Below are 56,787 nucleotides of genomic sequence, written 5' to 3'. Positions count from 1 at the left end.
AACGCGCCGCGGTTCGGCTCGAGCCGGGCCAAGCGGTCATGCGACAGCGCCTGCAGCGCCGCGCGTATCACCGCGCGGCTCACCGAATAGATCGAGGCGAGTTCGTCCTCGGGTAGTTTTGTGCCCGGTGCGAGGCGGTGGCTGACGATGGCGTCGCGCAGGCCGGCATAGACCGGAAACCAGCGCATCGCCGGCTTGTCGTCCCGTGTCTTTGGTCGAAGCAGGTCCATCGTCTCATTGTCCCGGCGGCCGGATCGCATAGCGGCGCGAGCACCGCGTTTCAGGCCGGACATCGAACATCCTGTGCGGGAATGTCAACAAATTTGCACGCATCAGGGTGCACGGCCGGAGGGCGAGAAGGGCGCAAAGATTCCGGCGAAGGATTTTTCGAGTGGAAGCTGGTAGCCGCCGCGCTTCGAGGTCGACAGGCCAAGGCCGACGAGGCTCTCGCAGAGTTTTACCGCGCAGGCGACGCCGTCGAGCACGGGAAGGCCATGTTCGCGGCTGAGCGCGGCGGCGAGGTCGGCCATGCCGGCGCATCCCAGCACAATCGCTTCGGCCCGGTCGTCGCGGATGGCGCGCTCGATCTCCTCCGAAATTCGATGGCGGGCGTTGGAGCCGGGCACTTCGAGCTCCAGAACGGGAACGTCGCTTGCCCGCACCCTGGCGCAGCGGCTGGCGAGGCCGTAGCGCACCAGATTGTGCTCAATCGCCGGCACCGAACGCGACAGCGTCGTCACCACGCTGAACTTGCCGGCAATCAGGCTCGCCATGTGAAACGCCGCTTCGCCGATGCCGACCACCGGCATCTCGCCAACGCAGCGTACTGCGTCGAGGCCGGTGTCGTCGAAGCAGGCGATGACGCAGGCGCTCGCCGCCGGATGTCTCTGGATCTCGCCGATCATTCCCGGGATGGCGAAGACCTCGTCGAAATAGCCTTCGACGCTCGGCGGCCCGTCCTTCGGATTGACGGCGATGATCCTGGTGCCGGCCGAAGCCGCGCCGCGCGCCGCCTCGCCGATCTTTTCGGTCATGGACGCGGTGGTGTTGGGATTGACGACGAGTATGTCCATTTGCGCTTTCATATTTCGCCGCCGAGATAGAGTTTCTTGACCCGGTCGTCGCCAAGCAGCTCAGCCGAATGTCCGGCCAGCGCGATCTTTCCGGTCGTCAGCGCGTAGGCGCGCTGCGAGATGCGCAGCGCCATGCGCGAATTCTGCTCGACCAAGAGAACGCTGACCTTTTCGTCGCGATTGATCGCCACGATGGAGCGGGCGATGTCCTGGACGAGCTTCGGCGCGACGCCGAGCGAGGGTTCATCGAGCAGCAGAAGCTTCGGTTTGGCCATCAGCGCCCGCCCGATCACCAGCATCTGCTGTTCGCCGCCGCTCATCGTGCCCGCCGTCTGGGAATAGCGTTCCTTCAGGCGCGGAAAGCGCCCGAGCACCATGTCCAGCGTCCTGGCGATTTCGGCCTTGTCGGTGCGGGTGAAGGCACCCATCATCAGATTGTCGCGCACCGTCATGTAGGAAAAGACGCGCCGACCCTCCGGCACCATGGCGATGCCCATCCTGACCAGCTCGTCCGGGCGCGTTCCGTCGATGCGGTGGCCCCGGAAATGAATCTCGCCGCTGCGGACTTTCTTCAGGCCGGTGATGGCGCGCAGGATCGAGGATTTGCCCGCGCCGTTCGCGCCGATCAGCGCGACGGTCTCGCCCTCGTTGACGTTGAGCGACACGCCCTTCAATGCATAGACATGGTCGTAGTAGAGTTCGACGTCGGAGACTTTCAGCAGTTCGCTCATGGCTAAAATCCGATCGTCTCATCTTCGGCGCCGAGATAGGCCTCGATGACCTTTTCGTTCTCCTGGATTTCCTTCGGCGTTCCCTCGGCGATTTTCACACCGAAGTTCAGGACGACGATGCGGTCGGAGATGTTCATGACGGCGGGCATATCGTGCTCGACCAGCAGGACAGTCACGCCGCGCTTCCGCACGCCGCGCACCATCTCCACCGCGCGCACGGTTTCGTCATGGTTCATGCCGGCGAAGGGCTCGTCGAGCAGAAGCACGGTCGGGTTGGTGGCGAGCCCGATGGCAATCCCGAGCGCGCGCAGATGGCCGTGCGGCAGCGTGCTGGCGATCTCATGCCGTTGCGCGCCGAGATCGAGGAAGTCGATGATCTCGTCGGCCGAGCGGCCGAATTCATCCTCGTCGCGCCGAGCGGTATTCGTGCCGAGATAGAAGCCGGCAAGGCTGGCATTGGAACGCAGGTGATGCGCAATGATGACATTGTCGCGCACCGTCATGCCCTTGAAGATCGTCGTCTCCTGGAACGTGCGCACAACGCCCTTCCGGGCGACGATATGCGGCGCCAGGCCTGAAATCCGCTCTCCCCGGAACAGCACTTCGCCCGAGGTCGGATTGAGGAAAGAGGAAATCAGCTTGAACAGCGTCGACTTGCCGGCGCCGTTGGGGCCGATGACGGAGAGGATTTCGCGTTCGCGGACCGCGAAGGAAACATTGTTGACCGCGACCAGCCCGCCGAAGCGTTTGGTCACGGCCTTGATCTGGAGAAGCTCAGTCATGGTCCTAGCCCTGCTTCTTGCCGAACAGCCTGAGGCTGAGCAGGCCGTTGGGAAGGAACAGCATCAGCGCGATCAGCACCGAAGAGAAGATCAGCAACTGGAACTCGCCGGTCTCGAACAGGAAATCCCAGCCGAAATAGAGCACGAAGGTGCCGATCATCGGCCCGAAGACGTGGCCGAGCCCGCCGAGGAAGCAGTTCAGCATGAAGTTCACCGAGTCGGTGACGGTGAAGCTCGACGGATAGATCGACTGCGAGATGGCGACGAACATCGCACCGCCGAGACCGCCGAGGAATGAGGAGATGGCGTAGGCGATAACGCGCAGATAGGCGATGTTGACGCCGATCGAGGAGGCCAGTTCCTCGTTCTGCTGCAACGACTGGCAGAGTTTGCCGATGCGCGAATGGACTAGGCGGTAGAGCGCCGCAAAGCACAGCACCATCAGCACAACCGACACCAGATAGAAGGCGGGACGCGGATTGGCGAGCGTCGCGAAATCGGGAAGGATGGTCAGCCCGAAGATCGAGATGCCGCCGGGGAGCGGAATGCTGACCATGCCCTTGGCGCCGTTGGTGATCGGCAGCGCCAGTGCCAGCAGCCGCGCCACTTCGGTCAAAACCAGCGTGACCATAGCGAAATAGACGCCGCGGAGCCTGAGGATCGGCAGTCCGATCAGCACGCTTGCAGCGGCGCAGAACAGCCCGGCCAGCGGCAGTGTCAGCCAGAACGACACACCGTACTGGACAACAAGAATGGCCGAAACATAGCCGCCCATAAGCGCGAAGGCGCCCTGGCCGATATTGATGCGGCCGATGTAGAAAGTCACCCACACCCCGGCGCTGGCGATGCTGAGCAACGCGACCGAGGTCAGCGTGTAGTAGAGGTCGAGCCGACCGGTCGCTTCGATCAGCCAGGGCACGCCGACGAGTACGACCAGCAGGAAGACAGCGACGGCGATGATGTTGCGTGTACGCTTCATGTCCATCATCCCCACGGCTTGCCCATGAGCCCGTTCGGGCGGATGCTCAGGAACACCATCAGCGCGGCGAAGATGACGAGATAAGTGACGTCGCCATATTGGCGTAGCACCGTCAGGCCGACCGATTCCATCATGCCAAGGATGAAGCCGCCGGCGATCGCTCCGCTGACCACGCCGGCCCCGCCGATCATCACCATCAAGAACGCCTTGATCGAGATCGGCCCGCCGATGCCCGAATTGACGCCGGTGATGGCGACCAGCAGCCCGCCGACTATGCCGGCAAGCATGGCGCCGAGCGCAAAGCCGATCATCGAATAGCGGTCGACCTCGACGCCCATCAGCTGCGCCGCGACCCGGTCCTGCGCCAGCGCCCGCATGGCGCGTCCCGGCTTGCTGTACTGCATGAAAAGCACGAAGGAGGCGATGAACAGTATGGCGAGTGCGCCGACCAGCAGCCGGTCGTAAGGCATTATGAGGCTGTCGGACACGAAGACGCCGTTGACGATCTTCGGCACTCCGCGCTGCTTTTCACCGAACAGGAGGAGGATCACGGCGTCGAGGAAGAATGCGACCGCCGCCGCGAGAAGCATCGTACTTTCCTCCCGCACGCTTCGCCTAATCACCGTTCTGAAAAGGAATTTCTCGACCAGCGCTCCAATGACCAGCAGCGTGATCCCGGACGCGACGAGCGCGACGACGAAAGGCATGCCGAGCTGGCCATAGACGGTGTAGGTGACGAAGCCGCCGAGAACGTACATCTGCCCATGGGCAAAGTTAAGCACGTTCATCAGCGCGAAGATCAGGGTCAGACCGAGCGCGATCAAGGCGTATTGCGCGCCAAGATAAAGCCCGTTGGCGATGACTTGTTCCATCAGGATGGTTCCGGCCGTTCAGAGGCTGAAGACGAATGCTCGAGCCTCTGCGGCAATCCGCTTCGGTGCAGTTGCGTCAATCGACTTGAGCGACGAAGAGCGTCTCGAACTTGCCGTCGCGGTATTCCGTGACCACCATCGGGACCGAAAGCTGGCGCTTCTGGCCAAACGACGTCATTCCGACATAGGTCAGCTTGGCATCGTCCTTCAGATAGGGATTGGGCGCCGAGAAAGTGTCGATCGTCTTCTTGAACTCCTCGACATTGTCGATCGCGGCCGGGTTCGCCTTCAGCGTCTCGATGATGTATTCGAGCGCGGAGACCTTGGTGTTGGACTCGTCATTGTATTCGCCGAACATTTTCGTATAGCGTTCGACGAACTCCTTCATCGTGTCGGACGCGATTTCGGGCGTCGATGCGCCGCCGACCGAGATGAAGCCGTTGGCCAACTCGCCCGCGCCCTCTTCCAGCACCTTGGCATCCTGCGCCGTTTCGGTGGAGATCAGGCCTTCGTAGCCGAGCTCGCGCGCGGCGCGGATCAGCAGCGGCGCATTGCCCGGCGCGACGCCCGAAAGCACCAGCAGGTCCGGTTTTTGCAAAACGATCGGCGTCAGTACCGGCGTGAAATCGCGGGTATCGTTTTGGTAGACATCCGTGGCAGCCACAACCTCGAGCCCGAGTGCCTTTGCCGCGGCAACACCGCCATCCCGCTGGCTCAGCGGATCGGATTCGTTGGCGGCGACAAAGGCAACTTTTTTCACGCCCCTGTTTTCCATGAGATATTTGTAGATCGCCGGAGCCGACTGGTAGTTGGCGATCATGCCGAGCACGGCGTTGGACGCCGGCGGGGTGTAGAGTTCCTTCGGGAATGCGTAGGGAAAATAGATGATGCCCTTGGATTCTGCCACGGGACGCACCGCCGCCGCGCCGTCGTCGACATTCGGACCGACGACATAGTGGATGCCCTCCTGGGCCATCTTCTCCATGCCGGCGATCGCCCGCTTCGGGTCCTTCTGGTCGTCGAAGGTGACGATTTTGATGTCATAGGTCTCGTCACCAATCTTCACACCGCCGGTTTCGTTGATCCAGGTGGCGCGTGTCTGCATCGAGCGGACGTTGGATGTGCCCCACGCAGCGGCCGCGCCACTCGTCACGCCGACAAAGCCGATCTTGAGTTCCTTGTTGGCGGCGTGCACCGTGATTGTGCCGCCGGCCATGATTGCCAGCGCGGAGACGGCGCCGAGCGCGGCGAATGTGATTATTGAACGTCTGTTGATCATTGTTCTTTCCCCTTTGGAGGCCGCGCATTGTTGCGACAGAACTCGACCGATACGCGGACTTTTTTGAGTGAAGGCTCAAATCAATCACCTGTCAACAAAACTTTTAAAGATTGTTGACAATCTTGTGAGCGGTCGTAGATGAAGGACGTAGGACCGATCGCGGTTCGGTGCTTTGCTCGAGAGCTTCGTGGTGTCGGAATTCCTGAAGCTCGCATCCGTGGTCAGAGCGACGGGTGTCTTTCCCACACTACCGGACCAAGGATCAGGACGAGGTCGACGTCGTGATCGAGGATCGACGCGGTCGGGTCGTCGGTATCGAGGTGAAGGCCTCCGCAACGGTTCCGCAGGACTTTCGGGGATTGCGCCAGTTGCAGGAAGGAGTCCGCGATCGTTTTGTGCGCGGGCTGGTGCTGCACGACCATCACCGTGTGACGCCGTTCGGCGAAAAATTGCAAGTTCTGTGGTCGATGTAAAGTTGCATAAAATGCGGCGTGGAACTCGAACGTTCCGCTCAGGGCAGGCGCGCGGCCGCAAACTGTGGTAGGTGCTCGTTGCACATATCTTGGTCGCCCAGAGTGCCTCGTTGAGGCCATGCCGGCAAAGGCGGAAAGATGTCGGCCTACACGCGTTGGCCCGTTGGCAAGGGCTGTAATTGCCCCTTGGCGTGCTCGGAAGTTAGGGCATGTGGAACGATGTCCCTATCGCAGTGTTAAATGGCGAAAAGAGGGAGGCAGTACGGTGGCTAATCTCAAAGAGACGGCATTGGTCGCGCGGCTGGCGGCGCGGCACAGGTTGTCAAGGGACGCGGTAGAGACCGTGCTGCGTGCCCTGCGCTCGGGCGGCGGTTCCATGGCCCAATTCAGCCATGCCGAATTCGGCGGCATGTCGCAGTGGTCATCAGGCATGACAATGGTCGGCGACATGTTCAACGATGCGCTAAGGGCGAAGCTGAACGCTGTGGCCACGGATCTCGCAGCTTATCTGCGGGAGAATCCTGAGGTGCCCCATAATGAGCCTGCCGAAGTGAGCTATAGATCGCAGCAGCAGGTACCTGAAAGTTGGCCGGGCGGACTCGGCATACCCTCATCGACCGGATCGCAGAACCATTTGCGCTACGCGATCTATCCCAACACGCGGCGACTGGTCATCGAGGATGCCGGCCGGCGCACGATGTACGACACCGGCGATCACGTTATTTCGGGGATCGCCCAGGCGCAAAGTACGGATGCGACACTGACATTCCGCAGCCAGAACGGCCTTGTGCGGCTCTCGGAGCTGAAGAAGGTCGAGGCTTAAGGCGCGGCCCTACTAATGCCTCGCGGTAAGGCTCCCGCCCCGCGCCACGGCGCGCATTTCGTCGTTTGGCTTTATCTTCAGGTCGACGAAGGCGGCACACAGACCGGTCAGGAACGGGTGGTGTCCGTGCCGTACGACGCGCATATGACGTTCGACAATCTCGCCACCCAGGCTTTCGAGAAGGCGCACGCCATGCTTCGCGCCTGCTGCGAGATAGATGAGTCCATGTGGTGGAAGCAGTTCAACCGCAGCCTGGCGCCGCTGCCCGAATGGACGCCGGGCCCTCAATAGTTGGCAGACGCCCGAACCGGTCATTGCCGCCATCCTGAGCGGGCTTACGACTCCGAAACCTTGACCCCTGGCAATTTCGAATCACTGTGACCGCTCGACCGCCAAATGTCGGCGCGTCGGCTCTTTCGGCAGCCTGAAGGAATTCGACAACGGTCGACATCAGACGCTCGGCAACTTTTCGGTTCATGGCCAGTTCGATCGGGTCAGAATCAGTATCCAGTTCAAGAATACCGATCAGCGGATCTCGTGAGATTAGGGTGGGCATCGCTGGCAAGCAGTTTGTTGTATCCCGTTTTGCTGGGCTTGCGCTTCATGTGTGTCTCCGGCGGGAAGTGCGCGGTTCGGCGATTCTTCGCCTAAGTAGAGCGACACACTAGGACGGACGATCGATGCGCCGCTCATAAAGCTTCCCCGCAAGCTCATGGTGCCGTTGCTCCAACGCCATCCACCGGGCGAGGTCAGTCCGAACGTCGATCGCGGACAATTCGGCAAGGATTGCCTTGATCTCGGCTATGATACTCTGGGCTTCTTGGTCGTCGCTGGGAATGATCATGCTCGCCTCCTAGATGGGCAGCAAACCACGGAATGCCCCATTTCAATAGTCCGTCGGGGAACCAAAGGAAATCAAAATGACGCGCTCGGCAGGGTTCGAACCTGCAACCTACGGATTCGAAGTCCGGTGCTCTATCCAGTTGAGCTACGAGCGCATGGCGGGTTGGGAATCGAGCGTTCCGGTGGGCCGACGTGAACAACCCGAGAGAGGCGGAGGCGATGGCGCCGTTCTGATCACCGGTCGCTATGGCAGGTCGTAGGTAGTGACGGTCGGCAGCGACCGTATCTCGCCCTTATTCTCGCCCGCTCAAGTGATTGCCGCCTCGTGGAAACCGGCTGTTTTCGAGGCTACCTGTTGAAATGCTCTGGATATCTGGAAGTACCCACAGTCAGAGCAGTCGAACTCCAGATAGTCACCGGCAGTCAGTTGTGATTGTTTCGCCGCCTTCCTGCAAATCGGGCACGGAGCCGAAAGCTTTGCCATTCCATGTCCTCCCAATACGCTTGAAAGAAACCATACGCGGCACTCACGCACAAGCAGCGCTATTGCGTTGATGGAGTTCTTGATCGACGACCGCCCTTGGCTACCAAGCGCAACGAACGCCGGCGGAAGAAAGAGGCGGCTTAAGAAAGTGACTTGGCTAGATCAACCGATGCCGCTCCTTAGATTCGTTTGCCCGTCGCCTCGTGCCACTGGTGTCATTGGTTTTAGCTCGCTGCGCCGCGCCGCTTTGAGCCCGATCTGAGTTTTTCTTCCTTCCGCTAGCGCCGCCTTCATTCTCCCATCGCTCGATCGCCCTCCGTTCGAGCGCCTTACGCGTCTTAAGCACGTCGAACTCAATGCCGACGCCAGCCGATAGAGCTTCACTCGCGATGGCGTCGGCAAGATCGGCGTCGGAGATTTCCAGTTCAGGAAAGATCTGTCTTATTGCTGCTACGGCTTCCGAGAGAGCAAATGGTTTCAGGTCTCTTTGGACCTCGTTGAGGAAGGCGCTAATTGCGGCGCGCACTTCAGGCTGAATTCGGTGGGTCGGGTCCGCGCTATTCATGGCGATTCTCCCTGGCAATCGTCTTAACGGTGCATACGCGTTGAGGGTTCCCCCACGCGCGCGGGCAGCAGTATTCGCGGGTAGCGACCACAGCCGGTGTGGCTTTCCTTGCTTTACAGAACGAGCTTGGCCGCATGCGCGACGCCGCCAGCCGAGGCAGTCTGGTCGCCAACCTCGACATCGGCCCGATCGAGTACGCGGACATCGGATCCCGCCCAGTTCAAGTGGGATCAAGCCACTCGGGAGTGGCGCCGGGGTTGAATGTTCTCCAAGCAGACTTGCGTTTTCTTCAAGCCAACATCCGCTACTGTGATGGCTTTCGGATGCGGGCGGTTCCACGTGTTGGCCTGGTGCCGGAGCCGACGTCCGAAAGCCTCCGGGGAACGAACCCGCGGGATGGCGTGCAATCGGTCCCAAGACCGAGCCGAGCGGGATTCGAACTTCTACGTCGAGGTAATTACGCCGTCGGCTAATTCCGCTGATCCAGCGAAAACAGCCGTTCAAATACAAAGCAGGAATGACCGCTTGGTCCGCTTCCACGACCTCCTTGGCGACCCACTCCGTTTCCTGCCGGGACCCCTTATCACTGAGGATGCAAACCCGACTAGGGTGAACTGCCCGGAAGCGGCGCCAGTCGATCTCTGTTGCCAGCCGCCGGGTGATGGCTGTCGCGTGGCGGCACCAAGGCGGTCAGAACCCCGACTGACGCCGGAGCCATTTTTCCGACTCTTTGCCGAAAAAATCCAACAATATCATGCCGTTAAACGTCTAAAATGGTAGAGGGAAGGGCGCTGGAAACTAACCTTCTCCATTTTCGGCAATTCGCCAACCGTCGCGATCTCGCGATCGAGCAGCGTCCTCCAGTCACTCATAGCCTGTCATCTCGAGATAGCCGCGCCCGGCATGGGTGCCCTCAAATCGGATCGGGCCTTCCCAATAGGGAAAGCGTGTGTCCATCCAGGCTTCTGGGTTTAGCGTCCGGATGGTCACATCCACCCCTTTTTCCGACAATTGCACCCTCCAGCGGATCGGCACGCTACGTCCCGCGACTGCCGCCGTTTCGAGCGGCGTCACCCTTAGCGCGCCGGGGGCCTGCGGCTGCTGCCTGCCGTCGGCCTTGATCCATGTGGCCGATGTAAAGCCCGCGCCTCTGTCGCGCAGGCGAAAGCCCATCATCTTTTCGCCGCTGTCGAAATGCAGCGAGAACCAGTCCCACCCGGTTTGATCCTCAGCCAGCGGCTGCGAGGACCATTCGTGGTCCAACCACGCCTGACCGGTCACCGCAATCGCGCCTGCCGGAAGGGTCAGCGTGCCGGTCACGTGGTAGAATGGTTGCGAGTAATAATAGCTCGCCTGCCCCTTCTCGGATTTCACCGAATAGCCTTGCACTCCCTGCGGCACCAGAGGGCCTTTGGCGTCCAACGCCAGTTCGTAGGAAAACGCCTGTCCCGCCGCACGCAGATCGAGCGCCGACAGCGCATCCGCCTCTGGCAGGGCCCGGCCTGCCATCTGCCAGTTGTCAATCCAGGCCGCAAAGGGCGCAGCCGTAACCCCCGCTTGGCCGATGCCGCCCCGTGCCATCCGTTCGGCCACGAATTGGTGCGTTTGCGTCGTCAGTCCCGCATGGCCCATCCAAAGCTGCGGACTGGACCAGCCTGACCGCTCCACCGGGGCCAGGGCGGATCGGAAAAGAGTCCATTGCACGCCATAGTCCGCTCCATCCGCAGCTTGCAGGTTGGCGGTCAAATACCACCATTCGATCCGGTAACCGGGGTGCGGGCCGTGGTCTGCCGGAAAGTTGAATGCAGTCCCCGGCTGCGGCACTGAAAACCCGTCAGCCTCTGTGCCAAGCCCAGCAAAACCTTGGCCAAAGGCAGGTGCGGCCAAGCACATATAGATCAGCAATGCTCTAACGCTCATGTGCAAATACCTTCAGCAAATCCGATGGCGAAAGACGCGCCAGCCGCCAGGCAGGCACGGCGGCTGCAAGTCCGGCCGCCAGCAGCGCGAGCGCCGCCAGCCGCGCCCAGTCACCGGGAAAAAGGTGCATCGGCAGACGCCAGCCAAAAGCCTCGACATTCACCACCGCCAGCAGAACAAAGGCGAGCCCGATACCTACAGGCAGAGCGGCCAGCATGGTCAAGGCTGCCAACAACAAGCCGCGCCAAAGCTCCAGCCATACGAGGTGGCGGCGGGGCAGACCCATGGCCCAGACCGGCGCCAGTTGCGGCAGGCGCATCCCCGACAGGGTCATGAGGCTCGCAAACATCGCCAGCCCCGCGACTCCCAGCGTCAGCACATTCAGCGCGGCTGTCACTCTGAATGTGCGCTCAAACACTTTGAGCGAAAAGACCTTGATCCCGGCCTGGTCAATCACGTTCTGCGCGGGCAGCCCGAATTCCGCCCGCAAACCCGCAGCCAGTGCTTCGGCCTTGCCGGGGGCAATCCGAATGGCATAGCGCAGGCGGGAGACGTCAGGATAGTGCTGGAGCAGTGTGTCGATCCCGATGATCACTTGGCCGATCGGGTTGCCATAGTCGGCATAGACGCCGACGATGCTGGCCCGCCAGCCACCGGGCAGCGTGATCTGGTCCCCCAAGCCCAACTCCTGGCGCCGCGCCAGTTGTTCGTTGATCAGGGCGCCGTCGCCTGTGGCGATCCGGTCCCACACCTCCGGCACTGCAGAGAGGATCGGCCAGTTGTCGCGATAGGTGGCATGATCGGCCACGCCGTATATTGCCGCGGGCTGGCCTGCGACCCGGCCCTCAATGCTCCAGATCGGCAGGAGCGCGTCGCTGCGCTGGGCCAGCCAGTCGTGTATCGCCGTGGCCTCTGCTTCAGTGCGGGCGGTCACGTAAAGCTCAGAGGCGAGACGCTGATCGAGCCAGCCGGTGAAGGTCAGCCGAAAGCTCGACACCATCGTGCTGACGCCCACATTGACGGCCAGCGCAAGCAGCAGTGCCATTAGCGCCAATGACAGGCCGGGAAGCTGTTGACGCGTGTCGGCCCAAAACCATTCAGCCAATGGTCCACGCGCCAAGCGGCCGCCAAGGTGCAATATCCCCGTCAGCACGAGCGGCAGCGCCAGTGCCGCCCCCAACAGCAGTGCCGCCAGAAGCGCAAAACCCGCCTCGAGGCCGGATCCGAACTGTGCAATTCCCGCCGCCGTCAACAGGAGCACCATCGCAGCCACGCCTTGCGCGCGCAGGGCCCGCTCCGAAGCCCGCGCCCAGGCCCGAGGCTGGGCCGACGCAAGCAGCGGCAGGTGCCATAGCCGCCAGAGGCTCTGTGCGGCCGCTACCAGCGTGCCGATTACCGCGATCGCCAGCCCCGCTGCCCACACTGCGGGGCGGATCGACAGCGTTCCCGGCACATCGGCCCCGTAAAGCCCGCGCAGGGTGGCGGCGACGTCGGGCAAAAGGGCCGAGGCGACTACATAGCCAAGTGCCACGCCCACCAGTCCCGCGAGGAGGGCGAAGATCAGCAACTCGGCGATCAGCAAAAGGACCAGCACGCGGGACGGCAAGCCCAGTGCGCGCAGCGTGCGAAATACCTGGCGGCGCTGTTCAAAAGCCAGACCGATGGCGGAATGCACGATGAAGAGCCCCACCGCAAAGGCAAGAAAACCGAAAGCCGTCAGGTTCAGGTGAAAACTGTCGGTCAGCCTGGCAAGATCCCCCGTTTCGCTCGGCTCGCGCAGGGTCAGGCCGGGGGCTGTCACCTTTAAAGGGGCACGGCCAATCGGTTGGTCCGGCCAGAGCAAAAGACGAGAGATCTTGTCCTTTGCCCCAAGCAAGACCTGCGCCTGCCCGATGTCGGTGAGGACTGTGCCAGGCGGCAAACCCTCGGCCACGCGCACGGGAGGTGTTGCTTGCTCGGTTAGTCGTGCCGCGGTTTCCGGAGCTGCATAGAGCACACCGGGCGCCGTGATGAACGGCAATAGCTCATCACCCACCGCAACATCCACCTGCTGCGCCTGCGGCGGCAAAGTCAGTGGGTCAATGCCGAGGACGCGCAACCGCACATCCCCAAACCGCATTTCACCTTCAATCACCGGCGAAGCCAGCCAGCCTGCTCGCCGCAGTCTCACAAACACCTGTTGATCCATCCGGGCCCCGTCCTCACGCACCAGTTGCGCGAGCCGGTCCTGCCCAAGGATCGCCGCTGCACGGTCATAGCTCGCCCGCGCCTCACCGTTGATCGCCTGAACCGCTGACCACAACGCCGTTGCCAGCGATAGCCCCAAAAGCAGCATCGCCAGTTGGACAGGGCGCCTGCGCCAATGCGACAAGAGAGCTGACAACCCGGTCCACACCATCAAGCCAGCCGTCCCGCGTGCAGGTGAACGTGGGCGTTCAGCCGGTTTGCCAGACGGTTGGAATGGGTAACCATTAACAGGGCGGCACCCGTTTCAGCCACCAGCGACAGCATAAGATCGAGTACAGCGTCCCCTGTTGCTTCATCGAGATTGCCCGTGGGCTCATCGGCCAAAACCAGCCGGGGCCGAGCGGCCAAGGTCCGGCCGATCGCCACCCGCTGTTGCTGGCCGGCCGACAGTTGTTCAGGGTAGCGCGTGAGGACTTGGGCGAGGCCCAGCCGTTTGGAAAGGACTTTCAACCATGCCGGATCAGGGCGGCCAGCAAGCCGAGCCTGAAAGGCAAGGTTGGCCGCCACATCAAGCGAAGGGATCAGGTTGAACTGCTGGAACACAAGTCCGACTGTTCCCCGCCGCAGGGCGGCAAGGGCTGTATCGTTCAGCCCCACAATATTGGTACCGCCAAGGTGGATTTCTCCCGCATCAGGGCTGTCGAGCCCTGCAACAAGGTGCAAAAGCGTGCTCTTGCCGCTGCCAGACTCGCCGGTCAGCGCAAGGCTCTTGCCCGCCTCCAGCGAAAGATCGATCCCGTGCAGAACATGCAACGGCCCCTCGCCAGTGGGGTAGAATTTGTCGATCCGGTGCAGCCTCAGCAGCATGTTACTCCCCGGAGGTCCGCGTGCATCTGACACGGCATGCCCGTGAAATAGCGCCAAACAACGACCCCTTTCATACAGCCTCCAAACCCACTGCCTTAATTGGACAATGGGTTTTTTCAGAGGGCTCGCGTTTTGCATCTAACGCGACCTCCACTTGGAATTCGATGTACAATTACGATCTAGAGCGGTTCTCAGCTAGGCGGGATAGGCGTTGACCGTACCGTCGCAACTCACTCTCCAAACGGAACTGGAGCGCTGTCTTCAATTCCTCAGCAGTGCCGATGCCGTTGTTGAAAAGCGCCATGATTATGCCTGCAGCCTGGTCACACTCAGGCGTGCTTGGCTCTATGCCAGCCTCTCGGCAATACACGATCAAACCTTTCGGGCAACGAGTTCCTCTTCGATCTTTGCGCGGTTGTTTCCATACTTTTTTACCAGCCTGAGGGCATCAGCCCGTTCGAGATGGTGCTTCTTCATGAGGTACCCGACTTCATAGTCTTCGCCACCGTCGACCCGTGCTCTATCTTGCGGACCACGCTTTGACTTGTCGTCTGCCATGACAACCTCCATGGGCGATCGCCTCGCCCAACGTGTCAAGGATAATCCTCTAATCGTCGGGGACAAGGACGTAGTCCCCAACCATGTCGAAACCGCACAACTCCGCGGTCGCAGGGATAAGCCGATCCCTTACGGGGAACGCTTTGCTCGTCCGCCGTCGAAGCGTTGAGGTGACGAGCCGTAGGGGGCTGCTGTTCTGCTTGTGACCCGAGCAGAGTCTCACACGCGACGGCGGCATGGCTGCTTTGCGCCCATGTCGGCCGTAGAGTGCGACTTTGCCACTGCCCATAAGCAGACATCGGCGGGGAACACGCTGCAGGCCGCGGTTGCGCCAATTGGCGGCGTTTTGCGGGTTCTCACCGAATGTCAGGCCTTCGACACACGAACTCGCGTGTTATCGCGATGCCTTTGTGATATGTTTCCTGCCCCACCGAAGCGAGGCCAAATGGCTGCGGAGGGAGCCCAATGAATATCGCAGTTTGGCTCAGAGGTTTAGGCCTGGAGCAGTACATTTTGGCTTTCGACGAAAACGCGATTGATGCCGAAATACTGCCGCGCCTCACCGCCGAGGACTTAAAAGAAATCGGGGTTGCCGCGCTTGCCCACCGCAAGCGCATCCTGGAGGCAATTGCCGCGATGCAAGGAGAGCCGGCGTTAGAGCCGGCGAAACCAGCTTCAACCTCACCAATCCGAACGTCGGCTTCGGTTGACCGCTCCGGCGAACCTGGACGGCCTCGCGAGGCAGAACGGCGTCAATTGACGGTCATGTTCGTGGATCTCGTCGGTTCTACCGCGCTTGCGACGCGGCTTGACCCTGAGGAGATGCGCGACCTCTTAAGGAAGTTTCAGAATACTGTCGCTGGCGAAGTCGTTCGCTACGAGGGGCACGTCGCCAAGCTTATGGGCGACGGAGTATTGGCCTATTTCGGTTGGCCGCAGGCACACGAGGACGAGGCCGAGCGCGCTGTTCGCGCGGCGCTTGCGGTGGTCGCTGCCGTAGCCGACTTGTCTTTGGATGACGGGCAGCAACTTTCGGTCCGGGTCGGCATTGCAACTGGCGTCGTAGTCGTGGGCGACCTGATTGGTGTAGGTGCCGCGCAAGAGAATGCAGTCGTGGGCGAGACCCCTAATCTTGCAGCTCGGCTCCAAACTTTGGCCGAGCCGGGAACGGTAGTCATCTCGGAGCTTACCTATAGACTTATCGGAAAGCTGTTCGAGGTGACCAGAATCCGGCCGCAGCGGTTGCCAGGCTTCGACGCGCCCATAAACGCATTCAAGGTGATTGGAGAGGGACGCGCCGAGAGTCGTTTCGAAGCACTTCACGCAGCCGAAGCTGCGCCGCTTACAGGGCGGGAACATGACATCGCCCTGCTCCTCGATCGGTGGCGGCTTGCCGCTTCCGGGGAAGGCCAAGTTGTCGAGCTATTCGGCGAGGCTGGCATAGGCAAGTCCCGCATTCTGCAAGAACTGCTGGAGCGCCTAAAAGACGAGGCACACACGCGACTGCGGTATTACTGCTCGCCTTATCACCTCGAAACCGCCCTCTATCCTGTGACGGATCAGTTGCTCCGGGCCGGGAACATCAAGCGGACGGACCCGCCCGAGCGTCAGCTTGATTTTCTTGAGCAACTGCTCGCCGGTTCGACAAAGAACCCCAATGAGGCGATACCACTAATCGCGGCATTGCTGTCGATCCCGACCGAGGGACACTATCCCAAGCTCGACCTGATGGCGCAAAAACAGAAGTCTCGCACATTCGAGGTGCTGATCGAGCAGCTGGAGGCACTGGCCCGCAGCAAGCCGGTCCTGATGCAGCTTGAGGATGCGCATTATCTTGATCCGATGTCCGCCGAGCTCTTCGACCAAATCGCGGGCCGGATTCAACACTTGCCTATAATGCTGATTGCAACTTCGCGACCGGAAGGCGCAGTGCGCTGGGCTGGTCTTCCGCACGCGACTTTTTTGACCCTGAATCGGCTCAGCCGTTCCCAAGCGGCCTCTATCATTGCAGCGATGACGGGGGGCAAGCAGTTGCCAGCAACAGTGCTGGATCAGGTTCTGTCGAAGACCGAGGGCGTGCCGCTTTTCGTGGAAGAGTTGACGAAGGTGGTGCTTGAATCGGGCCTGCTTGAAGAGCGTGACGGCGAACTCGTGCTGGCGGGCCCACTGCCTCCGTTTGCCGTCCCGGCCACTCTGCACGACTCGCTGATGGCCCGGCTCGATCGGTTGGCTTCGGTCCGGGAGGTCGCGCAGATCGGGGCAGTGATCGGTCGCGAGTTCAAGCACGAGTTGCTTGCCGCAGCCGCTGGACTTCCTGATTTTGAGCTTGAGCGGGCAACGAACGAGCTAGTAGCGGCCGGCCTTGTTTTCCGCCGCGGCAGTAACAGCCAAGTAACTTACGTCTTCAAGCATGCGCTCGTGCGGGATGCGGCCTACAGCAGCCTCCTGCACAGCCGCCGCCAGCAGCTTCATGCCCGGATTGCGTCCATTCTCGAGGAACGCTTCCCCGAAATCGTAACCACAGAGCCCGAACTGCTTGCCCACCACTTTGGTCAGGCGGGCCTTGTGAAAAAGGCTGTCGAGTACAATGAACTCGCTGGTCGTCGGGCGCTTTCTCGCTCTGTCCTGACTGAGGCGCTCGCCAGATTCGACAACGCCCTAACCGGGCTTTCGGCGATGCCACCATCCGAAGAGCGTTCGCGGCGCGAACTTGCAACTCAGTTGGCGCTCGGCAGTACCCACGTTGCTGCGCACGGCTTCGCCGCACCCTCGACAGCGACCGCTTATGGTCGCGCGCGAGAGCTCTGTGAAGAGCTGAGCGATACACGTCAGCTCTTTCCGGTTCTTTACGGTCTATGTCTTTACCACCTCTATGCTGCCGAGTTGGCGGAGGCCCGCAGCGCAGCGGACCGCCTGCTTGAATTGGCGGAAGCGAGCAACGACTGTGGACTGTCGTTCTTTGCTCATCGGGCAGCTGGGGTCAGCGCGCTGCCTGCCGGCGAATTCGCCCGCGCCCGGGCACATCTCGAGCAGGCCTTGGCTCTCTACGATCCCCAGGAGCACAGATCGCCGGCGTTTGTTTACGCCTTCGACCCACGGGTCGTGTGCCTGGACTATCTCGCCCGCACATTGCTGCCGCTTGGGTTTCCTGATCAGGCTCTGGCGGCCAACAACGAGGCGGTTGCTGAAGCGCATCGTGTGGGTCATCGCAACAGCCTTGCTCTGCCATTATTCTTCGGCGGCGTCATTCGCCAGATCCTTGGCGATCGCGAAAGTGTCCGGGAATGCTGCGCAGAGTTGACCCGCATTGCCAGCGAAGCTGGATTCCGCTTTTGGCTTGCCGGCGCCACAATCTTGAGTGCTTGGACACTCGCTGAGGCGGGCGATGCCGATCGGGGTCGCCTGGAACTCCAACGAGGCCTTGTTGAGTGGCGTGCGACCGGCGCGGAATTCATGGTTCCTTATTTCATCGCTCTTCAGGCGCAGATCGAGGTCAGAGCCGGCGACCACAATGTTGCACTCCGTTTGCTTGAAGAAGCACATGCCAGGATCGAACGCACCGATGAACGATGGTTTGCAGCCGAGGTGCTACGCCTACAGGGCGAGGTGCTCCTGCAATCGGGGGAAGACGGAGTTGCACTCGCCGAAAATCGCCTTTCTGACGCGTTGGCGATTGCCCAGGCCCAGGGCGCGCGATTCTGGGAGCTGCGTGCTGCACTGAGCCTCGCGCGGGCCGACTGTCCCATTTCTGGTGCTCGCGAGCGGCTCGCACTCATCATTTCCGGGTTTACCGAGGGACAAACGTTGCCTGACCTGCAAGCCGCACGAGCACTCGCAACACCGGCTGAAAGCCTTCGGGCGGCCAATTAATAGAAATTGGCGACAGACAAAGGAGGAACGCCATGGCACAACCGACCGAGAATATCCGCGACGTGCTTCAGAAGGCGAATGATGGCTGGAATTCGGCCTTCAATAGCGGCAATGCTGACGCAGTCGCCGCTCTCATTACACACCCGACGCGGTTGTATTGCCGTCCACCCATGCCTTCATAAGGGGGACGAGCGCTATCAAAGACTTCTGGAAGGAATTGATCTCGGCTGGTGTGGGGAACCATGGCATCGAATTGGTAGATGCAGTGGCCGCCGGTGACATTGCCTACGCGACCGGGAAATGGTCGGCCGAAGGCGGCGAAACGCAGCGCTACGAAGGATCCATAGTCACAATCTTCCGACGCGAAACTGATGGATCGTGGAGAGTATGCCTCCACACTTGGAACTGATGCGCCGCTTCCTGGGGTTTACGAATGGACGATCTCGCCGACCGAGGCGGCAAGGATCCGTGGCATATTCACCTGCCGGACCACCAGCCGTTCTCGTTCGCCGGCCTCTGAGCGCATAACAAGAAACTCGGCATCACCAACTGCACGATCATCACGGCGCCGGCAGTCGAACCGGTGAGCCAGATCCACTTGCACAGGAGCGCCCGCGATACCCATCAACGCTCCGTCTTTCTGCAACTTAGCGTCGCGCGCGTGGGCTGCATCTCGAACGGCCACTGCGGGTCGTATCCCTCACGGTCTCCATATCCAATCGTCACAAATTTTGGCACAGTCGTTCCCTTCAGGTTCTTGGTGAACCGCGGAGCCTTGCTCGCAAGGCATGCATCTTGGTGGCATGAAGCGCAACTCAGATCGGCACTCTCCGGGCGGCCTTCACTTGGCCCTGAGAGAGCTGCCACCCGTCTTTGCAGCTTGCGACGACGCGTTTGAAACAGAGTTATAAATTAGGTTTCAGCAGCGTCCGCGGTAGCGAATGGCCGATTTTCCCATCCTCGATCTGAAACCGGACCGACCGGATTCGGCCCCCAAGCTGCCGGCCGGCAAGCGGCCCAAGCGAGCCGTAGAGTAGTCGGACTGCATCGCGCCCGAAATCGGACATTGAGATCAGCATTGCCCCTTCTGAAAGCCGACATCCCAAGAAGGTCGTGGTTGCGCCACTACCGGTCATTCGCAGCGCGCCTCGTTAGCTGACCTTCAGTCACCGGCCGGAGTCGACCCCCTTTTGCGGACACTGGTTGTCATCCGGACGGACATCACCGCGTCCATCTTGCCCACCTGGACCGGGGCCTGAGCTTGGCGGCATGGCGGAGTTGCTCCCAATTGATCGCATTTTCGACTATCCGGCCATCTTCGCATTCCGTCGAACGCGTTCATCGACGCACCCATTTTCCTTCGTTCACGCGTGAGATGTGCGATCGATTTCATTTCGGAGCCGGCCATGCTTATTTTCCTTGGCTACTGGAACTTTCAGTGAGAGCGCATGTTGGTTTCCCAGCTATGGGAGAGAAACCATGAACAAGGATGAAGTGAAGCGCTCTGCGAAAAGCGGCGAAGTGAAGGCAAAGCCTGGCAAACCGGCTGGTGACAAGAAAATGAGTGCCGGCGGAACTGCCGGCAAGCTTGACGAAAGCACCAAGAAGGGCCTTGGGAAGACCGAGGACAAGATCAAGGATCGTCTCAAGGGTTGATCAGACGTCAGGGCCGCAACCGTATCGCGGCCCTGCTGCCTAGACCCTTACATTCGGATCGTTGACGGTCACCGACCGCAGCACCTACACAGGCTGTTCTCACCCGCATCAGTGACTTCAGGCTTGTCGGTCATTTGCCGCTTGCCAAGTTCACGGAACTCGCGACCTTGTTCGGCGGCGATGCCGGTTTCCCGCACCAAGCCTTGGATATGCTTTAAGGTCGGACTTAGAGCGCTAAACAACTCTGCCGGTTGGGACGTCAACGGCCAATTCTGCACAACCGATCTGTCTGAAACTGCCGTTTAGAACTTCACCTGGCGGCATCGATTTCGCGACCTCTTCCGGTCGCGACGTGCAACTCTACCAACCTCCGGCGACAGTGAAAATCGTCTCCTGTGCGGCTACTGAAGAGGCGATTCTTCAAAACGGAACATCCCTACATTGTCGCAGTTTACATTAGTGTAAGGTAAATAAGAGAACCGGGCCATGGGGCCGAACCCTGCTGGTTTTCTCGGCGCTAATGTTCTCCTTCGCTCAGGCGGGGGCCCAGGAATGGCAGCAGTTCGGCATCGAAAGGTTTGGGTTTGTTTTCGACGTGCCGCCCGAGTTCGAACTGTTGCATCGTTCAAAGGACGGCGATGGCGCGGCCTTCCAATCCCCCGACGGAGCCCTCCTCGCCGTCTGGGGCACCGACGTCGCCGAAAGCGACTTCCTGCCTCAGGTCAAGAAACAGATCAGTCAGGACGAAAAAGAAGGCTGGAAATTCATCTATCGGCGGCTGACGCGTGAATGGGCAAGTTACTCGGGGATCAAAGACGACCAGATCCGATGTGTCAGAGGCATAACGGTTGCGGCGATCGCGCCGCCATGTTTCTGATGGACTACAGCATGGAGCAAAAAGTTGCCTACGATCCGGTCGTCACCCGGATGGTTCGCTCGCTCAAGCCAGAAGATTGCTAACGGCTGGTCCGCACAATCCTTGGAACTTCGAGGGCACGGACCCGTTTTTGCTCCATACCGACGGGAAGGAGCAAATCATGACAAACCAGGACCCCGACATTCGTGAGACCCACGATCTTATCGCCAGCGACATGGTCGTCGGCACCAACGTCTATGACATCCAGGGAAATCACATCGGGCAGGTCGAAAGGCTGATCCTCGAGAAGAGGGGCGGCAGGGTATCCTATGCCGTTCTCAGCTTTGGTGGTTTTCTTGGAATTGGCGACGACTACTATCCGCTGCCGTGGCAGAAGCTCGACTATGACGAGAGCCTTGCAGGCTTCCGCATTGACATCACGAAGGAGCAAGTTGAAGGCGCTCCGCGCTATGCTCGCGACCAGGATTTCGACTGGAATGCCGAGAGTGGCCGCCGCGTTTACGACTACTACGGCGTTCGACCGTATTGGGTGTAGCGAAGCCTCTATTGCGCGTTCGTGCCGGCAAGGCGAGTTGGACCGACGGGCCCTTCGCAGAGACCAAGGAGCATCTGGGTGGCTTCCTGCTCATCGAGCGAAGAACCTTGCGGCGGCGATGGAGATCGCGGAGCGGGACTCGCTCGCTCGGATGGGGGCGAGGTGCGCGAGACCGCCGGTTTTTTAGCTTCGAAATGCCCCGGCTACTTCCACCAGCCGCAAACGTCCGCTTCCGTGACGCCAATAGGCGGCCGGAATGGCCGATTTGGGTCATGCGCGCTGGTTGGGCCCGAATGTCCGGTTTCTGAAAGTAAAATCGGTCCCGGAAGGTCCGGTCAGGGTCAGGTCACGACGATGCCCACACCAACCTGAATGTCCGATCTTGAATATTCGCAGCCCAAAGCTGCCGGTCTGCTCTCGGCCCCTTTCAAGCCATTCCGATGCTGTGACGTCTACAGCGGCACGGTTTGAACTTGCGACCCCTTTGCCGTGCAAGTTAGCCGGTCGATCGCTATCGATTGGTCCCGGTCAGTCATCGAAGAGGTCCTGTCCTAGCTAGGTTTCGGTGAGACAATCTCGACGAAAAAGATAAGGATCTTGAAAGGCCCATTCTGTCCCACTTTCGGAATGAGCGTTGAAAAGGTTCAAATCTTGCCTCCCGGCTAGGGGCACCATTTTCTACCCGAGACACCTTGAAAGCTCGGTGGGAGGTTATCCCAGGCGCACCTGGGATAACCCAATTGAGGCCGGGCCATTGCGTAGACTAAGTCGCCATTACATCGGCCCCGGCACCATCTTGGTCGGCTGCTCCGGCATCGGAAACGCGTAATTGTCGCATTTCACGTCGGGGTTCGTCGGGCTGAACATTCCAAGCGGGTTGTCTTTGAACAGCCAGACGTGAAGATCGTAGTGGTAGAACTCCACCGGAATAAGCGGATAATGCCCCTCCATCGGCCCCTGGAACGTCTGTCCAAACAGTTTCGGTGGCTCCTTGGTGTCGGGCGTCAGCGGAACAAGCCATTCCACGGCCACCAGGCGCAAGCCGCCGTCGACCGGCTCATAGATAAGGACATTGGGGCGCGTCGGATCTGGTGTCGGGCTGACGCTCGCGACGTTGACGAAATGAATGCCCATCGCGCCCTTCGGGTAATCCATAGTTCCAGCCACTTTTTCGCCGCTGTAATAAACGCATCCGACCGTCGACAGGTAGAGGTCGCGAATGGCGGCCTTGTAGTCTTCGTACTTCGAAAGCGATTGTTTCAGGGCATCGATCTCGACCTTGCCGGGCTCGGCGGCCTGACCCGCGGCCGCAGTCAGGCAGGCGCCGATGAGGCCGGTCAAAGCGAGAATACTGCGACACCTGAAGTGAATTGTTTTCGTCATGCATTCCTCCCAGATTTTTGTTCTGGCCGTGCAGGACCGAGGCGGCAATGATGCTGGTTGCGCGGCCGAGATTGTCGCCGATGCTAATCCTTTCCGCTGGTTGGGAGAATTAACCCTGATGACCTAGGCCTTCGACACAGTTCTTCGACTGAGTCTGAAAGGGACTGTGGACGGTCGCTGCCGTCCGGCCTGCAGCTGCCAATTTCCAGCGCTGGTGACTAGCGTAAGCCCCCTGCGCCTTCGTCATTCCCGGGCCGGAGCAAGGAGCGAAGCGACGCGGCGGCGCGGTAGACCAGGCGATGGTCCTGGATGATGCGCCGCGACCACCAGCCGTCGCTGCCCCTCTCTGTCTTCTCCCCTTGTGGGGCCCGAAGGGCGGGCGAGGCCCGTGACTCGCCCCGGGCGGTGGATTGGCGCGCAGCGCCAAGACGGTTACTGGACGGAGCGCTGTTGGGTGCCACTGGAGCACCCCCTCATCCGACCTCGCTTCGCGAGGCCACTTTCTCCCACAACAAGGGGAGAAGGGGAGCCGCACTTTGCCCTACCGCCGTCCCAGCAAGCTCTTCACCCGGTTGCGCAGCAGGCGCGCCATGTTGCGGGTTTCGCGGTAGAGGTGGATCTGCGACGCCGCCTGGCGGGCGAGGCGGTCGGCGTCCGGCGTCAGGCCGAGGACCAGCGTGCCGATCGGCCGGCGCTCCGTCCATAGCCGGCTCATCACCGGATGGTCGGGCACGGCGCAGGAATCGGTCATCATGATGTTGGGATCGTCGAGATGCTGCCTGGTCACCTCGATCATCAGCAGCGTGCCCGGCGAATAGGCGGCGAGCGTCTCGTCATAGGCCGTCTTCCAGGTGTAGGCGACGCCGGCCTCGACGAAGACGACCAGGCAAGCGATGGTGCGGTCATCGAGCGTCAGTGAATGGATGCGGCACAGGTCCCGTTCGGCCAGCCGGTGCACGGCCTCGCGGGCAAAGGCGGCGCGGTAGCGGTCGATGGCCATGGCGGTGCGCTCGCGGCCTTTCCAGCCGGCGGCCTCGAGCGTCAAAAAACGCTCGATGGCGTGGCGGATGTTTTCCGGTCCGCGCGCCACCTGATGCTCCAGCCTGCCCAGGTCGGCGAGGCGGCGCTTCAGGCGACGGAACTCGCGATAATGGTGCGAGCGCAGCGAGGCCTTCAGATACTCATCCCCGTCTATCTCGCTTTCGAGCATCGGGCGTTCGGCCTTGCCGGTGGTGACCAGCGTCAGGCCACGCGTCTCGGCGACGGTGGCCAGCAGGCTGGCCACCGGGCCGTCGAGCCTGATGTCGGGCAGCACGAAGACTTTTGGCAGTTTGAGATGCGGCCGCGACAGCATCGCGAAGAAATCCTCGATGACGCCGACGGGATCGTCACGGTCGACCAGCGGCGTGCCGATCGGCCCGAACGGGCTCGACCATGTGCGCATCACCCGCACGCCCAGCGGCGTCGCCGGCCGCTCCACCGAGAACGGCACCAGCAAGCGCAGCCGGTTGCGGTATTCGTCGCCGTCGCGGATGACCGCCAGTCGCACCTCGCGGTCTTCCAGTCGCGGCATGGCGGGTGCCAGGAAGCGCGGGTTGAAGAACACGTTGGGCTCGATCGTGCGGGCGCAGAGATAGTCGAGTTCCTCGACCAGGTCGAAGCCGGCGGAGGCGGCGTAAATTGCCAGTTTGCGCTGGGGCCGGCCGTTGGCCAACAATTCGATATGGGCGGGATCGGCTTCGCGGGCGAGCCCGGCGAGGCCCGACACCAGGGTGCCGGCCGGACCGCCGCTGGTTTCCTCGAGCAACGGGATGGCAGCCATCACGCGGCTCCTTTGGCGGCTACGAAAATGACCATGACGATGCCGAGCCTGCGCCAGACCGTGAAGGACAGCGCGCCGGCCTCGAAGATCATCGCGAAGGCGGTGGCCATCGCCGCGCCCCACAGGCCGAAAAGCGGGATCAGCACCAGATTTAGGCCGATGTTGAAGGCCAGCGTCATGGCGTAGACGGCGGCGCAGATATTCTGATTGCCGCTCATGGTGAGCAGGCTTTCGCAGGGACCGACGGCGGCGCGGGCGACGACGCCGAAGACCAGCAGGAACAACAGCGGGTAGCCGGCAACGAATTCAGGCCCGAACAAGCTCAGCATCGGCTCGCCCAGCACCAGCACCAGCAGCGCCATCAACAGCGATGGCCAGAACGTCCACGACACGGTTTCGCGGGCGAAGGCGGCGAGCTTTTCCGGCTCGCCATGGGTGAATTGCGCGTAGCGCTGGGCAACGCCCGCCTTGACCGCAAAATAGACGAAATGCACCAGCGCCAGCGTCTTGACCGTGGCGAAATAGACGGCGACGTCGTTGGGATTCATATAGGCGCCGACCATCAGTACGTCGGCATTGGTGAGCAGGAAGAAGAAGCCTTCGACCAGGAAGATCGGCAGCGACACGAGGAACCATTGCGCGAAAAGCAGCTTCCTCGGCCCGGCTGGGATTTTTTTGCCGATGCGCGCAGTGATGCCGATGAGCTGGCCGAGCGTGGTGGCATAGGTGGCGGCGATCGAGGCGAAAATCGCCGTCCTGGCATCGGGCGCAAAGCCGACCAGAAGCATCAGCACCATCAGCGCCAGGATCAGCACCGGCCGCACCAGATAGGTCGGCGCCAGCGCAAACAGCGCCCACGAGTTGGCCCGCGCCAGCCCCTGCAACAGGTCGGACATGGCGATCATCGGCATGCAGATGAGGCCGAGAATGAATGGCACGACATAGTAGTTCTCGATAAAGGGCGAGAGCAGCCAGACGCCGAGCGCGCCCAGCCCGGCGATCGCCGTCGAGGCGACCAGCACGAACAGGCGGCTGGTCAGCACGATGCCGCGCAGTTCGGCCAGCATGTTGCGCTCGCGATATTCGGGAATGAAGCGGATGATCGAGGTGTGGAAGCCGAGGCAGGCGAGATTGCCGACGATGACCATCGTCACCCAGACAAGGACAAAAATGCCATACTCGAACGAGCCCATCCAGCGCGCCATCAGCACCTGACTGACGAAAGCGATGACGGCGCTGACGATGCGGATGGAAAAGGCGATCAGCGACATGCGGCTGGCTTCGCCGCGCTCGTCGGCGGTGAACAGCACGGCATCGATGCGGCCAAGCAGCGGCTTTGCGCGCAGCGCAAGGCGCTGCGGCAGGAACCGCCCGGCTGTCGTCGCCGCGGAAAAGCGCACCCTGATCACACTCCGTTTTCGGCTTCTTTTCGGGTCTGGGTGTAGTCAAAACACATTAAGAAACGGTTGGGTGGGAGGTGGGAGTGTTCCCTTCTCCCCGTTCACGGGGAGAAGGTGCCGGCAGGCGGATGAGGGGCGCCGGCTTTGTGCCATGTTCACCGTTCGCGGCAGAACGCGACGAAACGACAGGCCAGCTGATGGAAAGAAATAAGAGCTGAAGGCCCATTTCCGGTGTCGACGGGACAGCGCCCCCCTCTCGCCAGCCGGCCATCCCCCCACGGGTGGGGAGATTGGCTAATCGTGGGCGTTGGCGTCGCCCCTCATCCGCCCTTCGGGCACCTTCTCCCCGTGAACGGGGAGAAGGGAAGTGGGTGCTTACGCGAACGCCCCGTGGCAATGCTTGTACTTTTTCCCTGACCCGCACGGGCAGGCCTCGTTGCGGCCGACCTTGCCCCAGGTGGCGGGGTTTTGCGGGTCGCGGTTCTCGGGGGCGACGGTGGCGTGGGTCTCCTGGCGAACCAGAAGGCCGGTCTCGCCGCCATCAAAATCGTCCTCGCCGGTGGTGCCGTCGAGATGACTGCCGAACATGTCGGGCGCCTCGGGCGGCGGCGCTTCGGCGGCTTGGCGGACCAGCTCGACGCGCATCAATTGTGCGGTGACGGCCTGGCGCAGATTGCCCAGCATCGCCTGGAACAGCTCGAACGCCTCGCTCTTGTATTCCTGCAGCGGATCGCGCTGGGCGTAGCCGCGGAAGCCGACGACCGAGCGCAGGTGGTCGAGGTTGACGATGTGCTCGCGCCACAGATGGTCGAGCGTCTGCAGCACCACGGAGCGCTCGACATAGGCCATCACGTCGGGGCCGAAGCGCTCTGCACGCTCCTTGGCAGCGGTCTCGGCGGCCTGGCTGATGCGCTCGCGGATGTCGTCCTCGGCAATGCCCTCTTCCTTGACCCAGTCCTCGATGGGCAGGTCGAGATTGAGGAATTCGGCGACCTCGGCCTTGAGGCCGGCGACGTTCCACTGCTCGGCATAGGCGTTTTCGGGAATAGCCTTGGCGACGACCTCCTCGATGACGCCCTCGCGCATTTCGGCGATGGTCTCGGACAGGCCTTCACCGTCCATCAGCTCGAGGCGCTGCTCGAACACCACCTTGCGCTGGTCGTTCGAGACGTCGTCATATTTCAGCAGGTTCTTGCGGATGTCAAAGTTGCGCGCCTCGACCTTCTTCTGCGCCTTTTCCAGCGCCTTGTTGATCCAGGGGTGGATGATCGCCTCGTCTTCCTTGAGGCCAAGCTTCTGCAGCATGCCGTCCATGCGCTCGGAGCCGAAGATGCGCATCAGATCGTCCTGCAGCGACAGGAAGAATTTTGAGCGCCCGGGATCGCCCTGGCGGCCTGAGCGGCCGCGCAACTGGTTGTCGATGCGGCGCGATTCATGGCGTTCGGTGGCGAGCACGTAGAGGCCGCCGGCGGCGAGCGCCTTCTCCTTCAGCCGGGCGACGTCGTCGCGGATTGCCTTTTCCCTGGCGTCGCGCTCGGGGCCGGCCGGCATGTCGCCAAGCTCCTCGGCGATGCGCATGTCGGCATTGCCGCCGAGCTGGATGTCGGTGCCGCGGCCGGCCATGTTGGTGGCAATGGTAATGGCGCCGGGTTTACCCGCCTGGGCGACGATCGCCGCCTCACGCTCATGGTGGCGGGCGTTCAGCACCTCGAAATCGGCAAAACCTTCCTTGCGCAGGCGTGCGGCCAGCAGCTCGGATTTCTCGATCGAGGTGGTGCCGACCAAGGTAGGCTGGCCTTTTTCGCGGGCTTCCTTGATTTCCCTGACGATCGCCTTGTACTTCTCCTCGACGGTCCGGTAGACCTCGTCGTCCTCGTCAATACGGATGACCGGCAGATTGGTCGGGATCTCGGTGACGTCGAGATTGTAGATGTTGGCGAATTCCTCGGCCTCGGTCAGCGCCGTGCCGGTCATGCCGGCGAGCTTCTTGTAGAGGCGGAAATAGTTCTGGAAGGTGACGGAGGCGAGCGTCTGGTTCTCCGGCTGGATCGCCACATGCTCCTTGGCCTCGAGCGCCTGGTGCAGGCCTTCCGAATAGCGGCGGCCCGGCATCATGCGGCCGGTGAATTCGTCGATGATGACGATCTCGCCGTTGCGCACGATGTAGTCCTTGTCCTTCTGGAACAGCTGGTGCGCCTTGAGCGCATTGTTGACGTGGTGGACGATGGCGACGTTCTCGACGTCGTAGAGCGACTCACCCTTGAGCAGGCCGGCGTCGCGCAAAAGGTTTTCCAGCTTCTCGGTGCCATCCTCGGTAAAGATCGAGGTCTTCTGCTTCTCGTCGATCTCATAGTCGGCCGGCTCGAGCTTCAGCATGAAGGCATCGATGGTGTTGTACATTTCCGAGCGGTCCTCGAGCGGACCGGAAATGATCAGCGGCGTGCGCGCTTCGTCGACCAGGATGGAATCGACCTCGTCGACGATCGCGTAGCTGTGGCCGCGCTGCACCATCTGGGCGCGCTCGTATTTCATGTTGTCGCGCAGATAGTCGAAGCCGAGCTCGTTGTTGGTGGCGTAGGTGACGTCGGCGGCATAGGCGGCGTGGCGTTCCTCGTCGGACAGGCCATGGACGATGACGCCGACGGTAAGGCCGAGGAATTTGTAGACACGGCCCATCCATTCGGAGTCGCGTGTGGCAAGATAGTCGTTGACGGTGACGACATGGACGCCTTTGCCGGCGAGCGCGTTGAGATAGACGGGCAGCGTGGCGACCAGCGTCTTGCCCTCGCCGGTGCGCATCTCGGCGATGCCGCCATTATGCAGCACCATGCCGCCGATCAGCTGCACGTCGAACGGGCGCATGCCGAGCACGCGACGCGCCGCCTCGCGCACGGTGGCGAAGGCCGGCACCAGGAGATCGTCGAGACTGGCGCCGTTGGCGACGTCCTGGCGGAATTTTTCCGTGCGGGCTGTCAGTTCGGCGTCGGAGAGCACCCGCATCTCGTTTTCCATGGCGTTGATCGCTTCAACGCGCGGTCGGGTCGACTTGACCCGGCGATCGTTGGAGGAGCCGAAAACCTTACGGGCGAGACCGCCAAAACTGACCATTCAATGGTCCTTTCGATAGCATTCCAAGTCGTTGCGACGGGTGCCGGCCGGCCCCATCAAATCCACGTGAAACGCGGACAAACGCAAAAAGCGCCCGGAAAACGGTTCTGGACGCAAAGTCGTTGGACAGATAAGAGGGGGCTCAATCGATGTCAACGGCGCGCTGGCCCTGACGACCGTGCCAAATTCCGCCACAATCCGGCTGGTCTGGAAGCCATCCCGCCCTAGCTATCCCCCATTGGAGTTAATTGTATGTCCTTATTGTTCCGCCGCGCGTCGCTCGCCAGCCTTGGCCTGGCATTCGGGCTGACGGCGCTGTCGCCAGCGATGGCGCAGGACACCGCGCCCGCCCAACCAGCCCCCGCCCAGCCGGGCGCACCCGCCCAGCCGGCCGCGCCGGTCGATCCGAACGCCGTGGTCGCCACGATCAACGGCCAGTCGCTGACCGAGGCAGATCTTGCGCTTGCCGAAGGCGAGCTGTCGCAGCAGTTCGCGCAGATGCCGCCCGAACAGCGCCGCGCCGCAGCCCTTTCGGCAGCGATCGAAATCAAGGTCATGGCCGCCCAGGCGGTCACCACCGGCCTCGACAAGGATCCCGACTTCCAGCGCCGCATGGCGTTCCTGCAGCAGCGCGCCCTGCATGGCGAAATGGTCGAGAAGGATGTCGTCGGCAAGATCACCGATGCCGAGGTTCGCGCCCGCTACGACCAGGAAATCGCCAACACGCCGCCGGCCAACGAGGTCCATGCCCGTCACATCCTCGTGAAGACGAAGGAAGCGGCCGATGCGATCATCAAGCAGCTCGATGGCGGCGCCGATTTCCAGAAACTCGCCAACGAGCACACCAGCGATCCGAGCGGCAAGACCAGCGGCGGCGATCTCGGCTGGTTCGGACCCGGCCAAATGGTGCCGGAATTCGATAAGGCGGTGTTCGCGCTGGCGGTCGGCAAGTACACCGAGCAGCCGGTGCAGTCGCAGTTCGGCTGGCACGTCATTCAGGTCGAGGACAAGCGCGCCAAGCAGCCGCCGGCCTTCGACCAGGTCAAGGATCAGGCCCGTCAGGCAGTCATCCGCGACAAATACATCGCGCTGGTCAAGTCGCTGCGTGCCCAGGCCAAGGTCGAGATCCCGGACGAGAAGCTGAAGAAGACGGTCGACGCGCTGGAAAACACCAAGTAGGCGAGGGCGAGGCTAGGGCAGTCGGTTCTTCCCTTCTCCCACAACAAGGGAGAAGGGAAGCGCGGCGCCGAGATCGCCCTATCCTACGATGCGTCGACGCCTTGAACGCTGCCGGATCGCCGGCGGCGAGTTCCCCGGTGGAGCTATGCCCTTCAACAGATAGCCAACCGCCTTGCGCAGCGTCGTTTCGTCTTCGTCGAGGCGATTGGTCAAAAGATGCGTCCAGGCAAACGAGGCGACCAGGTCGGCGACGAGCGTGGAATCGACGTCGGTCGCGACTTCGCCTCTTGCCTTGGCGCGTTCGATCATCTGGCCGGAATGGGCATGGCGTCCTTTGGCGTATTCGGCAAGCACGGCGGCCACGGTCGCGTCCGATTGCGCCTCGGCGATCAGCGATCTGAAGATGCTGCCTGACGATGTTTCGCGCCAGTGCGAGAACAGGCTTTTGAGGAAGCCGACGAGATCGTCCTCGAGGTTGCCAGTATCGGGATAAGCGACGCGCTTTAGCCGCTGATAGACGTCGAACAGCAAGGCGGCCTTGCTCGGCCACCAGCGATAGATTGTCGGCTTTCCCGCACGCGCCCGCCGCGCCACCGCTTCGATCGAGAAGCCGGAATAACCGGCCTCGACCAGAACTGCCTCGGCGGCGTCGAGAATGGCGTCGGCGCTGTCGGGGTTGCGCCGCGCGCCGATCGACCTGCGCCCCCGATCCAGCCCCATCCTGTTTTCCTTCGATGCTTTTCGGCAGATCGTACACGCTCTCTCGACGAAACGAAACGGTCCGTTTCGCACAACTGAACGTTTCGTTTCGATGAGAAAGGGCATGTGCCCAACCGTCAAACGCCCTTGCGCCGGCGCCCGCTATCGGGCAAACCGGCGTTCCCGTTGCGTTTTTCCCGCCCGAGGTCTTCATGTCAGCCACGATTTCGCCGCTCGCGCCGAAGAGATATCCCAACATGCCTGACATCGAGGGCGTCCGCATCGCCACAGCCGAGGCCGGGATAAAGTACAAGAACCGCACCGACCTGCTGACCATGGTCTTCGATGCCGGCACCACGGTCGCCGGCGTGTTCACCAAGTCGAAATGTCCGTCGGCGCCGGTCGATTTCTGCCGGCAGAATCTCGGGCATGGCAAGGCGCGCGTTCTGGTCGTCAATTCCGGCAACGCCAATGCCTTCACCGGCAACAAGGGCCGAGCCTCCACGGCAATGACCGGCGAGGCTGCCGCCAAGGCTGCGGGTTGCACGCCGGACGAGGTGTTTCTGGCCTCGACCGGCGTCATCGGCGAGCCGCTGGATGCCGGCAAGTTCGGCCATTTGCTCGCCGGACTGGTCAGGGACGGCAGGCCGGACCTGTGGACCGAAGCCGCCAAGGCGATCATGACCACCGACACCTATCCGAAACTGGCGACCGCGACGGTAAAACTCGGCGACGCCGACGTCACCATCAACGGCATTGCCAAGGGCGCCGGCATGATCGCGCCCGACATGGCGACGATGCTCTCCTTCATCGCCACCGACGCGCCGATCGCAGCCCCCGTGCTGCAGGATCTTTTGTCGCGCGGCACCGCCAAGACCTTCAATGCGGTCACCGTCGACAGCGACACCTCGACCAGCGACACACTGCTGATGTTCGCCACCGGCACGGCCGCCCGGCGCGGCGCGCCTGATATCACGAATGCCGGCGATGCGCGCCTCGGCGCCTTCCGCCGCGCGCTCGGCAAGGTGCTGAAAGCGCTGGCACTGCAAGTGGTGCGCGACGGCGAGGGCGCGCGAAAACAGGTCGAGGTCACCGTGACCGGCGCGAAATCGGCCCGCTCGGCCAAGCGCATCGCGCTGTCGATCGCCAATTCGCCGCTGGTCAAGACGGCGGTCGCCGGCGAAGACGCCAATTGGGGCCGCGTCGTCATGGCCGTCGGCAAGGCCGGCGAACCGGCCGACCGCGACCTGCTGTCGATCTGGTTCGGCGACATCAGGCTGGCGCATCAGGGCGAGCGCGACGCCGCCTACTCCGAGGAGGCGACGTCGGCCTACATGAAGCGCGACGAGATCCGCATCCGTGCCGATATCGGCATCGGCCGCGGCAAGGCGACGGTGTGGACTTGCGACCTCACCAAGGAGTATGTCGCCATCAACGGCGATTATCGGAGTTGATGGCGTTGGTTTCCAGACATCCGGCAAGCGTGCTTGCCATCGTGCGCCGCTACGAGGCGGCCGGCTTTCGCGCCTGGCCGGCGGCGGCCGTGCATTATGACGGCACCTGGGTGGTGCGGCTGACGGCGGGCCATCCGGCCAAGCGGCTGAATTCGGTCAACCCGCTCGATCCGGGCGACATCCAGCACATTGCCGATCGCATCGGCCGCGCCAGCCGCCGTTTCGACGCCTATGGCCGGCCGCTGACCTTCCGCATATCGCCGCTGTCGGGGCCGATCCTTGCCAAACATCTCGACAGCGAGGGCTGGAGCACATTCGACGAATCGCTGGTGATGCGGTTGCCGCTGGCGGACGCCCAGCTCGATGCCGCCATGGACCAGATCCCGCTGAAGGACATCAGCCGCTTCATCGGCGCGGCGCTAAAAGTAAGCGGCTCGGATGTGTCGCTGCGGCCGGGCCTGTCGGAGATCATCGGCGCCATCCAGCCGGAAGCCGGGCTTTTCGCGCTCGAAGACGGCACCGAACCGCTGGCGACGCTGATCTGCGTCCATGACGGCGATCTTGCCGGGCTGTTCGAGATCGCCACCGACAGATCGGTGCGCAACCAGGGCCATGGCCGCCACCTCATCCTTTCGGCGCTGAAATGGGCACGGCTGCGCGGCGCCCGGGAAGCCTGGCTGCAGGTCGAGGCCGACAACGCGCCGGCGCTGGCGCTCTATCGTTCGCTCGGGTTCGACGAAGTCTATCGCTACCATTATCGCCGGCCGCCCGGCGCATGACCGGCCCGCACCCTGTCGGCAAGCGCCTGCTCCTGGTCGCAGCCTGCGCGCTGGTCGATACCGACGGCCGCGTGCTTCTGGCGCAGCGCCCCGAAGGCAAGCAACTGGCCGGCCTGTGGGAGTTTCCGGGCGGCAAGGTCGAGCCCGGCGAGACGCCGGAAGAATGCCTCATCCGCGAATTGTACGAGGAGATCGGCATCGAAACCGATATTCCCTGCCTGGCGCCGTTCACCTTCGCCAGCCATTCCTACGATGATTTTCACCTGCTGATGCCGCTGTTCGTCTGCCGTCGCTTCCGCGGCATCGCGCAGCCGAAGGAGGGGCAGGTGCTGAAATGGGTGCGGCCGCGCCAGATGCGCGATTTTCCGATGCCGCCGGCCGACGCGCCGCTGATCCAGTTCCTCATCGATCTTCTGTGATTTTGCCCTCCGAGACCTAGACAACGTTAATGGAAGATTTATCTGGCCGTGAAAAAATGACGGCAGAAATCGAAGGAAGGTCGTGTCCAGGCCTTCGCCAGAGGGCGGTTGCATGAGCCTCGACAGGGACTGGGATTCGATCCGACCCGACCGCAGCTTTAGGGCTGCCGGCATGGGAATATTGCGGATCACGCTTTTGTTCGGCTCGGCCGCGGTGGCGCTGGCCCTGATCGCCACGCCCTTGCTCGACAACCGGACGCGATCAGCCCGCGACGATTTTGCCGGCGGCCTCGACAGGATGAGCACAGGGTCGGTTGAAAGCGCGGGTTCGATTGGAAGCACGGGCTCGCCCGGCCGTCGTGATACCTACACGCTGCGCAGGAGCGTGCTGCAGCCGCTGCCCACTTCGATCTGCGTGATACGCGACAATGGCCAGCGCAGCGGCGACTGCTGACACCGGCCAAAGCGGTGCTTTCATCGCCTGTTAAGCCTGTGTCATTAACCTTTCTTAACAGGTCCGCGCTAGGGTTCCGGCAAGCGGGATCGACGGCCATGAAAACATTGCTGCAACGATTTTGGGAAGACAAGACCGGCGCGACGGCTGTCGAATATGGGCTGATCGTGGCCGTGCTGTCGCTTACCATCGTAGGCGGCGTCGGCAAGGTCGCTGACGCAATCACGTGGCTGTTCAGCGACAATGCCAGCAAGCTTGTGAAGGCTTTCGCGCAGTAACCGACCAGCCGCGTCCATAATAAACCGGTCAGCGCCGGCCGGGATTTTCCAGGATTGTTTTCAGCGACAGTTTTGCCGAGCCCGGCTTCAGCGGTTTTTGCTGCGAGGCGTCGGGCGCCCAGCCTGACATCCAGACGATCGGAAAACTCGCCCTGACGCGGCCATCGGCATCCGAAAATCGTTCGGCATAGATTTCGGCGGCGCGGGCAAACAGCTTTCGTGTGGCCGGTCGCCTGCTGCGGTCAATGAGCGCGCTGGTCTCGCCCATCGCCCGCAGGTCCGCCATCAGGCCGAACAGGGAATCGTAGCGCACCGTCACCGTCTCGACGTCGGCGACGGGCAAGGCCAGACCGGCGCGTTGCAAAAGCGCGCCGGCGTCGCGCACGTCGGTGAACGGGATGACGCGCGGGCTGGCGCCGCCATAAAGCTCGGTCTCGGCGGCGAGCAGGCATTCGCGCAGTTCGGAAAGCGTGCCGGCGCCGGCAAAGGCGCCGAGGAAAAGACCGTCCGGCTTCAGAGCGCGGCGGATCTGTACCAGCATGCCGGGAATGTCGTTCATTGCCTGAAGCGACAAAAGCGACACCGCGAGGTCGATGCTTTCCGGCTCGAACGGCACGGTCTCCAACGGCGCCACCAGTCCCGCGGCATCGCCCCCCGCTCCATCGCCCCCCGCTCCATCACCCAGGAACGCCGCATCCGCCTCGACGCGCACGATGTCCGCCACCTTGCCGCTTGTCGCGAGCACGTCGACCGCCGCCGGCGTCTGGCAAAACAGGACGGCCGCCCTGTCGAATTGGCGTTCCACTGCGCCCAGCCGCTCGGCAAGCTCCTCGGCCGCCCGCCGCATCAGGAAGTCCGCGCCGGCAGCCGGGTTGGCGAGCGCCCGGCGCTTGTGCGCCAGCCAGAGAGAGGTGTCGACTATAGGTTGCAACTGACAGTTCCTGGTTTCCGCACTCTGATATAGGGTGGCGGAGAAAGAACCACGTGGCCGATCCAATGCCGGATATCAAGAGTATCGCCCGAAAGGCGTTGGACTGGCCGGCGCGCATCCTGTTTCCGCCGGTTTGCGCGGGCTGCCGACGGCATGTCTCGCAGCCCGGCGTGCTGTGCGGCGCCTGCTGGCCGAAACTCAGGCTTCTGGAGCGGCCATGGTGCCCGGTGATGGGCACGCCGTTCACCCATCACATGGGCGAGGGGTTCCTGTCGGCCGAGGCGATCGCCGACCCGCCGCCCTTCGAGCGGGCACGGGCCGCGGTCGCTTACTCCGGTGTCGCCCGCCAGATGGTGCAAGGGTTGAAATACCAGGACCGCACTGATCTGGCGCCATGGATGGCTCGCTGGATGCTGCGCGCCGGTGCCGAACTGATCGCGGAAGCCGATGTGGTCGTGCCGGTGCCGCTGCACTGGCGGCGCTTTTTCAGGCGTCAGTTCAACCAGTCGGCGGAACTGGCAAGGGCGGTATCGCAGCTTGGCGGGCTGCCTTTTGCGCCCTCCGCGGTCAGGCGCGTCAAACTCACCCGCCAGCAGGTCGGGCTGGAGCGGCGGGAACGCGAGGAGAATGTGCGTGCCGCCTTCAGAGTGCCGGAGGAGGCCGAGATCGAGATCGCCGGCCGCCGGGTGCTCCTGATCGACGATGTCTATACCACCGGCGCCACTGTCCGCGCCGTCGCCAAGGCGCTGAAGAAGGGCGGTGCCGGGACGGTCGACGTGCTGACCTTTGCGCGCGTGCTGCCGGGGGACTTTCGGGCTGACGAGTCCGCGACTATATAGATTGGGAAAAGGCAGGATTGCTGACCGATGGTCGACGTGACGATCTATACACGGATGATGTGCGGCTATTGCGTGGCGGCCAAGCGGCTGCTCGAGCGCAAGGGTGTCGCCTACACCGAGCATGACGCCTCCTTCTCGCCGGAACTGCGCCGGGAAATGATTTCCCGCGCGAATGGCCGCTCGACCTTTCCGCAGATATTCATCGGCGATACGCATGTCGGCGGCTGTGACGATCTCCACGAACTGGAGGCGGAGGGCCGGCTGGACCGTCTGCTCGCCAATGGCTCGACGAATTGAGGACATGACGATGGGTGCTTTCAAGGCGGCGGCGATCCAGATGCGTTCGGGTACCAGCCCCGAGCGCAACGCGGTCGATCTGGAGCGGCTGGTGCGCGAGGCCGCGGGCCAGGGTGCGACCTATATCCAGTCACCGGAAATGACCGGTGCGCTGGTCCGCGACAGCCAGGCGCGGGCCGCCGCCTTCACGTCCGAGGACAAGGACATCATCGTCTCGACCGCGCGAAAGCTGGCGAAAGACCTTGGCGTCTTCCTGCATATCGGCTCGACCGCCATCCTGCGCGCCGACGGCAAGCTCGCCAACCGCGCGCTTCTGTTCGGGCCGGATGGCGCCACCATTGCCGCCTACGACAAGATCCACATGTTCGACGTCGATCTCGACAATGGCGAGAGCTGGCGCGAATCCGCCGCCTACGAGCCCGGCACCGAGGCCGTCGTCACCGAGATCAGCGGCGCCGGGATCGATGGTGCGAGACTGGGTTTCGCCGTCTGCTACGATTTGCGCTTTCCGCAGCTGTTCCGCGCCGAGGCGCTGGCCGGCGCCGACCTGCTTTCGGTGCCCGCCGCCTTCACCCGCCAGACCGGCGAGGCGCACTGGCATGTGCTGCTGCGGGCGCGCGCCATCGAGAACGGCGCCTATGTCGTTGCCGCGGCGCAAGGCGGCCTGCACGAGGACGGCCGCGAGACCTATGGCCATTCGCTGATCGTCGATCCTTGGGGCCGTATCGTCGCCGAAGCGGCGCATGACGAACCGGCGGTGATCGTCGCCGAGATCGACCCGGCGCAGTCGGCCGCCGCCCGCAAGAAAATCCCAAATCTGAAAAATTCACGCGACTTCGCCGTGAACGCCACTCCGGTCGAGGCGCAAAGTCTCAGGGGTGCGGCGTCTTGATTCGCTTTTCACTGATCTGTGACCACGAGCATGAATTCGAAGGCTGGTTTCGCAGCAACGACGATTTCGACACCCAGAAGAAGCGTGGCTTCGTCGATTGCCCGACCTGCGGCTCGCACAACGTCGAGAAGGCGTTGATGGCGCCGGCCGTCTCCACCGGGCGCAGCCGAGAAAAGATCGCGCTCGCCATGGGCGAGGCCCAGAAGCAGGCGTTGGCGCAATTGAAGGCGATGGCCGAGAAGGTGCGCGAGAACGCCGACTATGTCGGCGACAAGTTTGCCGAGGAAGCGCGCAAGATCCATTTCGGCGAGAGCGATCCGCGCGGCATCTATGGCGAGGCGACGCTGGAGGAGGCCAAGAGTCTGGCCGAGGACGGCGTCGAATTCATGCCGATCCCAAGTTTCCCCGACGACCGCAACTGACTGACTAGGTTACGCTGCCGATCAATTTCTCAAGCAGGCGAGCAAGTGTGTCCTGTTCGGCGCGCGTCAGGCCGGAAAGTATCTCGTGTTCGTTGGCGACGTGAGCGGCGACCGCCTCATCGACCAATGCGAGACCTTTCTCGGTCAGTTGCACGACAACCCCGCGCCGGTCATTGGGATGCGGTCCACGCATGATCAATCCGGATTTCTCAAGCCGGTCGAGCCGGTTGGTCATGGCGCCCGACGTCACCATCGTCGCCTCATAGAGGGCGGTTGGCGTCAGCGCGTAAGGTGATCCGGAACGGCGCAGCGTCGCCAACACGTCGAATTCCCCGGATTGCAGTCCGAAACGGGCAAACAGCGGAGCGAGGCGTTCTCGCGCTATCAGCGACGAGGCTTCGTTCAACCGTCCGAGCACGGCCATCGGCGAGACATCCAGGTCCGGCCGTTCCCGTTTCCACTGCTCGATCGCTTTCGCGGCGCGATCCATCTATCTCACCATCATATATCTTGACGTTAAGTATCTTTGTGTTATCTTAGCTTGAGTCGCAGTGCTGGCCAAGAGCGGCAAAGACAACAAGGTTCGTCATGAAATTTCTCTGGGATTCAGCGCTCGGTCTTTTGCTCGTCACCGGCGGCCTGCTCGGCCTGACGCTGCCGTTCGGCAAGATCGCCACGGCAGCCGGCGTTTCGGCCATGGTCTGGGCGCTCGTCATCTCGCTCGGCGCCGGCGGCGTGCTTTTGTGCGTCCTGCTGCTGCGCGGGCAGCGCATCCGGCTCACCCCGCACCGGCTGCGGTATTTCTTCGTCACCGCGGCGGTGTCCTACGCCTTCCCCAATCTGTTGATGTTCTCGGCCATTCCGCATCTCGGTGCCGGCTATACCGGTATCATGTTCACGCTGTCGCCGGTGGTCACACTGGTGTTTTCGATCCTGCTCGGCGTCCGGCGCCCCAATCTGCTTGGTATCGTCGGCATTGTCGTAGGCTTCGTTGGTGCGGTCATGGTGGCGGTGACGCGTGGCGAGGCCGGCCAGCCGGCCGAATTTTTCTGGGTGGCGGCGGGGCTGCTCATTCCGGTCAGCCTTGCCGCCGGCAATATCTACCGCACGGTCGACTGGCCGCTAGGGACCGGACCGATCGAGCTTGCCGTCGGCAGCCATCTGGCATCGGCCGCGCTGCTTGTTTGCGGCATCTTCACGCTGCAGGGCGGCGGTTCGCTCGCCCTGCTCGCCGGCGTGCCGCTGGTCGTCGTCGGGCAGGTCGCATCAGCCGCGGCGATGTTCGCTTTCTTCTTCCGGCTACAGGCGGTCGGCGGCCCGGTCTATCTCAGCCAGATCGGCTATGTCGCGGCGGCGGTCGGATTGTTTGCCGGGACGATGTTTCTCGGCGAGCACTATCAATTGCTGACCTGGGCCGGCGCTGCCATCATTGTCGCCGGCGTGTTCATCACCACCAAGGCGCAAAGCCCGATCGCCCCGAAGACGCAAAGTCAGACGGGTGAGAAGGTGGCGGCGTGAAAAGGCGTCGTGAGAAAGTTCAGGCGGGTGCCTTCTCTGCCAGAACCATGTAGTTGACGTCCATGTCCTTCGAACGCTGCCAGCGGTCGGCGAGCGGATTGTAGGTGACGCCGGTGCGGTCGATGATGGTCAGGCCAGCGCCGGCAAGCGCCTTTTCCAACTCGTCTGGCCGCACCAGCTTGCCGAACTGGTGGGTGCCGCGCGGCAACCAGCGCAGCACATATTCGGCGCCGATAATGGCCAGACCGAGCGCCTTCAGCGTGCGGTTGATGGTGGCGACGACCATGATGCCGCCGGGCTTGAGCATCTCGCCGCATTTGGCCACGAACAGGTCGATGTCGGCAACATGCTCGACCACTTCCATGTTGAGGATGACGTCGAATTTCTCACCGGCGTCAGCCAGGTCCTCTGCTGTCGTGGCACGGTAATCCACCGTCACGCCGACCTCCGCCGCATGCAGCCTGGCCACTTCGATGTTGGTGGCGGATGCGTCGGCGCCGACCACTTCGGCGCCAAGCCGCGCCATCGGCTCGCACAACAGCCCGCCGCCGCAGCCGATGTCGAGGATGCGCAGGCCCTCGAACGGCCGCGCCGCGCGCGGGTCGCGGCCGAAGCGCGCCGCCACCTGGTCGCGTATATAGGCAAGCCGGATCGGATTGAACTTGTGCAGCGGGCGGAATTTGCCGTTCGGATTCCACCATTCGGCGGCAAGAGCGGAAAAACGCTCCACTTCTCCGGCATCGATCGTCGATCGTCGGGGTTCTGGCATCGTGTGGTCTCCCGCAGACTCAAAAATTCAGAGCGCGATCGGGCGCAAAACCGGATACCACTTTTGCTGATCGCGCTCTGGTGCGCTAGGAAGTCGGTCGAGAGCCGGCGAATGTCAAGGCAGCAAATTTCGGCTGTTGCCGGCTGCGCCTCTGCGACAGGCGTTCGGGTAGGCGCGTTGCGTTCGTATGTCGCCTTCGTCGCCTAAGGGGGCAAGCAGGGGGGCAAGCGGTGGCACGCCTTGCGAAACCCAAAGCATTTGGCTAAGGAGGCCGCGAATTCAGCGGCTGGCCCAGCCCGACGCTCCGTTTCCATTTTTCGGCCGCCGTTTCGGCACCCAGTCAAAGGCATTTCGCTTCCATGGCGCGCATCGTGATGAAATTCGGCGGGACCTCCGTCGCCGACATCGTCCGCATCCGCAATGTGGCGCGCCATGTCAAACGCGAGGTCGATGCCGGCCATGAGGTTGCGGTGGTCGTCTCGGCGATGGCCGGCAAGACCAACGAGCTCGTGCAGTGGACGCGCGAAGCCTCGCCGATGCACGATGCCCGCGAATATGACGCCGTCGTTGCCTCCGGCGAGCAGGTGACTGCCGGCCTGCTGGCGATCGCGCTGCAGAACATGGGCGTCCATGCCCGTTCCTGGCAAGGCTGGCAGATCCCGATCAAGACCGACAATGCGCATGGCGCGGCGCGCATTCTCGACATCGACGGCGCATTCCTGATCAAGCGCTTCGGCGAGGGCCAGGTGGCGGTGATCGCCGGCTTCCAGGGCATCGGGCCGGACAACCGCATCGCGACGCTCGGCCGCGGCGGTTCCGACACCAGTGCTGTCGCCATCGCGGCGGCGGTCAAGGCAGACCGCTGCGACATCTACACTGACGTCGACGGGGTCTACACCACCGACCCGCGCATCGAGCCGAAGGCGCGGCGGCTGGCCAAGATTTCCTTCGAGGAAATGCTTGAAATGGCCTCGCTCGGCGCCAAGGTCCTGCAGGTACGCTCGGTCGAGCTTGCCATGGTGCACAGGGTGCGTACTTTCGTGCGGTCGTCCTTCGACGATCCCGACGCGCCCGGAATGGGGGATTTGCTCAATCCGCCCGGAACGCTTATTTGCGACGAGGAAGAGATCGTGGAACAGCAGGTCGTCACCGGAATTGCCTACGCCAAGGACGAAGCGCAGATTTCGTTGCGCCGTGTCGGTGACCGGCCCGGCGTCGCCGCCGGCATTTTCGGGCCGCTGGCCGAAGCCAACATCAATGTCGACATGATTGTCCAGAACATTTCCGAGGACGGCAAGTTCACCGACATGACCTTCACCGTGCCGTCCGGCGATGTCGACAAGGCGCTTGCCGTGCTCGAGCGGCTGAAGACCACGATCGGCTACGACGTCGTGCAGTCGGAAGCCGGCATGTCGAAAGTCTCGGTCATCGGCATCGGCATGAGGAGCCATGCCGGCGTCGCTGCCACCGCCTTCAAGGCGCTGGCCGACAAATCGATCAACATCCGTGCGATCACCACATCCGAGATCAAGATTTCGATCCTGATCGACGGTCCCTACACAGAACTTGCTGTTCGCACTTTGCATTCCATCTACGGTCTGGATAAGCAGTAGCAGACTGCTCGGTCCGGAAATCGGAGGTCGATCTTCGGAAAGCACGATGCAGCAGTTCGAAGTCTTGGAGCGTCCTTTGTGGGTCCAATTGGACCGACGCCGCTCTATTTGAGTTGTTGCGTGAGCGCCGGCCGCGGGAGAAACTGCGGCGGGCATAATGTCCATTGGAGAACAAGCCGCGATGCGTGATACGGCCAGTGGCCCGCGCGTTTTGCTGAAACGGCTCCGCGAGCTCATGCAGGAGCCGCTGGAGCCGCAGGAGCGGCTCGACCGCATCGTGCGCGACATCGCCGCCAATATGGTCGCTGAAGTGTGCTCGCTCTACGTGCTGCGCGCCGATTCGGTGCTCGAACTCTATGCCACCGAGGGCCTGAATCCGAAGGCCGTCCATTTGGCGCAGCTCAGGCTGGGGGAAGGCCTCGTCGGCACGATCGCGGCCTCGGCACGGCCGCTCAACCTCTCCAACGCGCAGGAACATCCAGCCTTCGCCTATCTGCCGGAGACCGGGGAGGAGATCTACAATTCCTTCCTCGGCGTGCCGGTGCTCAGGGCGGGGCGCACGCTCGGTGTGCTGGTCGTCCAGAACAAGACCATGCGCCACTATCGCGACGACGAAGTCGAGGCGCTGGAAACGACGGCGATGGTGATCGCCGAGATGATCGCCACCGGCGACCTTGCCCGGCTGACCCGGCCCGGCCTCGAACTCGATCTGCGCCGCCCGGTGAGCTTTACCGGCCTGTCGTTCAACGAGGGCGTCGGACTTGGCCATGTCGTGCTGCACGAGCCGCGCATCGTCGTCACCAATCTGTTCAACGAGGACAGCGATGAGGAGATCAAGCGGCTCGATGCTTCGCTCGGTTCGCTCCGGCTCTCCATCGACGACATGCTGGAACGCCGCGAAGTTGCCTTCGAGGGCGAGCACCGCCAGGTGCTCGAAGCCTATCGCATGTTCGCCAACGACAGCGGCTGGGTGCGCCGGTTGGAAGAGGCGGTACGCAACGGCCTGACGGCGGAAGCGGCGGTGGAAAAAGTGCAGAGCGACATGCGTGCCCGCATGCTGCACATGACCGATCCTTATCTGCGCGAGCGGATGAGCGATTTCGACGATCTCGCCAACCGGCTGCTGCGCCAGCTGATGGGGCGCGGGCCGGACGATGTCGCGGTCTCGCTGCCGAAGGACGCCATCATCGTCGCCCGCTCGATGGGGGCCGCCGAACTGCTCGATTATCCCAGAGACAAGCTGCGCGGGCTGGTGCTGGAGGACGGCGCAGCGACCAGCCACGTCGTTATCGTGGCGCGGGCCATGGGCATACCGGTTGCGGGCCAGATGAAGGGCGCCGTTTCCATGGCGGAAAACGGCGACGCCATCATTGTCGACGGCGAAGAAGGCGCCATCCACCTGCGCCCCCAACCGGACCTCGAAGCCGCCTATGCCGAAAAGGTCCGCTTCCGGGCGCGGCGGCAGGAGGTCTATCGCGAGCTGCGCAAGAAGCCGTCGATGACCAAGGACGGCGTCCAGGTCGACCTTTTGATGAATGCGGGCCTGGCCGTCGATCTGCCGCAGCTTGCCGAGGCCGGCGCCGCCGGTATCGGCCTGTTCCGCACCGAGCTGCAGTTCATGGTCGCCTCGACCTTTCCGCGGGCGGAAGCCCAGGAACGGCTCTACCGTGACGTGCTCGACGCGGCGCGCGGCAAGCCGGTGACATTCCGCACCATCGATATCGGCGGCGACAAGGTGCTGCCCTACTTCAAGGACACGATCCAGGAAGAGAACCCGGCGCTCGGCTGGCGCGCCATCCGCCTGACGCTCGACCGGCCGGGCCTGTTGCGTACCCAGATCCGAGCGCTTTTGAAGGCATGCGGCGGGCGTGAACTGAAGCTGATGCTGCCGATGGTGACGGAGCTCGGCGAGATCGCCCAGGCGCGCGAAATCATCGATCGCGAAGTGCGGCATCTGTCGCGTTTTGCCCATCATCTGCCGACCAGCCTGAAGCTCGGGGCCATGCTGGAAGTGCCTTCGCTGCTGTTCCAGCTCGATGAGCTGATGAAGGCCGTCGATTTCGTCTCGGTCGGCTCGAACGATCTGTTCCAGTTCGTCATGGCGGTCGATCGCGGCAACACGCAGCTCGCCGACCGCTTCGATGTGCTGTCGACGCCGTTCCTGCGCGCGCTGAAGCAGATTGCCGACGCCGGGGTGCGCAATCAAACCCCGGTGACCTTGTGCGGCGAGCTGGCCGGCAAGCCGATCTCGGCGATGGCGCTGATCGGCCTTGGCTATCGATCGATCTCGATGTCACCGGCCTCGATCGGTCCGGTCAAGGCGATGCTGACGGAACTGCCGCTGGCCGAGCTGGAAGCGTTCTTCGACGACAATCTCATGGCGCCGGCCCAGGGGTTGCCGATGCGGGCGCTGCTGCAGGCCTTTGCCGACGACCGCTCCATTCCGTTGTAAATTCACGTGAGGGCGGCCTGCAAATGTCGATTTTCTGCGCTTCCGGTGCTCATGTACCTAATTGTACATTCCGCTCCGGTTCTCGAAACTCGTCATTTTCGGCTCGCCCTGACGTGAATCTTATCGAAGTTCCAGGACCATGATCAACCTGCCCCGCGACCGCATGGATCAAGTCGTCAAGCGTTTCGACATGCTCGAAGCGCAAATGTCGGCCGGGCCGGCGGCGGACGCCTATGTCAAGATGGCGTCGGAATATGCTGACATGCAGGAGATGGTGGCTAAGATCAGGGCGCTGCGCACCGCCGAGCATGAACAGGCCGACCTGCAGGCGATGCTCGCCGACAAAAGCACCGATGCCGAAATGCGGGCACTGGCCGAGGCCGATCTGCCGGAGGTCAAGGAACGCATCGAAGCGCTGCAGAAGGACATCCAGATCCTGCTTCTGCCCAAGGATGCCGCCGACGACAAGAATGCCATCCTCGAAATCCGCGCCGGCACCGGCGGCGACGAGGCGGCTCTCTTTGCCGGCGACCTGTTTCGCATGTACGAACGCTATGCCGCGGCACGCGGCTGGCGTTTCGAGACGGCGTCGGCCAGCGAGGGCGAGGTCGGCGGCTACAAGGAAATCATCGCCACGATTTCGGGCAAGGGGGTCTTTGCCCATCTGAAATTCGAGTCCGGCGTGCATCGTGTGCAGCGCGTGCCGGCGACCGAGGCCGGCGGGCGCATCCACACCTCGGCGGCGACGGTTGCCGTGCTGCCCGAAGCGGAAGAGGTCGACATCGACATCAGGGCCGAAGACATCCGCATCGACACGATGCGCGCCTCGGGTTCGGGCGGCCAGCACGTCAATACCACCGATTCGGCAGTGCGCATCACCCATCTGCCGACCGGCATCATGGTCGTACAGGCGGAGAAGTCGCAGCACCAGAACCGGGCCAAAGCCATGCAGATCCTGCGCGCCAGGCTTTACGACCTCGAGCGCAGCAAGGCTGACGAGGAACGCTCCGAATCGCGCAAATCTCAGGTCGGTTCGGGCGATCGCTCGGAGCGCATCCGCACCTATAATTTCCCGCAGGGCCGCGTCACCGACCATCGCATCAATCTGACGCTCTATAAGCTCGACCGGGTGATGATGGGCGAACTCGACGAGATCATCGACGCGCTGATCGCCGATCACCAGTCGAAGCTGCTCGCCGATATCGGCCTCGATGGCTGACAGTCTGCCCAGTAGGCTAGGGCTGCTGCTGAAGGCGGCGCGGGCACGCCTTGCTGCGGCCGCAGTCGCCGATCCGGCGCTGGATGCGAGGCTGATCGTCGAACATTTTTCCGGTACGACCCGCACACAAGCCATCGCCGATCCCGAATGCAGTGTCGATGCCGGCGCGATTGCCGCGATCGATGCAGCCTTGAGGCGGCGGGTTGCCGGTGAGCCGGTGCATCGCATCCTCGGCCATCGCGAGTTCTATGGCTTGCGCCTGTCGTTGTCACCGGAAACGCTGGAGCCGCGACCGGACACCGAAACGCTGGTCGAAGCGGTGCTGCCCTTCGTGAAGGCGACAGCGGAACGGCAAGGCGAGTGCCGCATCCTCGATCTCGGCACCGGCACCGGCGCCATCGCGCTGGCGCTGCTCAGCGCCGTTCCGGCGGCGGTCGCCACCGGTGTCGATATTTCGCCAGGCGCGCTGGTGACCGCCATGCGCAATGCAGGGGAATTGGGGTTGGCCGACCGGTTCCAGGTGCTCGAATCCGACTGGTTCGAAAAAGTTTTTGGCCGATACCATGTAATTGCCGCCAACCCGCCCTATATAGCGTCCATAGACATCGAAAATCTGCAGGGCGAAGTCCGCGGTTTCGATCCACGCCAAGCCCTTGATGGCGGCGTGGACGGTCTGAGTCCCTACAGGATCATCGCCGCCGAGGCGGCAGTTTTTTTGGAAGCCGAGGGCAGGATTGCGGTCGAGATCGGCCACACCCAGCGCAAAGAGGTCACGGGCGTTTTCTCCGCAGCCGGCTATATGCCGGCGGGGGTATTCCGCGACTTTGGCGGAAACGAGAGGGTTCTGATCTTTGAACTGACAAGGCCGTGATGCAGTGCAAAAAAAGCGCTTGGCAATGCCGGGGAATGCGGCTAGGGTCGCCTTAACCGGATGAGACGAAGCAGGCAGTGCTCTTAGCGATTCGGTTTCCTTGGAAATAGCTGCCTTCTTGTGCAAACGACGCCCAAGCTTCGTGCGGGGATCGTCCGGCAAGTGATGTAACCGGAACAGGATGAGACGTGGCGCCAACGCAATCGATGCGGGCGAACGCCGGTGAAGAGACGAAACGGCTGGCTGCATGAGCGCCTCCGTTCGTGAAAAGTTTTCGAAAAATTTCAAAATGAAGAGAGTCGAATGAGGCCACAACAGCAGAACAGGCGCATGCGCGGTCGCAACAACAATGGCGGCGGCAACAACAATAACAACAACCGCAAGGGTCCAAATCCCCTGACGCGCAATTACGAGAGCAACGGTCCGGACGTGAAGATCCGCGGATCGGCTCAGCAGATCGCCGAAAAATACGCAACCCTTGCCCGTGACGCGCAGAGCTCCGGCGACCGGGTGATGGCGGAAAACTATCTCCAGCACGCCGAGCACTACAATCGCATCATCGCTGCCGCGCAGGCGCAGCTGCCGATCCAGAGCGCTCAGCAGAACCGCGACGATTTCGACGATGACGGCGACGAAGATCGCGACGAGTTCGACAATGGCGGCAACAGCAATGTCGGCGAGACTGCGGCTCCGGTGGTCAACCACGGTGCAGGCCCGCAGCCGGTCATCGACGGCACGCCGGCTGAATTGACGCTCAACCAGGAAAACGGCCGTGACAATCGTGATGCCAGTGGGCGTGATGCCAGTGGGCGCGATGCCGGCGGGCGAGACAACCGCCATCGCGACCGTCGCCCCAATGGCGGCTACGGCCAGAACGGCCAGCGCGGCGAATTTGGTGCGCGCGGCGAGCAGGGCGGACAGCGCGGCGATCAGAACCGGCGCAACGAGAGACCGGTTCAGAACGAAACCCCCGTGCAGGCGGAAGCTGTGTCTCCGAACGAGCCTGTTTCTGTGGCCGAACCCGCGCCGCAGTTCGAAAGCTTTTCGCCAGCGGCTCTGGCTGCCCGGGCCGAGATGAACGAAGCCGCCGCCGAAAGCGGCGCTGCCCGCCGCCCCAGGCGTCCGCGCCGTCCGCGCGTCAATGCTGATCAGGTGGCTGATCAGGTGGATGGCGGTAACGACAATGCTGGCGGCGATAACGTGAATGCTGCTCCGGCGGAAGACGCCGGTGGCGAGCCCACCATCGTCGACGTCAACAACTGATCGAGCAAGGCCCAGACATTCCTGGACGGCGGAGAGAAATCTCCGCCGTTTTTGTATGTGCGCCCCCCCGGGGAATATTAAGTCCGCCGTTATCGGGACGTCTTGAGGGTCCGTGGATTGCGCCCCATATCTCGCGTGAACAGGACCCGGCTCGAACGGGCGGGTCCGTCACCGCAATCTGATCCGGTGCCGCAAAGCGGGCCGGTGACGGAAGGAGACAGATATGAACCTTGAAAAATATTCCGAGCGCGTGCGCGGCTTCATCCAGTCGGCGCAGACCTTGGCGCTCTCGCGCAACCACCAGCAATTCACCCCCGAACATATATTGAAAGTGCTCGTCGACGACGACGAGGGCCTGGCAGCGTCGTTGATCGAGCGCGCCGGCGGCAGCGTCCGCGACGTCAAGCTGGGCGTCGAGACGGCACTTGAGGCAATGCCCAAGGTGGAGGGCGGCAACGGCCAGCTCTATCTGGCGCAACCGCTGGCCAAAGTGTTCTCGACCGCCGAGGAACTGGCAAAGAAGGCCGGCGACAGCTTCGTTACGGTCGAGCGGCTGCTGACGGCGCTGGCGGTCGAGAAATCCGCCAAGACCGCCGACATCCTGACCAAGGCCGGCGTGACGCCACAGGCACTGAACCAGGTGATCAACGACGTCCGCAAGGGTCGCACCGCCGATTCGGCGAGCGCCGAGCAGGGCTATGATGCGCTTAAGAAGTACGCGCGCGATCTCACCGCCGACGGTCGCGCCGGCAAGCTCGACCCGGTCATCGGCCGCGACGACGAGATCCGCCGCACCATCCAGGTGCTGTCGCGCCGCACCAAGAACAATCCGGTGCTGATCGGTGAACCCGGCGTCGGCAAGACGGCGATCGCCGAAGGGCTGGCGTTGCGGATCGTCAATGGCGACGTGCCGGAATCGCTCAAGGACAAGCAGTTGATGGCGCTCGATATGGGATCGCTGATCGCCGGCGCCAAATATCGCGGCGAATTCGAGGAGCGGCTGAAGGCGGTTCTTTCGGAAGTCACCGCTGCGGCCGGCGGCATCATCCTGTTCATCGATGAGATGCACACGCTGGTCGGCGCCGGCAAGGCGGATGGCGCTATGGATGCGTCGAACCTGTTGAAACCGGCGTTGGCACGCGGCGAACTCCACTGCGTCGGCGCGACGACGCTCGACGAATACCGCAAGCATGTCGAGAAGGATGCGGCCCTTGCCCGCCGCTTCCAGCCGGTCTTCGTCAATGAGCCGACGGTGGAAGACACCGTCTCCATCCTGCGCGGCCTGAAGGAGAAATACGAGCAGCACCACAAGGTGCGCATTTCGGATTCGGCGCTGGTCGCGGCAGCATCGCTGTCCAACCGCTACATCGCCGACCGCTTCCTGCCGGACAAGGCGATTGACCTTGTCGACGAGGCCGCGTCGCGGCTGCGGATGCAGGTCGATTCGAAGCCCGAAGCGCTGGACGAGATCGACCGCCGCATCATGCAGCTCAAGATCGAGCGTGAGGCGCTGAAGGTCGAGAAGGACGACGCGTCGAAGGACCGGCTCGCCCGGCTCGAAAAGGATCTTTCCGCCCTGGAAGAGGAATCGACCGAACTGACCTCGAAGTGGCAGGCCGAGAAGCAGAAGCTCGGGCTCGCCGCCGACCTGAAGAAACAGCTCGATGAAGCGCGTAACGAGCTCGCCATCGCCCAGCGCAAAGGTGAATTCCAGCGCGCCGGCGAGCTTGCCTATGGCAAGATTCCGGAACTCGAAAAGAAGCTGACGCAGGCCGAGGCACAAGACGGCAAGGTCGGCATGGTCGAAGAGGTGGTCACCCCCGATCACGTCGCCCACATCGTGTCGCGCTGGACCGGCATTCCCGTCGACAAGATGCTGCAAGGCGAGCGTGACAAGCTGCTGCGCATGGAAGACGAAATCGGCAAGCGTGTCGTTGGCCAGGGCGAGGCGGTGCAGGCCGTGTCGAAAGCGGTGCGCCGCGCACGCGCCGGCCTGCAGGATCCGAATCGGCCGATCGGTTCGTTCATGTTCCTCGGACCGACGGGCGTCGGCAAGACCGAACTGACCAAGGCGCTTGCCAGCTTCCTGTTCGACGACGAGAGCGCCATGGTGCGCATCGACATGTCGGAATTCATGGAGAAGCACTCGGTCGCCCGGCTGATCGGCGCGCCTCCCGGCTATGTCGGCTATGAGGAGGGCGGCGCGCTGACTGAAGCGGTGCGACGCCGGCCCTATCAGGTCGTGCTGTTCGACGAGATCGAGAAAGCGCATCCGGACGTGTTCAACGTGCTGCTGCAGGTGCTCGATGATGGCCGCCTGACCGACGGGCAGGGCCGCACGGTCGATTTCCGCAACACGCTGATCATCATGACGTCGAACCTCGGCGCCGAATATCTGGTCAACCTCGGCGAGAACCAGGACGTCGATGTCGTGCGCGACGAGGTGATGGGAGTCGTCAGGGCGTCGTTCCGGCCGGAGTTCCTCAACCGCGTCGACGAGGTGATCCTGTTCCACCGGCTGCGCCGGCAGGATATGGGCCGCATCGTCGAGATCCAGCTCAAGCGGCTGGAAAGCCTGCTCGCAGATCGCAAGATCACGCTTTCGCTGGATCAGGAGGCGATCGACTGGCTGGCCGCCAAGGGCTACGATCCGGCCTATGGCGCGCGGCCGTTGAAGCGGGTGATGCAGAAGGACCTTCAGGATCCGCTTGCGGAGAAGATCCTGCTCGGCGACATCCTCGACAGTTCGACCGTCAAGGTCACCGCTGGTTCCGACCGGTTGAACTTCCGGTCGAAGCCGACGATCGTAGCGACCGAGGCGGCGGCCTGATTTTCGAGGCCGCCGCACAATCAAAAAATTAAACGGGGGCGCAGATGACGTTGGACGACTACAACAGCTTCTGCGCCTCGCTGCCGTCGGCGACCCATGTCGTCCAGTGGGGCGGTGCTCATGTCTGGAAAGTCGGAGCCAAGGTCTTTGCGATCGGCGGTTGGAGCGATGGCAAGGAGCCGTTCGTCACCTTCAAATGCTCCGACATCGCTTATGACATCTTGAAGGAACAGCCGGGCCTTCGGCCCGCGCCCTATCTTGCCTCACGCGGCATGAAATGGATCCAGCGCCAGACAAGCCAAAGCATGGACGATGACGCGCTAAAGGACTATCTGCGCGAAAGCCACCGCCTTGTCGTGCTCAAGCTGACGAAGCAGGCGCGCAAGGAATTGGCATTCGCCGCCAGTGTTCTTGCTCCAGCCCGCCAGAAATCCGCCATCTTCATGCCCGGTTCATGTTGGAACCTTATGGTTGGCAACTGATTTGCTGGCGAAGGGTTCGCCTGCCGCAAAGGCCCGAAAATCGAATTGGATTTTCGGAAAGCATGATGCGGAGTTTTTTACGTGTTAGAGCGTCCCTGCGCGTCCGAAGGGACGCGCGGCGCTCTAAAGAGACAACGCCGGGCGGCGGCAATTACGGACCGGAGAATTTGGCCAGCATGTTCCGCACGATCTTCACCCTTTCGGCGTTCGCCGCCGGGCTGCTTTCTTCGAGTGTAATGGCCGCGCCGACGCAGGACATCGCGCCGCGATCTGCCCGCGCCGCGGATGCCCGAGCCGCGGATAGCCATGCTGTGCTGGTCGCCCAGAACGGCGATTTCGACGTCTACTACGACGCCAGAGGAAACCGCGTCATCGTCGATACGGAAACCGGCAAGGTGCTCGCCATCCAGCCGCCGCAGGCCAGGTTCGATCGCCGCGCACTCCGCCGCGAGGGCTTGCGCAATCTCGGACCGGTCGAGGACGACCGCTATTATCTCGACGATCCGGAGGACCAGGCGCGCTTGCGCCGCAGGCAATTGGAAGAGGAGGGCCTGATCGTCGTACCGCCGGTCGACGAGTATGATGCCTACGGCGATCCGGTGGACGCTTTTCCCGAAGCACCGCTGGATGGTGGCAACTATGGCAACAATTATCCGGAAGCGCCGCAGCCGGTAAAGCCGCGCACCGTCATGCGCCAGCCGCTCAACGAGGCTGCGATCGAACCGGTCGAGCCGATGGAGCCGGGCGACCAGGCGGCACTGCCGCCAAAGATCGACGGTAAGATTGTCGTCGATCCGTCGCTTTCACTCGGTGCACGCCAAGAGGTCGCGGCGCTGCAAGTGCTGCTCGACCGCGCCGGCGCTTCGCCCGGCGTCGTCGACGGGCGCTTCGGCTCGAATGTCGACAAGGCGCTCGCCGCCTACAACGAGATCACCGGCAGCAATCTGCGGTCGACCGATGTGGTCGGCATCCAGGCGGCGCTTGAGCAGTCCGGCGGCGATGCCTTCGCCTCCTACAGCATCACGCCCGAGGATGCTGCCGGCCCCTATGTCGCATCGGTGCCGGAAGACTACGGCCAGAAGGCGCAACTCGAACGGCTGAGCTATACCTCAGTCACCGAAGCGCTGGCCGAGCGGTTCCACATGGACGAGAACTATCTGAAGGCGCTCAATCCGGAAGCCAATTTCAACCGTCCCGGCACGATCATCAAGGTCGCCAATTTCGGCAGGCTGGTGGCCACGCCGGTGGCACGCATCATCGCCGACAAGGGCAAAAAGCAGGCCCGCGCCTATGACGCGTCGGGCAAGCTGATCGCGGCCTATCCAGCCACCATCGGCTCGGCTGACACGCCTTCACCCACCGGCACGCATGCGGTGTCGCGGGTCGCTCTCGACCCGAACTACACCTACAATCCGAACATCAATTTCAAGCAGGGCGAAAACAACAAGATCCTGACCATCCCGCCGGGCCCGAACGGCCCCGTCGGCTCGGTCTGGATTGCGCTGGACAAGCCGACCTACGGCATTCACGGCACACCCGACCCCTCCAAGATCGGCAAGACCGAAAGTCATGGCTGCGTGCGGCTGACCAATTGGGACGCGCGCGAACTGGCAAAAATCGTGTCGCCGGGCGTCACGGTGGAATTCATCGACTGAGCCCTATCCCAAATCATCGCGCAGTCCTGGGTCAACCCGGGAGCAGGCTCTTTGGGCGACGTGATCCTGTTCTGGTTTCAACGACAGCAACCCTCTGGCCGGTTGTTGCCGGCGCATAGGAGGTCTAAGCAGGCTTCATGCGTTCTCCAAGCGAAGTCGGCGCCGAAGCCGTCCCCCTGGTCAGGCCGCTGCCGGCCGATACGTTCTGCCCGCAATCGCGCCGCAGGTTCGTGCTGATCGCGGCGATCCTAGCTTCCGCGCTCGGCTTCATCGACGGCTCGATCCTGGCCATCGCCACGCCGGCGATCCGCGTCGATCTTGGCGCCAGTTTCGCCGAGGCGCAGTGGATTTCAAACGCCTATGCGCTGACGCTTTCGGCACTCATCCTTGTTGGCGGCGCCGCCGGCGACCGTTTTGGCCTGCGGCATGCTTTCGTGGCAGGCATCGCGCTGTTCATTGCCGCCTCGCTTGCCTGCGCGGTGGCGCCGAACCCGCCAATGCTCATTGCGTTTCGCGCCATCCAGGGCATCGGTGCTGCCATCATGGTGCCAGGCAGCCTCGCCATTATCGCCAAGGCCTATCCGAAGAAGGAGCGCGGCAGGGCGATCGGCATCTGGGCGGCAGCCTCGGCGCTGACGACGGCGCTTGGCCCGGTGCTGGGCGGCGTTGTCTTGTCGGCCTTCGGCGACGGCATCTGGCGGGTGATCTTCGCGGTCAATCTGCCGCTTGGTCTTGTCTCGATCTATCTTCTGCTCGCCAAGGTTCCGGCCGACGCACCGACCGAAAGGCGCAGCCTCGATCTCGGCGGCGCTGCACTCGCCACCTTGGCGTTCGGAGCGCTTGCCTACGGCTTGACTTCGATGAGCGCAGAGGGCGAGGGGCAAATGTCCGGCCCGAGCATTGCCGCCGGCGCGGTGCTGCTCATCGTGTTCATTGTCTTCGAGCGCCGGCAGCGCGAACCGATGATCGATCTCTCGCTGTTTCGGGTCGGCGCCTTCGCCGGCGCCAATGTGGCGACCTTCTTCCTCTATTTCGCACTGTCGGCCAACCTGTTCTATCTGCCGATGCTGCTCATCGCCGGATGGGGGCTGAGCGCCGCCGAGGTCGGCTTCATCTTCCTGCCGCTGTCGGTCTTGATCGCGCTGTTGTCGGGGCCGGTCGGCCAGTGGTCCGACCGGATCGGTCCGCGTTTTCCGATCGCCAGCGGCAGTCTCGTCGTCGCTGTCGCCTTTGCCGGGCTTGCCGTGCTGGCCTATGCTGGCATCCACAGTTTCTGGTGGGGGGTGTTTCCGCTGATGGCGCTGATGGGGCTCGGCATGGCGCTGGTGGTGTCGCCGCTGTCGACGGCGGTGATGACGGCGGTCGAGGACAAGGATACCGGTGCTGCCTCGGGAATCAACAATGCCGTCTCGCGCATTGGCGGCCTGATCGCAGTGGCGGCGATGGGGTCACTGGCGGCCTGGGTCTATGCAGCAGCGCTGAACAGCGGTGCCGCATCCGGCATTCCGGGTTTCGGCGAACCGGCGCCGGATGTCGATGCAGCAAGGCTTGCCGCCAGCGACGCAGCGTTCGCAGCAGTCGCCTTGGTGACCGCGCTGCTTTGCCTGCTCTCGGCGATCGTGGCGTGGACGACTGTTTCCGGCGAGCGACTGCCATGGCCGCGTGGATCCGAGGCTCCGCAGCGCTGAGCAGCCGGCAAAGGCCCAACTCGGCTCAGCCTTCGATCTTGGCGCTCGCGACCTTCAGCGAATCATTGTCTTCCTGCTTGAGCAGATCATCGATGCGCCCGCGCTCGCGCTTGAAGGCGACGAGGTCGTCGCCCTTCAGCACCTTGCCGACCGGCAGGCGAACGCGCATCGGGTCGACCTTGGTGCCGTTGACGATCAGCTCGTAGTGGAGGTGCGGACCGGTGGCGAGGCCGGTCTGGCCGAGAAAGCCGATGGTCTGGCCTTGGCGGACGCGCACGCCCGGCGCGATGCCTTTGGCAAATGCGCTCTGGTGATTGTAGGAGGTCTCGTAGCCATTGGCGTGACGGAGGATGATCTGTTTGCCATAGCCTCCGGCCCAGCCGGCCTTCTCGACGACACCGTTGCCGGCGGCGATGATCGGCGTGCCGATGGCGGCTGACCAATCAACGCCGGTATGCAAGCGCACATAGCCGAGGATCGGATGCCTGCGGGCACCGAAGCCGGAGCGGAATTTTCCTGCGGGCAGGGGATTGCGCAGCAGGAATTGCTGGGCGCTGCGGCCGTCCTCGTCGAAATAGTCGGTGCTGCCGTCCTGCATCTGGAACCGGTAGAAATTGCGCGTCGTGCCGCCGAAGCTCGCCGAGACATAGAGCAGCTCGGATTCGTCGGATGCCCGGTCGTCGCCATCCGGCTGCGAGAACAGCACCTCGATGCGGTCCGACGGATTGAGCCGCGACTGGAAATCGACGCCGGACGCCAGGAGCTTGATCAGCCGCTTGGTCATCGCCTTGGACATGCCGTAGGAGTAGGCGGCGCGGTAGATGCCGTCATAGACGTTCGGCAGATTGCCGCGCACCACCACCGGCGGCGAATCATCGAACGCGGTCAGCAATTCGGGATTGGGCTCCGGCTCCTGCGCCGGCACATATTGGCCGTGATCATCGAGCGCGATGGTGACTATATGCTGGGCCCTGTCGTAGATGCCGGTGCGAACGACCTTGGCGGCGTCGCCATGGATCTCGAGGCCGACGCGCAGCACGGTTCCCGCCTTGAGCGCTGTCGCATTCAGCAATTTGGCGATCGCCTCGGCCATACCGGTGGCGTCCTCGCCGGTATAGCCCGAATCGGCGAAGGCCTCGACGATGTTGCGGTCCCTGGTGAAGGGGATGATCTCCTCGGCGAAGGCCGGCGCTTGATCGTCGGGGGCAGCACGCGGCGACACCGAGACGTTTTCCGGAACGATCCTGACGTCGTAGGAGCCGGCCATGCTCTCGGCGAATGCATCGCCGAATCGCTGCGGGTCGACATAATGCAGCGACGCGACCTGCACGGCGCCGTCGCTCAGACCCGTGCCGGCCTCGCGCACCACCTTTTCCACCTCGTCGGCGGACAAGTCACTCTTTTCGTCGAACGCTGCTGTCTCGATTGGGAAATCGACCGTTTTCAGGCTCAACTCGCTTTCGACCTTGGCGCCATAGATCTGGCCTGCGGCGGCGGTCGCCGGCTGACCGGCATTGCCGTCGCGGTCGTCGCCAAACACCTGCATCGGATTGAAAGGCGGATAGGCGCGGCTGGTCGTGTGCCCGGCGGCAAGCGCCATCTTGATCTGCACGAAAGGCATGGTGTGGATGACATCGCGGTCGCCGACCTTGGTCACCATCGGCACTTCCATTCGCCGGCGGTCCTTGGCCTTGGCGATCTGGCGCGGCGCCACCAGCCTGGTGGTCTTGGCGATCTCGCCGGAATCGTCGCCTCTCGCAAGGCTGATCAGTTCGGCGATTTCGGGCGGCGTCGCCAATTGCTGACGGCCGTCGAGGGCTGCGAACAGCGCCACACCCATCAGCACGCTCGACGTCACGCCGGTAAGAAAAGTGCCCGACAGCCAGCGCGCCGAAACCTCGCGCCGGTCGGGCGGGCCACTGCGACCGTCCGCAATCAGCGGCGGCTCGTTGCCGAGTTCGGCTATGACATTTTCCGTATCTGGCATCCAGAAAGGCTGCTTCTTCCCCGGGCGGGACGGCTTGTCGCTTTTGTTGTGGCCATGACATTTGCCTGTCACGGCGGGCGAAGTCAACGAAGCGGCTGGCTTCGGCCGAGATCCCCAGTCATACTTCTCTCTTAGTGGCTCTCTTAGTGGCTCTCTTACAGTCTCTTATAAGGCGCCGCGCCAGTGGTGCTGCGCCAGCTTCGTTGGCGTTGGTGTCAAACCGCAATGCGGCGGCAATAGGGCTCCGTGGCGGTGTTCGGCTTTGTTATCCCCATGCCGCCGCGGAAGTCGGCTACCGAAAATCGGCGCCGCAATCTTTCGTCGCAAAAAATTCAAAAAAGACCGAAATCGTTGTTGACACTTTGGATGGGCGCCGACTATATACGCCTCACCAACGAGGGCGGCGCGCCGCTGGCGACGAAGAAGTTCGCTTCTAGATCTGCCCTCTGCGAAATTCAAGAGAGCCGCGTGAGCGACACTCGAACGGCCCCGAGCCACAAGCGTACGGGCCACGACACCGCGTCTGCGATGTCTGTTCTTTGATAATTGAATATTGAAGAAAGAGAAACGTGGGCGGCAGAGTCCTGCTGAGCCTTTCATCCCGCCAGGGATGTTGGGTTCGAACGAGACTTTGGCGGACACGTTTTGAGAGAATAAGTCTACCAGGGCATGAAAGTGTCCAGGTGTGAATGTTCTCGTCAATTCAAAGC

General features: G+C 62.6%; 52 protein-coding genes, 1 tRNA gene and 1 pseudogene (1 of these 54 only partly in view). 30 read left to right on the top strand and 24 right to left on the bottom strand.

The annotated features are described in order from the left end of the window. From BLT09_RS30025 to BLT09_RS29995, 7 genes are all read right to left on the bottom strand, one after another. Nucleotides 1–230, bottom strand: the 5' portion of a protein-coding gene (locus tag BLT09_RS30025; protein WP_031254144.1) for a GntR family transcriptional regulator. It extends 472 nt beyond the left edge of the window; the window shows 230 of its 702 coding nt (coding positions 1–230); the start codon lies at nt 228–230; its stop codon lies off the left edge, out of view. 102 nt (nt 231–332) lie between these two features. Next, on the bottom strand, nt 333–1,073 hold the full coding sequence (locus tag BLT09_RS30020) for an aspartate/glutamate racemase family protein (protein WP_091600145.1): 741 nt from the start codon (nt 1,071–1,073) through the stop codon (nt 333–335). Nucleotides 1,074–1,081: 8 nt separating this feature from the next. Continuing rightward, on the bottom strand, nt 1,082–1,804 hold the full coding sequence (locus tag BLT09_RS30015; RefSeq protein WP_023797265.1) for an ABC transporter ATP-binding protein: 723 nt from the start codon (nt 1,802–1,804) through the stop codon (nt 1,082–1,084). 2 nt (nt 1,805–1,806) lie between these two features. Further along, a complete protein-coding gene (locus tag BLT09_RS30010; RefSeq protein ID WP_091600118.1) occupies nt 1,807–2,586 on the bottom strand; it encodes an ABC transporter ATP-binding protein in 780 nt (259 codons plus the stop codon). Between the two features lie 4 nt (nt 2,587–2,590). Further along, nucleotides 2,591–3,565 (bottom strand): branched-chain amino acid ABC transporter permease, encoded by a 975-nt coding sequence (locus BLT09_RS30005; protein ID WP_091600143.1) that lies wholly within the window; start codon nt 3,563–3,565, stop codon nt 2,591–2,593. Between the two features lie 5 nt (nt 3,566–3,570). Next, nucleotides 3,571–4,437, bottom strand: coding sequence for a branched-chain amino acid ABC transporter permease (locus BLT09_RS30000; RefSeq protein ID WP_091600116.1), 867 nt, complete (start codon nt 4,435–4,437; stop codon nt 3,571–3,573). Nucleotides 4,438–4,513: 76 nt separating this feature from the next. Further along, nucleotides 4,514–5,716 carry an ABC transporter substrate-binding protein gene (locus BLT09_RS29995; protein WP_091600114.1) on the bottom strand — a complete coding sequence of 401 codons (1,203 nt, stop codon included), beginning with the start codon at nt 5,714–5,716 and terminating at the stop codon, nt 4,514–4,516. Nucleotides 5,717–5,949: 233 nt separating this feature from the next. Here BLT09_RS29995 and BLT09_RS29990 point away from each other — a divergent pair, with 233 nt between their 5' ends. From BLT09_RS29990 to BLT09_RS29980, 3 genes are all read left to right on the top strand, one after another. Next, nucleotides 5,950–6,189, top strand: coding sequence for a DUF4143 domain-containing protein (locus tag BLT09_RS29990; protein ID WP_236368688.1), 240 nt, complete (start codon nt 5,950–5,952; stop codon nt 6,187–6,189). A 289-nt stretch (nt 6,190–6,478) separates the two neighbouring features. Continuing rightward, on the top strand, nt 6,479–7,012 hold the full coding sequence (locus BLT09_RS29985; RefSeq protein WP_236473668.1) for a hypothetical protein: 534 nt from the start codon (nt 6,479–6,481) through the stop codon (nt 7,010–7,012). A gap of 15 nt (nt 7,013–7,027) precedes the next feature. Then, on the top strand, nt 7,028–7,303 hold the full coding sequence (locus tag BLT09_RS29980; protein WP_091600110.1) for a hypothetical protein: 276 nt from the start codon (nt 7,028–7,030) through the stop codon (nt 7,301–7,303). A gap of 373 nt (nt 7,304–7,676) precedes the next feature. Here the strand turns inward: BLT09_RS29980 and BLT09_RS29975 are convergent, their stop codons facing one another. The 7 genes from BLT09_RS29975 to BLT09_RS29945 all read right to left on the bottom strand — a co-directional run bounded on the left by BLT09_RS29975 (nt 7,677) and on the right by BLT09_RS29945 (nt 14,436). Then, entirely contained in the window at nt 7,677–7,856 is a 180-nt protein-coding gene (locus BLT09_RS29975; protein WP_023797270.1) for a hypothetical protein, read from the bottom strand. 80 nt (nt 7,857–7,936) lie between these two features. Next, nucleotides 7,937–8,010, bottom strand: a tRNA-Arg gene (locus BLT09_RS29970). Between the two features lie 486 nt (nt 8,011–8,496). After that, entirely contained in the window at nt 8,497–8,904 is a 408-nt protein-coding gene (locus BLT09_RS29965; RefSeq protein WP_091600108.1) for a hypothetical protein, read from the bottom strand. An 864-nt stretch (nt 8,905–9,768) separates the two neighbouring features. Beyond that, nucleotides 9,769–10,824 (bottom strand): lipocalin-like domain-containing protein, encoded by a 1,056-nt coding sequence (locus tag BLT09_RS29960; protein ID WP_091600106.1) that lies wholly within the window; start codon nt 10,822–10,824, stop codon nt 9,769–9,771. Beyond that, on the bottom strand, nt 10,814–13,222 hold the full coding sequence (locus tag BLT09_RS29955; protein ID WP_208602561.1) for an ABC transporter permease: 2,409 nt from the start codon (nt 13,220–13,222) through the stop codon (nt 10,814–10,816). Before BLT09_RS29955 ends, BLT09_RS29960 begins: the two co-directional genes overlap by 11 nt. Then, nucleotides 13,222–13,878 (bottom strand): ABC transporter ATP-binding protein, encoded by a 657-nt coding sequence (locus tag BLT09_RS29950; protein ID WP_031254148.1) that lies wholly within the window; start codon nt 13,876–13,878, stop codon nt 13,222–13,224. Before BLT09_RS29950 ends, BLT09_RS29955 begins: the two co-directional genes overlap by 1 nt. 372 nt (nt 13,879–14,250) lie before the next feature. Further along, entirely contained in the window at nt 14,251–14,436 is a 186-nt protein-coding gene (locus BLT09_RS29945) for a DUF3606 domain-containing protein (RefSeq protein WP_077380219.1), read from the bottom strand. Nucleotides 14,437–14,901: 465 nt separating this feature from the next. Between BLT09_RS29945 and BLT09_RS29940 the strand changes: the two genes are divergently transcribed. The 3 genes from BLT09_RS29940 to BLT09_RS35970 are packed head-to-tail and all read left to right on the top strand — an operon-like array spanning nt 14,902 to nt 18,715. Beyond that, entirely contained in the window at nt 14,902–18,306 is a 3,405-nt protein-coding gene (locus BLT09_RS29940) for an adenylate/guanylate cyclase domain-containing protein (RefSeq protein WP_091600104.1), read from the top strand. Nucleotides 18,307–18,338: 32 nt separating this feature from the next. Further along, nucleotides 18,339–18,488 carry a hypothetical protein gene (locus BLT09_RS34540; protein WP_167366575.1) on the top strand — a complete coding sequence of 50 codons (150 nt, stop codon included), beginning with the start codon at nt 18,339–18,341 and terminating at the stop codon, nt 18,486–18,488. Beyond that, the gene (locus tag BLT09_RS35970) at nt 18,464–18,715 is read left to right on the top strand and encodes a YybH family protein (protein WP_091600102.1); all 252 of its coding nucleotides are present in this window, start codon (nt 18,464–18,466) and stop codon (nt 18,713–18,715) included. Before BLT09_RS34540 ends, BLT09_RS35970 begins: the two co-directional genes overlap by 25 nt. Nucleotides 18,716–18,733: 18 nt before the next feature. Here BLT09_RS35970 and BLT09_RS34710 read toward each other — a convergent pair whose 3' ends face one another. Then, nucleotides 18,734–18,931, bottom strand: a complete 198-nt coding sequence (locus BLT09_RS34710; protein ID WP_208602560.1) for a hypothetical protein — start codon at nt 18,929–18,931, stop codon at nt 18,734–18,736. A gap of 854 nt (nt 18,932–19,785) precedes the next feature. Between BLT09_RS34710 and BLT09_RS34045 the strand changes: the two genes are divergently transcribed. From BLT09_RS34045 to BLT09_RS29915, 3 genes are all read left to right on the top strand, one after another. Next, nucleotides 19,786–19,962, top strand: a complete 177-nt coding sequence (locus BLT09_RS34045; protein WP_023799002.1) for a hypothetical protein — start codon at nt 19,786–19,788, stop codon at nt 19,960–19,962. A gap of 520 nt (nt 19,963–20,482) precedes the next feature. After that, nucleotides 20,483–20,839 carry a hypothetical protein gene (locus tag BLT09_RS29920; protein WP_236473667.1) on the top strand — a complete coding sequence of 119 codons (357 nt, stop codon included), beginning with the start codon at nt 20,483–20,485 and terminating at the stop codon, nt 20,837–20,839. 160 nt (nt 20,840–20,999) lie between these two features. Continuing rightward, entirely contained in the window at nt 21,000–21,374 is a 375-nt protein-coding gene (locus BLT09_RS29915) for a PRC-barrel domain-containing protein (protein WP_023799003.1), read from the top strand. A gap of 774 nt (nt 21,375–22,148) precedes the next feature. On the opposite strand, the gene BLT09_RS29905 is transcribed toward BLT09_RS29915, so the two are convergent. The 4 genes from BLT09_RS29905 to secA all read right to left on the bottom strand — a co-directional run bounded on the left by BLT09_RS29905 (nt 22,149) and on the right by secA (nt 29,087). After that, nucleotides 22,149–22,757, bottom strand: coding sequence for a hypothetical protein (locus BLT09_RS29905; protein ID WP_091600100.1), 609 nt, complete (start codon nt 22,755–22,757; stop codon nt 22,149–22,151). 541 nt (nt 22,758–23,298) lie between these two features. Beyond that, nucleotides 23,299–24,579, bottom strand: a complete 1,281-nt coding sequence (locus BLT09_RS29900; protein ID WP_091600098.1) for a GNAT family N-acetyltransferase — start codon at nt 24,577–24,579, stop codon at nt 23,299–23,301. After that, a complete protein-coding gene (locus BLT09_RS29895; protein ID WP_091600096.1) occupies nt 24,579–25,979 on the bottom strand; it encodes a lipopolysaccharide biosynthesis protein in 1,401 nt (466 codons plus the stop codon). The genes BLT09_RS29900 and BLT09_RS29895 overlap by 1 nt, the downstream gene beginning before the upstream one ends. Nucleotides 25,980–26,354: 375 nt before the next feature. After that, entirely contained in the window at nt 26,355–29,087 is a 2,733-nt protein-coding gene (gene secA / locus BLT09_RS29890) for a preprotein translocase subunit SecA (protein WP_091600094.1), read from the bottom strand. Nucleotides 29,088–29,339: 252 nt separating this feature from the next. Between secA and BLT09_RS29885 the strand changes: the two genes are divergently transcribed. After that, the gene (locus BLT09_RS29885; protein WP_091600092.1) at nt 29,340–30,266 is read left to right on the top strand and encodes a peptidylprolyl isomerase; all 927 of its coding nucleotides are present in this window, start codon (nt 29,340–29,342) and stop codon (nt 30,264–30,266) included. 78 nt (nt 30,267–30,344) lie between these two features. On the opposite strand, the gene BLT09_RS29880 is transcribed toward BLT09_RS29885, so the two are convergent. After that, a complete protein-coding gene (locus BLT09_RS29880; protein ID WP_091600089.1) occupies nt 30,345–30,986 on the bottom strand; it encodes a TetR/AcrR family transcriptional regulator in 642 nt (213 codons plus the stop codon). A gap of 191 nt (nt 30,987–31,177) precedes the next feature. Between BLT09_RS29880 and argJ the strand changes: the two genes are divergently transcribed. From argJ to BLT09_RS29855, 5 genes are all read left to right on the top strand, one after another. Beyond that, nucleotides 31,178–32,419: a bifunctional glutamate N-acetyltransferase/amino-acid acetyltransferase ArgJ gene (gene argJ, locus BLT09_RS29875; RefSeq protein WP_091600087.1), complete on the top strand. Its 1,242-nt coding sequence runs from the start codon at nt 31,178–31,180 to the stop codon at nt 32,417–32,419. Beyond that, nucleotides 32,419–33,198: a GNAT family N-acetyltransferase gene (locus tag BLT09_RS29870; RefSeq protein ID WP_208602559.1), complete on the top strand. Its 780-nt coding sequence runs from the start codon at nt 32,419–32,421 to the stop codon at nt 33,196–33,198. The genes argJ and BLT09_RS29870 overlap by 1 nt, the downstream gene beginning before the upstream one ends. Then, a complete protein-coding gene (locus tag BLT09_RS29865; protein WP_023797288.1) occupies nt 33,195–33,617 on the top strand; it encodes a (deoxy)nucleoside triphosphate pyrophosphohydrolase in 423 nt (140 codons plus the stop codon). The genes BLT09_RS29870 and BLT09_RS29865 overlap by 4 nt, the downstream gene beginning before the upstream one ends. Nucleotides 33,618–33,729: 112 nt before the next feature. Beyond that, nucleotides 33,730–34,071 (top strand): hypothetical protein, encoded by a 342-nt coding sequence (locus tag BLT09_RS29860; protein ID WP_091600085.1) that lies wholly within the window; start codon nt 33,730–33,732, stop codon nt 34,069–34,071. Between the two features lie 98 nt (nt 34,072–34,169). Next, nucleotides 34,170–34,349 (top strand): Flp family type IVb pilin, encoded by a 180-nt coding sequence (locus BLT09_RS29855; RefSeq protein WP_023797290.1) that lies wholly within the window; start codon nt 34,170–34,172, stop codon nt 34,347–34,349. Between the two features lie 28 nt (nt 34,350–34,377). Here the strand turns inward: BLT09_RS29855 and BLT09_RS29850 are convergent, their stop codons facing one another. Then, the gene (locus tag BLT09_RS29850) at nt 34,378–35,280 is read right to left on the bottom strand and encodes a methyltransferase domain-containing protein (protein WP_091600083.1); all 903 of its coding nucleotides are present in this window, start codon (nt 35,278–35,280) and stop codon (nt 34,378–34,380) included. Nucleotides 35,281–35,333: 53 nt separating this feature from the next. On the opposite strand from BLT09_RS29850, the gene BLT09_RS29845 reads away from it, so the two are divergent. From BLT09_RS29845 to BLT09_RS29830, 4 genes are read left to right on the top strand one after another with little or no spacing between them, the layout of a single operon-like run. Continuing rightward, nucleotides 35,334–36,119, top strand: a complete 786-nt coding sequence (locus BLT09_RS29845; RefSeq protein WP_091600081.1) for a ComF family protein — start codon at nt 35,334–35,336, stop codon at nt 36,117–36,119. 27 nt (nt 36,120–36,146) lie between these two features. After that, on the top strand, nt 36,147–36,416 hold the full coding sequence (grxC, locus tag BLT09_RS29840; RefSeq protein ID WP_027153348.1) for a glutaredoxin 3: 270 nt from the start codon (nt 36,147–36,149) through the stop codon (nt 36,414–36,416). Nucleotides 36,417–36,426: 10 nt separating this feature from the next. Next, nucleotides 36,427–37,308, top strand: a complete 882-nt coding sequence (locus tag BLT09_RS29835; protein WP_091600137.1) for a carbon-nitrogen hydrolase family protein — start codon at nt 36,427–36,429, stop codon at nt 37,306–37,308. Beyond that, entirely contained in the window at nt 37,305–37,730 is a 426-nt protein-coding gene (locus tag BLT09_RS29830) for a DUF1178 family protein (RefSeq protein WP_091600079.1), read from the top strand. The genes BLT09_RS29835 and BLT09_RS29830 overlap by 4 nt, the downstream gene beginning before the upstream one ends. 4 nt (nt 37,731–37,734) lie before the next feature. Here BLT09_RS29830 and BLT09_RS29825 read toward each other — a convergent pair whose 3' ends face one another. Then, nucleotides 37,735–38,220, bottom strand: a complete 486-nt coding sequence (locus BLT09_RS29825; protein WP_091600077.1) for a MarR family winged helix-turn-helix transcriptional regulator — start codon at nt 38,218–38,220, stop codon at nt 37,735–37,737. Nucleotides 38,221–38,318: 98 nt separating this feature from the next. Here BLT09_RS29825 and BLT09_RS29820 point away from each other — a divergent pair, with 98 nt between their 5' ends. After that, nucleotides 38,319–39,248, top strand: coding sequence for a DMT family transporter (locus tag BLT09_RS29820; protein WP_091600075.1), 930 nt, complete (start codon nt 38,319–38,321; stop codon nt 39,246–39,248). Nucleotides 39,249–39,267: 19 nt separating this feature from the next. Here BLT09_RS29820 and ubiG read toward each other — a convergent pair whose 3' ends face one another. Next, nucleotides 39,268–40,017 carry a bifunctional 2-polyprenyl-6-hydroxyphenol methylase/3-demethylubiquinol 3-O-methyltransferase UbiG gene (gene ubiG, locus BLT09_RS29815; RefSeq protein WP_091600073.1) on the bottom strand — a complete coding sequence of 250 codons (750 nt, stop codon included), beginning with the start codon at nt 40,015–40,017 and terminating at the stop codon, nt 39,268–39,270. A 359-nt stretch (nt 40,018–40,376) separates the two neighbouring features. Between ubiG and BLT09_RS29810 the strand changes: the two genes are divergently transcribed. The 9 genes and pseudogenes from BLT09_RS29810 to BLT09_RS29770 all read left to right on the top strand — a co-directional run bounded on the left by BLT09_RS29810 (nt 40,377) and on the right by BLT09_RS29770 (nt 54,090). After that, entirely contained in the window at nt 40,377–41,630 is a 1,254-nt protein-coding gene (locus tag BLT09_RS29810) for an aspartate kinase (protein WP_091600071.1), read from the top strand. 181 nt (nt 41,631–41,811) lie between these two features. Then, entirely contained in the window at nt 41,812–44,082 is a 2,271-nt protein-coding gene (gene ptsP / locus BLT09_RS29805; RefSeq protein ID WP_023797302.1) for a phosphoenolpyruvate--protein phosphotransferase, read from the top strand. Nucleotides 44,083–44,221: 139 nt separating this feature from the next. Beyond that, nucleotides 44,222–45,301, top strand: a complete 1,080-nt coding sequence (prfA, locus tag BLT09_RS29800) for a peptide chain release factor 1 (RefSeq protein ID WP_027153339.1) — start codon at nt 44,222–44,224, stop codon at nt 45,299–45,301. After that, nucleotides 45,294–46,172 carry a peptide chain release factor N(5)-glutamine methyltransferase gene (gene prmC, locus BLT09_RS29795; protein WP_091600069.1) on the top strand — a complete coding sequence of 293 codons (879 nt, stop codon included), beginning with the start codon at nt 45,294–45,296 and terminating at the stop codon, nt 46,170–46,172. Before prfA ends, prmC begins: the two co-directional genes overlap by 8 nt. Before the next feature lie 303 nt (nt 46,173–46,475). Further along, on the top strand, nt 46,476–47,435 hold the full coding sequence (locus tag BLT09_RS29790) for a DUF4167 domain-containing protein (RefSeq protein WP_091600067.1): 960 nt from the start codon (nt 46,476–46,478) through the stop codon (nt 47,433–47,435). 223 nt (nt 47,436–47,658) lie between these two features. Further along, a complete protein-coding gene (clpB, locus tag BLT09_RS29785; protein WP_091600065.1) occupies nt 47,659–50,265 on the top strand; it encodes an ATP-dependent chaperone ClpB in 2,607 nt (868 codons plus the stop codon). A 44-nt stretch (nt 50,266–50,309) separates the two neighbouring features. Continuing rightward, a pseudogene (locus BLT09_RS29780) lies at nt 50,310–50,672 on the top strand (MmcQ/YjbR family DNA-binding protein); the annotation flags it as partial. Between the two features lie 251 nt (nt 50,673–50,923). Continuing rightward, nucleotides 50,924–52,402 (top strand): L,D-transpeptidase family protein, encoded by a 1,479-nt coding sequence (locus BLT09_RS29775; protein WP_091600064.1) that lies wholly within the window; start codon nt 50,924–50,926, stop codon nt 52,400–52,402. 137 nt (nt 52,403–52,539) lie between these two features. After that, nucleotides 52,540–54,090: an MFS transporter gene (locus BLT09_RS29770; protein ID WP_091600063.1), complete on the top strand. Its 1,551-nt coding sequence runs from the start codon at nt 52,540–52,542 to the stop codon at nt 54,088–54,090. Nucleotides 54,091–54,115: 25 nt separating this feature from the next. On the opposite strand, the gene BLT09_RS29765 is transcribed toward BLT09_RS29770, so the two are convergent. After that, entirely contained in the window at nt 54,116–56,077 is a 1,962-nt protein-coding gene (locus BLT09_RS29765; protein WP_023797309.1) for a M23 family metallopeptidase, read from the bottom strand. Between the two features lie 246 nt (nt 56,078–56,323). Here BLT09_RS29765 and BLT09_RS29760 point away from each other — a divergent pair, with 246 nt between their 5' ends. Then, on the top strand, nt 56,324–56,620 hold the full coding sequence (locus BLT09_RS29760; RefSeq protein WP_244529171.1) for a hypothetical protein: 297 nt from the start codon (nt 56,324–56,326) through the stop codon (nt 56,618–56,620). Nucleotides 56,621–56,787 lie beyond the last annotated feature (167 nt).

The sequence above is a fragment of the Mesorhizobium muleiense genome, from assembly GCF_900099905.1.
Taxonomy (GTDB): Bacteria; Pseudomonadota; Alphaproteobacteria; order Rhizobiales; family Rhizobiaceae; genus Mesorhizobium; species Mesorhizobium muleiense.
Note: the sequence above shows the minus strand (reverse complement) of the source record. Positions and strands in the feature narration are given on the sequence as shown.

What these genes read in the sequence shown, in the direction of transcription:
- BLT09_RS30020 (WP_091600145.1), bottom strand. Translation starts at nt 1,073, where the DNA reads ATGGACATACTCGTCGTCAATCCCAACACCACCGCGTCCATGACCGAA.
- BLT09_RS30015 (WP_023797265.1), bottom strand. Translation starts at nt 1,804, where the DNA reads ATGAGCGAACTGCTGAAAGTCTCCGACGTCGAACTCTACTACGACCAT.
- BLT09_RS30010 (WP_091600118.1), bottom strand. Translation starts at nt 2,586, where the DNA reads ATGACTGAGCTTCTCCAGATCAAGGCCGTGACCAAACGCTTCGGCGGG.
- BLT09_RS30005 (WP_091600143.1), bottom strand. Translation starts at nt 3,565, where the DNA reads ATGAAGCGTACACGCAACATCATCGCCGTCGCTGTCTTCCTGCTGGTC.
- BLT09_RS30000 (WP_091600116.1), bottom strand. Translation starts at nt 4,437, where the DNA reads ATGGAACAAGTCATCGCCAACGGGCTTTATCTTGGCGCGCAATACGCC.
- BLT09_RS29995 (WP_091600114.1), bottom strand. Translation starts at nt 5,716, where the DNA reads ATGATCAACAGACGTTCAATAATCACATTCGCCGCGCTCGGCGCCGTC.
- BLT09_RS29980 (WP_091600110.1), top strand. Translation starts at nt 7,028, where the DNA reads ATGCCTCGCGGTAAGGCTCCCGCCCCGCGCCACGGCGCGCATTTCGTC.
- BLT09_RS29975 (WP_023797270.1), bottom strand. Translation starts at nt 7,856, where the DNA reads ATGATCATTCCCAGCGACGACCAAGAAGCCCAGAGTATCATAGCCGAG.
- BLT09_RS29965 (WP_091600108.1), bottom strand. Translation starts at nt 8,904, where the DNA reads ATGAATAGCGCGGACCCGACCCACCGAATTCAGCCTGAAGTGCGCGCC.
- BLT09_RS29960 (WP_091600106.1), bottom strand. Translation starts at nt 10,824, where the DNA reads ATGAGCGTTAGAGCATTGCTGATCTATATGTGCTTGGCCGCACCTGCC.
- BLT09_RS29955 (WP_208602561.1), bottom strand. Translation starts at nt 13,222, where the DNA reads ATGGTGTGGACCGGGTTGTCAGCTCTCTTGTCGCATTGGCGCAGGCGC.
- BLT09_RS29950 (WP_031254148.1), bottom strand. Translation starts at nt 13,878, where the DNA reads ATGCTGCTGAGGCTGCACCGGATCGACAAATTCTACCCCACTGGCGAG.
- BLT09_RS29945 (WP_077380219.1), bottom strand. Translation starts at nt 14,436, where the DNA reads ATGGCAGACGACAAGTCAAAGCGTGGTCCGCAAGATAGAGCACGGGTC.
- BLT09_RS29940 (WP_091600104.1), top strand. Translation starts at nt 14,902, where the DNA reads ATGAATATCGCAGTTTGGCTCAGAGGTTTAGGCCTGGAGCAGTACATT.
- BLT09_RS34540 (WP_167366575.1), top strand. Translation starts at nt 18,339, where the DNA reads ATGGCACAACCGACCGAGAATATCCGCGACGTGCTTCAGAAGGCGAAT.
- BLT09_RS34710 (WP_208602560.1), bottom strand. Translation starts at nt 18,931, where the DNA reads ATGGGTATCGCGGGCGCTCCTGTGCAAGTGGATCTGGCTCACCGGTTC.
- BLT09_RS34045 (WP_023799002.1), top strand. Translation starts at nt 19,786, where the DNA reads ATGAACAAGGATGAAGTGAAGCGCTCTGCGAAAAGCGGCGAAGTGAAG.
- BLT09_RS29920 (WP_236473667.1), top strand. Translation starts at nt 20,483, where the DNA reads ATGTTCTCCTTCGCTCAGGCGGGGGCCCAGGAATGGCAGCAGTTCGGC.
- BLT09_RS29915 (WP_023799003.1), top strand. Translation starts at nt 21,000, where the DNA reads ATGACAAACCAGGACCCCGACATTCGTGAGACCCACGATCTTATCGCC.
- BLT09_RS29905 (WP_091600100.1), bottom strand. Translation starts at nt 22,757, where the DNA reads ATGACGAAAACAATTCACTTCAGGTGTCGCAGTATTCTCGCTTTGACC.
- BLT09_RS29900 (WP_091600098.1), bottom strand. Translation starts at nt 24,579, where the DNA reads ATGGCTGCCATCCCGTTGCTCGAGGAAACCAGCGGCGGTCCGGCCGGC.
- secA (WP_091600094.1), bottom strand. Translation starts at nt 29,087, where the DNA reads ATGGTCAGTTTTGGCGGTCTCGCCCGTAAGGTTTTCGGCTCCTCCAAC.
- BLT09_RS29885 (WP_091600092.1), top strand. Translation starts at nt 29,340, where the DNA reads ATGTCCTTATTGTTCCGCCGCGCGTCGCTCGCCAGCCTTGGCCTGGCA.
- BLT09_RS29880 (WP_091600089.1), bottom strand. Translation starts at nt 30,986, where the DNA reads ATGGGGCTGGATCGGGGGCGCAGGTCGATCGGCGCGCGGCGCAACCCC.
- argJ (WP_091600087.1), top strand. Translation starts at nt 31,178, where the DNA reads ATGTCAGCCACGATTTCGCCGCTCGCGCCGAAGAGATATCCCAACATG.
- BLT09_RS29870 (WP_208602559.1), top strand. Translation starts at nt 32,419, where the DNA reads ATGGCGTTGGTTTCCAGACATCCGGCAAGCGTGCTTGCCATCGTGCGC.
- BLT09_RS29865 (WP_023797288.1), top strand. Translation starts at nt 33,195, where the DNA reads ATGACCGGCCCGCACCCTGTCGGCAAGCGCCTGCTCCTGGTCGCAGCC.
- BLT09_RS29860 (WP_091600085.1), top strand. Translation starts at nt 33,730, where the DNA reads ATGAGCCTCGACAGGGACTGGGATTCGATCCGACCCGACCGCAGCTTT.
- BLT09_RS29855 (WP_023797290.1), top strand. Translation starts at nt 34,170, where the DNA reads ATGAAAACATTGCTGCAACGATTTTGGGAAGACAAGACCGGCGCGACG.
- grxC (WP_027153348.1), top strand. Translation starts at nt 36,147, where the DNA reads ATGGTCGACGTGACGATCTATACACGGATGATGTGCGGCTATTGCGTG.
- BLT09_RS29835 (WP_091600137.1), top strand. Translation starts at nt 36,427, where the DNA reads ATGGGTGCTTTCAAGGCGGCGGCGATCCAGATGCGTTCGGGTACCAGC.
- BLT09_RS29825 (WP_091600077.1), bottom strand. Translation starts at nt 38,220, where the DNA reads ATGGATCGCGCCGCGAAAGCGATCGAGCAGTGGAAACGGGAACGGCCG.
- BLT09_RS29820 (WP_091600075.1), top strand. Translation starts at nt 38,319, where the DNA reads ATGAAATTTCTCTGGGATTCAGCGCTCGGTCTTTTGCTCGTCACCGGC.
- ubiG (WP_091600073.1), bottom strand. Translation starts at nt 40,017, where the DNA reads ATGCCAGAACCCCGACGATCGACGATCGATGCCGGAGAAGTGGAGCGT.
- BLT09_RS29810 (WP_091600071.1), top strand. Translation starts at nt 40,377, where the DNA reads ATGGCGCGCATCGTGATGAAATTCGGCGGGACCTCCGTCGCCGACATC.
- ptsP (WP_023797302.1), top strand. Translation starts at nt 41,812, where the DNA reads ATGCGTGATACGGCCAGTGGCCCGCGCGTTTTGCTGAAACGGCTCCGC.
- prfA (WP_027153339.1), top strand. Translation starts at nt 44,222, where the DNA reads ATGATCAACCTGCCCCGCGACCGCATGGATCAAGTCGTCAAGCGTTTC.
- prmC (WP_091600069.1), top strand. Translation starts at nt 45,294, where the DNA reads ATGGCTGACAGTCTGCCCAGTAGGCTAGGGCTGCTGCTGAAGGCGGCG.
- BLT09_RS29790 (WP_091600067.1), top strand. Translation starts at nt 46,476, where the DNA reads ATGAGGCCACAACAGCAGAACAGGCGCATGCGCGGTCGCAACAACAAT.
- clpB (WP_091600065.1), top strand. Translation starts at nt 47,659, where the DNA reads ATGAACCTTGAAAAATATTCCGAGCGCGTGCGCGGCTTCATCCAGTCG.
- BLT09_RS29775 (WP_091600064.1), top strand. Translation starts at nt 50,924, where the DNA reads ATGTTCCGCACGATCTTCACCCTTTCGGCGTTCGCCGCCGGGCTGCTT.
- BLT09_RS29770 (WP_091600063.1), top strand. Translation starts at nt 52,540, where the DNA reads ATGCGTTCTCCAAGCGAAGTCGGCGCCGAAGCCGTCCCCCTGGTCAGG.
- BLT09_RS29765 (WP_023797309.1), bottom strand. Translation starts at nt 56,077, where the DNA reads ATGCCAGATACGGAAAATGTCATAGCCGAACTCGGCAACGAGCCGCCG.